The 56,897-nt window shown below is 60.1% G+C and carries 55 protein-coding genes (1 of these 55 running past the window's edge); 36 read left to right on the top strand and 19 right to left on the bottom strand.

The window, feature by feature from the left end; all coding sequences use genetic code 11:
- On the bottom strand, positions 1 to 1,433 hold the 5' portion of the coding sequence (locus BN1130_RS17625) for a type I secretion system permease/ATPase (protein ID WP_042043603.1). The gene continues 712 nt to the left of window position 1, outside the view; 1,433 of the gene's 2,145 nt are visible here — the first part of the coding sequence; it begins with the start codon at positions 1,431 to 1,433; the stop codon falls past the left edge of the window.
- Between the two features lie 376 nt (positions 1,434 to 1,809).
- Complete coding sequence (gene mnmL, locus BN1130_RS17620; RefSeq protein WP_042043569.1) at positions 1,810 to 2,739, bottom strand: tRNA modification radical SAM protein MnmL/YtqA; 930 nt, start codon at positions 2,737 to 2,739, stop codon at positions 1,810 to 1,812.
- Positions 2,740 to 3,340: 601 nt separating this feature from the next.
- Between mnmL and gltB the strand changes: the two genes are divergently transcribed.
- From gltB to pseI, 12 genes are all read left to right on the top strand, one after another.
- Entirely contained in the window at positions 3,341 to 7,798 is a 4,458-nt protein-coding gene (gene gltB, locus BN1130_RS17615) for a glutamate synthase large subunit (RefSeq protein ID WP_042043568.1), read from the top strand.
- An 11-nt stretch (positions 7,799 to 7,809) separates the two neighbouring features.
- Positions 7,810 to 9,225 carry a glutamate synthase small subunit GltD family protein gene (locus tag BN1130_RS17610; protein ID WP_042043567.1) on the top strand — a complete coding sequence of 472 codons (1,416 nt, stop codon included), beginning with the start codon at positions 7,810 to 7,812 and terminating at the stop codon, positions 9,223 to 9,225.
- A gap of 292 nt (positions 9,226 to 9,517) precedes the next feature.
- Positions 9,518 to 10,210 (top strand): 5'-methylthioadenosine/S-adenosylhomocysteine nucleosidase, encoded by a 693-nt coding sequence (gene mtnN / locus BN1130_RS17605; RefSeq protein WP_042043565.1) that lies wholly within the window; start codon positions 9,518 to 9,520, stop codon positions 10,208 to 10,210.
- Complete coding sequence (locus BN1130_RS17600; protein WP_370736619.1) at positions 10,207 to 11,169, top strand: cobalamin biosynthesis protein; 963 nt, start codon at positions 10,207 to 10,209, stop codon at positions 11,167 to 11,169. Before mtnN ends, BN1130_RS17600 begins: the two co-directional genes overlap by 4 nt.
- Positions 11,162 to 11,989 (top strand): cobalamin-binding protein, encoded by an 828-nt coding sequence (locus BN1130_RS17595; RefSeq protein WP_042043564.1) that lies wholly within the window; start codon positions 11,162 to 11,164, stop codon positions 11,987 to 11,989. Before BN1130_RS17600 ends, BN1130_RS17595 begins: the two co-directional genes overlap by 8 nt.
- 15 nt (positions 11,990 to 12,004) lie before the next feature.
- Positions 12,005 to 12,412 carry a rhodanese-like domain-containing protein gene (locus tag BN1130_RS17590; RefSeq protein ID WP_042043562.1) on the top strand — a complete coding sequence of 136 codons (408 nt, stop codon included), beginning with the start codon at positions 12,005 to 12,007 and terminating at the stop codon, positions 12,410 to 12,412.
- A gap of 98 nt (positions 12,413 to 12,510) precedes the next feature.
- Positions 12,511 to 13,515, top strand: coding sequence for a UDP-N-acetylglucosamine 4,6-dehydratase (inverting) (pseB, locus tag BN1130_RS17585; RefSeq protein WP_042043560.1), 1,005 nt, complete (start codon positions 12,511 to 12,513; stop codon positions 13,513 to 13,515).
- A complete protein-coding gene (gene pseC / locus BN1130_RS17580; RefSeq protein ID WP_042043557.1) occupies positions 13,512 to 14,666 on the top strand; it encodes a UDP-4-amino-4,6-dideoxy-N-acetyl-beta-L-altrosamine transaminase in 1,155 nt (384 codons plus the stop codon). The genes pseB and pseC overlap by 4 nt, the downstream gene beginning before the upstream one ends.
- Positions 14,667 to 14,698: 32 nt before the next feature.
- Entirely contained in the window at positions 14,699 to 15,409 is a 711-nt protein-coding gene (gene pseF, locus BN1130_RS17575) for a pseudaminic acid cytidylyltransferase (RefSeq protein WP_042043556.1), read from the top strand.
- A gap of 176 nt (positions 15,410 to 15,585) precedes the next feature.
- Complete coding sequence (locus BN1130_RS17565; protein WP_042043554.1) at positions 15,586 to 16,530, top strand: hypothetical protein; 945 nt, start codon at positions 15,586 to 15,588, stop codon at positions 16,528 to 16,530.
- Positions 16,512 to 17,075, top strand: coding sequence for a UDP-4-amino-4,6-dideoxy-N-acetyl-beta-L-altrosamine N-acetyltransferase (gene pseH, locus BN1130_RS17560; RefSeq protein ID WP_042043552.1), 564 nt, complete (start codon positions 16,512 to 16,514; stop codon positions 17,073 to 17,075). Before BN1130_RS17565 ends, pseH begins: the two co-directional genes overlap by 19 nt.
- Complete coding sequence (gene pseI, locus BN1130_RS17555; protein ID WP_042043551.1) at positions 17,072 to 18,112, top strand: pseudaminic acid synthase; 1,041 nt, start codon at positions 17,072 to 17,074, stop codon at positions 18,110 to 18,112. The genes pseH and pseI overlap by 4 nt, the downstream gene beginning before the upstream one ends.
- Positions 18,113 to 18,329: 217 nt before the next feature.
- Here pseI and BN1130_RS17550 read toward each other — a convergent pair whose 3' ends face one another.
- The 7 genes from BN1130_RS17550 to BN1130_RS17520 all read right to left on the bottom strand — a co-directional run bounded on the left by BN1130_RS17550 (position 18,330) and on the right by BN1130_RS17520 (position 25,602).
- Positions 18,330 to 20,417 (bottom strand): motility associated factor glycosyltransferase family protein, encoded by a 2,088-nt coding sequence (locus tag BN1130_RS17550; protein ID WP_042043549.1) that lies wholly within the window; start codon positions 20,415 to 20,417, stop codon positions 18,330 to 18,332.
- Positions 20,417 to 20,743 (bottom strand): hypothetical protein, encoded by a 327-nt coding sequence (locus BN1130_RS17545; protein ID WP_232302049.1) that lies wholly within the window; start codon positions 20,741 to 20,743, stop codon positions 20,417 to 20,419. Before BN1130_RS17545 ends, BN1130_RS17550 begins: the two co-directional genes overlap by 1 nt.
- Positions 20,740 to 21,162: a flagellar export chaperone FliS gene (fliS, locus tag BN1130_RS17540; RefSeq protein WP_042043547.1), complete on the bottom strand. Its 423-nt coding sequence runs from the start codon at positions 21,160 to 21,162 to the stop codon at positions 20,740 to 20,742. The genes BN1130_RS17545 and fliS overlap by 4 nt, the downstream gene beginning before the upstream one ends.
- Positions 21,163 to 21,182: 20 nt before the next feature.
- Positions 21,183 to 22,583: a flagellar filament capping protein FliD gene (gene fliD / locus BN1130_RS17535; RefSeq protein ID WP_042043545.1), complete on the bottom strand. Its 1,401-nt coding sequence runs from the start codon at positions 22,581 to 22,583 to the stop codon at positions 21,183 to 21,185.
- A 33-nt stretch (positions 22,584 to 22,616) separates the two neighbouring features.
- Entirely contained in the window at positions 22,617 to 23,078 is a 462-nt protein-coding gene (locus BN1130_RS21380; RefSeq protein WP_042043543.1) for a flagellar protein FlaG, read from the bottom strand.
- Positions 23,079 to 23,113: 35 nt separating this feature from the next.
- The gene (locus BN1130_RS17525) at positions 23,114 to 24,031 is read right to left on the bottom strand and encodes a flagellin N-terminal helical domain-containing protein (RefSeq protein ID WP_042043541.1); all 918 of its coding nucleotides are present in this window, start codon (positions 24,029 to 24,031) and stop codon (positions 23,114 to 23,116) included.
- 650 nt (positions 24,032 to 24,681) lie between these two features.
- Positions 24,682 to 25,602 carry a flagellin N-terminal helical domain-containing protein gene (locus BN1130_RS17520; protein ID WP_042043539.1) on the bottom strand — a complete coding sequence of 307 codons (921 nt, stop codon included), beginning with the start codon at positions 25,600 to 25,602 and terminating at the stop codon, positions 24,682 to 24,684.
- A gap of 386 nt (positions 25,603 to 25,988) precedes the next feature.
- Here BN1130_RS17520 and BN1130_RS17515 point away from each other — a divergent pair, with 386 nt between their 5' ends.
- The 5 genes from BN1130_RS17515 to BN1130_RS23265 all read left to right on the top strand — a co-directional run bounded on the left by BN1130_RS17515 (position 25,989) and on the right by BN1130_RS23265 (position 29,674).
- Positions 25,989 to 26,621 carry a trimeric intracellular cation channel family protein gene (locus tag BN1130_RS17515; protein WP_042043537.1) on the top strand — a complete coding sequence of 211 codons (633 nt, stop codon included), beginning with the start codon at positions 25,989 to 25,991 and terminating at the stop codon, positions 26,619 to 26,621.
- A gap of 113 nt (positions 26,622 to 26,734) precedes the next feature.
- Entirely contained in the window at positions 26,735 to 27,124 is a 390-nt protein-coding gene (locus BN1130_RS17510) for a hypothetical protein (protein ID WP_042043536.1), read from the top strand.
- A gap of 283 nt (positions 27,125 to 27,407) precedes the next feature.
- On the top strand, positions 27,408 to 28,607 hold the full coding sequence (locus tag BN1130_RS17505) for a tyrosine-type recombinase/integrase (RefSeq protein WP_026437470.1): 1,200 nt from the start codon (positions 27,408 to 27,410) through the stop codon (positions 28,605 to 28,607).
- Positions 28,604 to 29,419 (top strand): PDDEXK nuclease domain-containing protein, encoded by an 816-nt coding sequence (locus BN1130_RS17500; protein WP_232302047.1) that lies wholly within the window; start codon positions 28,604 to 28,606, stop codon positions 29,417 to 29,419. Before BN1130_RS17505 ends, BN1130_RS17500 begins: the two co-directional genes overlap by 4 nt.
- A complete protein-coding gene (locus tag BN1130_RS23265) occupies positions 29,420 to 29,674 on the top strand; it encodes a hypothetical protein (RefSeq protein ID WP_232302045.1) in 255 nt (84 codons plus the stop codon).
- 11 nt (positions 29,675 to 29,685) lie between these two features.
- Here the strand turns inward: BN1130_RS23265 and BN1130_RS17495 are convergent, their stop codons facing one another.
- The 7 genes from BN1130_RS17495 to BN1130_RS17465 all read right to left on the bottom strand — a co-directional run bounded on the left by BN1130_RS17495 (position 29,686) and on the right by BN1130_RS17465 (position 36,334).
- On the bottom strand, positions 29,686 to 29,895 hold the full coding sequence (locus tag BN1130_RS17495; RefSeq protein ID WP_042043535.1) for a KTSC domain-containing protein: 210 nt from the start codon (positions 29,893 to 29,895) through the stop codon (positions 29,686 to 29,688).
- 47 nt (positions 29,896 to 29,942) lie between these two features.
- Positions 29,943 to 31,826 (bottom strand): ATP-binding protein, encoded by a 1,884-nt coding sequence (locus BN1130_RS17490; protein ID WP_198135306.1) that lies wholly within the window; start codon positions 31,824 to 31,826, stop codon positions 29,943 to 29,945.
- On the bottom strand, positions 31,804 to 33,132 hold the full coding sequence (locus BN1130_RS17485; protein ID WP_042043534.1) for an SIR2 family protein: 1,329 nt from the start codon (positions 33,130 to 33,132) through the stop codon (positions 31,804 to 31,806). The genes BN1130_RS17490 and BN1130_RS17485 overlap by 23 nt, the downstream gene beginning before the upstream one ends.
- Before the next feature lie 80 nt (positions 33,133 to 33,212).
- A complete protein-coding gene (locus tag BN1130_RS17480) occupies positions 33,213 to 34,934 on the bottom strand; it encodes an ABC-three component system protein (RefSeq protein ID WP_042043532.1) in 1,722 nt (573 codons plus the stop codon).
- Positions 34,931 to 35,182: an ABC-three component system middle component 6 gene (locus BN1130_RS22695; protein WP_026437464.1), complete on the bottom strand. Its 252-nt coding sequence runs from the start codon at positions 35,180 to 35,182 to the stop codon at positions 34,931 to 34,933. The genes BN1130_RS17480 and BN1130_RS22695 overlap by 4 nt, the downstream gene beginning before the upstream one ends.
- A complete protein-coding gene (locus BN1130_RS17470) occupies positions 35,179 to 36,099 on the bottom strand; it encodes an ABC-three component system protein (RefSeq protein WP_042043597.1) in 921 nt (306 codons plus the stop codon). Before BN1130_RS17470 ends, BN1130_RS22695 begins: the two co-directional genes overlap by 4 nt.
- A gap of 43 nt (positions 36,100 to 36,142) precedes the next feature.
- Positions 36,143 to 36,334: a type II toxin-antitoxin system RelB/DinJ family antitoxin gene (locus BN1130_RS17465; protein WP_034713134.1), complete on the bottom strand. Its 192-nt coding sequence runs from the start codon at positions 36,332 to 36,334 to the stop codon at positions 36,143 to 36,145.
- A 687-nt stretch (positions 36,335 to 37,021) separates the two neighbouring features.
- Here BN1130_RS17465 and BN1130_RS17455 point away from each other — a divergent pair.
- From BN1130_RS17455 to BN1130_RS17440, 4 genes are all read left to right on the top strand, one after another.
- Entirely contained in the window at positions 37,022 to 37,852 is an 831-nt protein-coding gene (locus tag BN1130_RS17455) for a DUF932 domain-containing protein (RefSeq protein ID WP_042043529.1), read from the top strand.
- An 80-nt stretch (positions 37,853 to 37,932) separates the two neighbouring features.
- Positions 37,933 to 39,999, top strand: coding sequence for a ParB/RepB/Spo0J family partition protein (locus BN1130_RS17450; protein ID WP_042043528.1), 2,067 nt, complete (start codon positions 37,933 to 37,935; stop codon positions 39,997 to 39,999).
- Positions 40,000 to 40,310: 311 nt separating this feature from the next.
- Positions 40,311 to 40,742 (top strand): ClbS/DfsB family four-helix bundle protein, encoded by a 432-nt coding sequence (locus tag BN1130_RS17445; RefSeq protein WP_269745816.1) that lies wholly within the window; start codon positions 40,311 to 40,313, stop codon positions 40,740 to 40,742.
- A gap of 806 nt (positions 40,743 to 41,548) precedes the next feature.
- Positions 41,549 to 41,863, top strand: a complete 315-nt coding sequence (locus BN1130_RS17440; RefSeq protein ID WP_042043526.1) for a DUF736 domain-containing protein — start codon at positions 41,549 to 41,551, stop codon at positions 41,861 to 41,863.
- A 307-nt stretch (positions 41,864 to 42,170) separates the two neighbouring features.
- Here the strand turns inward: BN1130_RS17440 and BN1130_RS17435 are convergent, their stop codons facing one another.
- A complete protein-coding gene (locus BN1130_RS17435; RefSeq protein ID WP_054878588.1) occupies positions 42,171 to 42,464 on the bottom strand; it encodes a helix-turn-helix domain-containing protein in 294 nt (97 codons plus the stop codon).
- A 213-nt stretch (positions 42,465 to 42,677) separates the two neighbouring features.
- Here BN1130_RS17435 and BN1130_RS17430 point away from each other — a divergent pair, with 213 nt between their 5' ends.
- From BN1130_RS17430 to BN1130_RS17415, 4 genes are all read left to right on the top strand, one after another.
- Positions 42,678 to 43,133 (top strand): DUF2958 domain-containing protein, encoded by a 456-nt coding sequence (locus BN1130_RS17430; protein ID WP_437176657.1) that lies wholly within the window; start codon positions 42,678 to 42,680, stop codon positions 43,131 to 43,133.
- A gap of 371 nt (positions 43,134 to 43,504) precedes the next feature.
- On the top strand, positions 43,505 to 44,275 hold the full coding sequence (locus tag BN1130_RS17425) for a DUF2285 domain-containing protein (protein ID WP_042043524.1): 771 nt from the start codon (positions 43,505 to 43,507) through the stop codon (positions 44,273 to 44,275).
- A gap of 123 nt (positions 44,276 to 44,398) precedes the next feature.
- Complete coding sequence (locus BN1130_RS17420) at positions 44,399 to 44,680, top strand: helix-turn-helix transcriptional regulator (RefSeq protein ID WP_042043523.1); 282 nt, start codon at positions 44,399 to 44,401, stop codon at positions 44,678 to 44,680.
- Positions 44,681 to 44,706: 26 nt separating this feature from the next.
- A complete protein-coding gene (locus BN1130_RS17415) occupies positions 44,707 to 45,552 on the top strand; it encodes a replication initiator protein A (protein ID WP_042043522.1) in 846 nt (281 codons plus the stop codon).
- A 162-nt stretch (positions 45,553 to 45,714) separates the two neighbouring features.
- On the opposite strand, the gene BN1130_RS22690 is transcribed toward BN1130_RS17415, so the two are convergent.
- Entirely contained in the window at positions 45,715 to 45,855 is a 141-nt protein-coding gene (locus tag BN1130_RS22690) for a hypothetical protein (protein WP_198135304.1), read from the bottom strand.
- On the opposite strand from BN1130_RS22690, the gene parA reads away from it, so the two are divergent.
- From parA to BN1130_RS17390, 5 genes are all read left to right on the top strand, one after another.
- Positions 45,854 to 46,492, top strand: a complete 639-nt coding sequence (gene parA / locus BN1130_RS17410) for a ParA family partition ATPase (protein ID WP_042043521.1) — start codon at positions 45,854 to 45,856, stop codon at positions 46,490 to 46,492. The two genes, BN1130_RS22690 and parA, sit on opposite strands and share 2 nt — an antisense overlap.
- Positions 46,489 to 46,758 (top strand): hypothetical protein, encoded by a 270-nt coding sequence (locus BN1130_RS17405; protein ID WP_042043594.1) that lies wholly within the window; start codon positions 46,489 to 46,491, stop codon positions 46,756 to 46,758. The genes parA and BN1130_RS17405 overlap by 4 nt, the downstream gene beginning before the upstream one ends.
- Positions 46,755 to 47,312 carry a DUF2840 domain-containing protein gene (locus tag BN1130_RS17400; RefSeq protein ID WP_042043519.1) on the top strand — a complete coding sequence of 186 codons (558 nt, stop codon included), beginning with the start codon at positions 46,755 to 46,757 and terminating at the stop codon, positions 47,310 to 47,312. Before BN1130_RS17405 ends, BN1130_RS17400 begins: the two co-directional genes overlap by 4 nt.
- A complete protein-coding gene (locus tag BN1130_RS17395) occupies positions 47,309 to 47,896 on the top strand; it encodes a S26 family signal peptidase (protein ID WP_042043518.1) in 588 nt (195 codons plus the stop codon). Before BN1130_RS17400 ends, BN1130_RS17395 begins: the two co-directional genes overlap by 4 nt.
- A gap of 448 nt (positions 47,897 to 48,344) precedes the next feature.
- Positions 48,345 to 50,315, top strand: a complete 1,971-nt coding sequence (locus BN1130_RS17390; protein WP_042043517.1) for a relaxase/mobilization nuclease domain-containing protein — start codon at positions 48,345 to 48,347, stop codon at positions 50,313 to 50,315.
- 22 nt (positions 50,316 to 50,337) lie between these two features.
- On the opposite strand, the gene BN1130_RS17385 is transcribed toward BN1130_RS17390, so the two are convergent.
- Positions 50,338 to 50,769 (bottom strand): MarR family winged helix-turn-helix transcriptional regulator, encoded by a 432-nt coding sequence (locus BN1130_RS17385; protein WP_042043592.1) that lies wholly within the window; start codon positions 50,767 to 50,769, stop codon positions 50,338 to 50,340.
- Between the two features lie 110 nt (positions 50,770 to 50,879).
- On the opposite strand from BN1130_RS17385, the gene BN1130_RS17380 reads away from it, so the two are divergent.
- The 6 genes from BN1130_RS17380 to BN1130_RS22685 all read left to right on the top strand — a co-directional run.
- Entirely contained in the window at positions 50,880 to 51,821 is a 942-nt protein-coding gene (locus tag BN1130_RS17380) for a quinone oxidoreductase family protein (RefSeq protein ID WP_042043516.1), read from the top strand.
- A 35-nt stretch (positions 51,822 to 51,856) separates the two neighbouring features.
- The gene (locus tag BN1130_RS17375) at positions 51,857 to 52,360 is read left to right on the top strand and encodes a DUF4405 domain-containing protein (protein ID WP_042043515.1); all 504 of its coding nucleotides are present in this window, start codon (positions 51,857 to 51,859) and stop codon (positions 52,358 to 52,360) included.
- A gap of 95 nt (positions 52,361 to 52,455) precedes the next feature.
- Positions 52,456 to 53,433: a lipocalin-like domain-containing protein gene (locus BN1130_RS21375; protein WP_052448255.1), complete on the top strand. Its 978-nt coding sequence runs from the start codon at positions 52,456 to 52,458 to the stop codon at positions 53,431 to 53,433.
- An 11-nt stretch (positions 53,434 to 53,444) separates the two neighbouring features.
- Positions 53,445 to 54,896 (top strand): efflux transporter outer membrane subunit, encoded by a 1,452-nt coding sequence (locus BN1130_RS21370; protein WP_052448254.1) that lies wholly within the window; start codon positions 53,445 to 53,447, stop codon positions 54,894 to 54,896.
- A complete protein-coding gene (locus BN1130_RS17355; protein ID WP_042043511.1) occupies positions 54,893 to 56,017 on the top strand; it encodes an efflux RND transporter periplasmic adaptor subunit in 1,125 nt (374 codons plus the stop codon). The genes BN1130_RS21370 and BN1130_RS17355 overlap by 4 nt, the downstream gene beginning before the upstream one ends.
- Positions 56,018 to 56,028: 11 nt before the next feature.
- Positions 56,029 to 56,897: efflux RND transporter permease subunit (locus BN1130_RS22685; RefSeq protein WP_198135302.1), on the top strand; the 869-nt coding region annotated here is incomplete at its 3' end.

The raw sequence follows: 56,897 nt of genomic DNA, 5'->3' as shown, positions 1-56,897 counted from the left end.
TCGAATTCGATACGCCCCTCCACCACGGGGTGGTGAATGTACTGCCGCCCCTCCTCCTGCTCACCCGGGGTACTCATGATCCCCTCGAGGATGGTCAACGCAGAGCGGGCCTGGTTATAGCGGGTAGCGAGCACAGAGAGCTGCACCATGGGCGCGATGGCACGACTCGACAGCATGACGGCGGCTATCATGCCACCCATGGTAACCAGGCCATCCGAGATCTGGTAAACACCGACAATCACCAGTCCGACCGTCACCACCTGCTGGATGTAACTCGCCAGGGATGACATGGAGTTGGTGATACGGCGGGTCTGTACCCCCCAGGTGGAGATGTGGGAAACCGCCTGTTCCCAGCGATGCTGGAACATGCTTTCGGCCCCGAAGATCTTGACGGTTTCAAGACCCGCGATGCTCTCCACCAGGTTGGCGTTTTTCTGGGAGGCGAGCCGTGAGCCCTCCTCAATCGACTGTTTGAGGGAACCCTGTATATAGAAGCTGTAGGCCAGCAGGATCAGCATGGCGACGATGGGCACCACCACCATGACCCCGGCAAACATCCAGATCACCACCAGGAAGAAGATGGCAAATGGCAGATCGATCAGGGTTGAGACAGTGGCCGATGTGAAGAACTCCCGCACCGACTCAAACTCCTGCAAATGTTTGGCAAAGGCACCGGTGGACGCGGGTCTCGACTCCATTCGCATCCCCATCACCTTGGCAAAAATCTTGGCCGACAGCAGCACATCCGACTTCTTGCCGGCAATATCGATGAAGTAGCTGCGCAACTGGCGCATCACAAAATCGAAGGTAAACACCACCACGGCGCCCACCGCCAGCACCCAGAGGGAATCGAAGGCAAGGTTGGGTACTATTTTGTCATAGACGTTCATGGTGAACAGAGGGCTGGCCACCGCAAACAAATTGATCAGAATTGAGGCCACCAGGACATCGCGATAGATGCCCCGCGACTCCAGCAGGGTACTCCAGAACCAGTGACCGTCGCGGGTCTCCAGCACCTTGGGGGAGCGTTCGTCGAAGCGAAACTGCTTCTTGACGAAAAAGAGCCGTCCCAGATACGCATCGCCGAGTTGGGCTGCCGTTAGCCACTCGGCCGCATCGCCTGCCTGAGGAAAAATAACCTTGGCCTGACTGCGATCCTCGTTCCACTCCAGCAAGATGCAGGCACCGCCATCGCGGGTCTGCAAAATACAGGGCAACAGCAGTGAGGATATTTGTTCGAGAGGTTGCAGCACCTCCCGGGCAGAGAGGCCAGCACGTTCTGCGGCGCGGCTGAGCAGCGCCGTGGTCAACCGACCGGACACCAGTGGCAGCCCAGTGGTCAACGCATCCTTGCTATTGGGAACGCCATAGAAACGGGTCAGGAAGACCAGGCATTCCAACAGCTCATCGATATGGTCGGTTTCTGCTTGCATAAAATCCTGTTCGATAAATAGGCTGGGGGTCAACCTTGCTTATCCATGCTCAGCGCCAAAACGCCGTTTACCTGAGGCGTCTGGTTGTGATGATAAGCACAAAGATACTCATATGATACCCAATAAAAACACGTAATCCCTAATAAGAGACATGCCATCTGCGCTGTGGCCCATGTCACCCCTATCACGATAAGGCACCAAACAGGTCACCTCAAGGTTCGGTGCTACATCAGCCTGATGGCATTGAATGCGTGGCCTGGCAGATATCTCCGAACGGCGCACCTTAACAGCTTAGCGACCTGAGAACTATAGAACAGAGTCTGATTTTCATCTAATAACCCACTGTTTTTTTTGCTAAATTTGATAGGTTAGTCAGTTATTGGCTATCGAGTAGAAAGGGGGTTCCCAACCGATGGCCCTGAGGACCGCTCTCGGACAAGCCTGCTGCAATCAGACTCATGGCTGTCCAGCGATTCTCGCACCAGTCCGGAGCCAGCAGGGTCGGTTTACGGGCCGAGGCAGAGACCCTGTGATAGACCACCTCCGGCGGCGTGTGCTGGATCATGGCGACCGCCGCCGCCACATATTCTGCCAGCGTCGGCACCACCAGCCTCCCTGCCAGCCAGGCTTTGCCCAGGGTGCTGCCAGTCACCACATGCAGAGGGTGCAACTTGATCCCCTCGACCCCTGTCTCGACGACTCGTTGCAGGGTCTGCACACTCTCCATCGCCTGTTCACCCGGCAAGCCGACAATGAGATGCGTGCACACCTTGATACCACGCACCTGGGCACGGCGCACCGCATCGGCATAAGCCTCATAGCCGTGGCCACGATTGATCCGCCTGAGTGTCTCGTCATTGGCGCTTTGCAGCCCCAACTCCAGCCACACCTCATAACCCTGGGACTGATAACCGGCCAGCAGATCGAGTACGGCATCCGGCACGCAATCAGGCCGGGTGCCGACACACAAGCCCACCATGTCGCTCACCGAGAGCGCCTCTTCGTACATCTGCTTCAGATAGGCCACCTCGGCATAGGTGCTGGTATAGGCCTGAAAATAGGCGAGATAGCGCCGCGCTCGCGTCACTTCCTCACGCCGGGCCTTGAGTTGAGCCATCACCGAGAGCTGCTGGGCCGACTCATCGGCGAAGGAGGAGACATTGCAGAAGGTGCAGCCCCCACGCCCCAGGGTGCCGTCCCGATTCGGACAGCTGAAGGCGCCATGAATGGAGAGTTTGTGGATCTTCTCACCATGGCGGCGCTTGAGATCCTGCCCCAGGGTATTGACCATTTCATGTAACTGCATGACAACTCCCGATAAAAAGCGAAATTGTACAGGCTGGGTTGGCCACCATGCTGAGCTGGATCAAGAGTCAGCCCGGTGTAAAAACATATAAATATTCATCCTGAACCGAATAAATATCTCCAACCGAGACTTTATCCCGTTCGGTGCTGCCGTCATGCTGGCAACAGTGAACCTCAGGTGATGAGAATAAATGCCACTAAGCTTTTGTTTATAAAAACAAATAAATCGGTATCTCGGTGGGAAGTAAAAGCAAGTCGCACAACAGAGAAATGTGATCGAACTCATTCACTGATTGCGCAGCTTGGTAAGATTACTACAAGAGGGTCTGGTCGCTACCTCAACTGACAAAGTGCAATATTTAGATATATAACGCTAGTATATCAACAAAAAGCAAACCAATACACCAAAACACCCCCCACATATCAATACGCAACCACATTTTGTTATGTGGATGTAACAAGTAAAACATCTGACTTGTCCAATTGACCTAGTGCAAAATTCCCATTAGTTTGGAGATTCGCCACTTCAGGCAGACGGAACCACAAGAGCCAATCGCAATTTATGCAGTTTGCGAATCAAGGCCGAGCAAGGGAGATATGCAATGTCACTATATGATCCAAAGCTGGAGAGGGATAACTGTGGCTTCGGCCTGTTGGCCCACATGGAAGGGGAAGCCAGCCACAAGCTTGTCCGTCTCGCGATGTCAGCATTGGCTCGCATGCAACACCGCGGCGGTATCTCCGCCGATGGCAAGACCGGCGATGGCTGCGGCCTGCTGCTGCAAAAGCCCGACAGCTTCTTTAGAGCCGTGGCCGAGGAGAAGGGTTGGCATCTGGGTCGCAAGTATGCGGTCGGCATGCTGTTCCTCAACCCGGATCCCGTGTTGGCCCAGCAAGCCCGTGACATCATCAACGAAGAGCTCGAGCGGGAAACCCTGAGCCTGGTCGGCTGGCGTCAGGTGCCTATTGATACCCATGTCCTCGGCCCCATTGCCAAGGCGTCCCTGCCCAGCATAGAGCAAGTCTTCGTCAACGCCCCTCCCGGCTGGGTCGACAAGGATCTCGAGCGCCGCCTCTATATAGTGCGTCGCCGCATCGAGAAGCGGATCAGCGATGACTACTTCTACGTGGTCAGCCTCTCCAATCTGGTCACCGTCTACAAAGGGCTCTGCATGCCCGTGGACCTGCCGCATTTCTACCTGGATCTCGCCGACATCCGTCTGCAGTCAGCCATCTGCGTCTTCCACCAGCGCTTCTCCACCAACACCAGCCCGCGCTGGCCGCTGGCGCAGCCGTTCCGTTATCTCGCCCACAACGGCGAGATCAACACCATCGCCGGCAACCGCCAGTGGGCCAAGGCGCGCAGCTACAAGTTCGCCACCCCGCTCATTCCGGATCTGCAAGAGGCCGCCCCCTTCGTCAACACCACCGGATCGGACTCCTCCAGCCTGGACAACATGCTGGATCTCTTCCTGGCCGGTGGCATGGATCTGTTCCGCGCCATGCGCCTGCTGATCCCGCCTGCATGGCAGAAGCACCCCAACATGGATGAGGACTTGCGGGCCTTCTACGACTTCAACTCCATGCACATGGAGCCCTGGGACGGCCCGGCCGGTATCGTCATGACCGACGGCCGCTACGCGACCTGTGCCCTGGACCGTAACGGCCTGCGCCCTGCCCGTTATGTCATCACCAAGGACAAGTTCATCACCCTCGCCTCCGAAGTGGGCACCTGGGACTACACCCCGGACGAGGTGCTGGAGAAGGGCCGGGTTGGCCCGGGTGAGCTGTTCGTCATCGACACCAGCAATGGCAAGGTGTGGACCAGCTTCGAGATCGATGACGATCTCAAGAGCCGCCACACCTACAAGCAGTGGATGACAGATCACTGCAAACGCCTCATCCCCTTCGAGCAGATGGACGACGCCAACACCGGCGCCCGCGAGCTGGACGACGATCAGCTCAAGACCTATCAGAAGCTGTTTGGCTACTCCTATGAGGAGCTGGATCAGATCATTCGCGTGCTCGGCGAAAACGGCCAGGAGGCGGTGGGTTCCATGGGCGACGATACCCCCATGGCGGTGCTCTCCTCCCGTCAACGCACGCTCTATGATTACTTCCGCCAGATGTTTGCCCAGGTGACCAACCCGCCTATCGATCCCCTGCGGGAAAATCATGTCATGTCCCTGGCGACCTGCATCGGCAGCGAGCAGAACGTCTTCAACGAGACCTTCGGTCATGCCCATCGGGTGCTGTTCCAGTCGCCTATCCTGCTCTACTCCGACTTCCATCAGCTGCTGGCCCTGGAAGGGGATCACTATCGCCACACCCTGATCGACCTCAATTTTGCCCCAAGCGAAGGGCTGGAGGCCGCGGTGCAGCGCATCTGCCAGGAGGCAGAGACTGCCGCCCGTGCCGGTACCGTGCTGCTGGTACTCTCGGACAGAAACATCAGCGCCGATACCCTGCCTATCCCGGCCGCCATGGCGGTGGGCGCGGTGCAGCGCACCCTGGTTGACAACAACCTGCGCTGTGACGCCAACATCCTGGTGGAAACCGCCAGCTGCCGCGACCCGCACCACTTCGCCGTGCTGCTCGGCTTTGGCGCCACTGCCGTCTATCCCTATCTCGCCTACGAGACCCTGGCCAAGCAGCTGGAAGAGGGCGTGCTCAAAATGAGCCTGCGCCAGGCCATGCTCAACTACCGTAATGGCATCAACAAGGGCCTCTACAAGGTGATGTCCAAGATGGGCATCAGCACCATCGCCAGCTACCGCTGCTCCCAGCTGTTCGAGGCGGTGGGTCTGTCCAAGTCCATCGTCGAGACCTGCTTCCGCGGCGTGTCCAGCCGGATCCAGGGTGCAGATTTTGAAGATATCCAGCAGGATCAGCACAATCTGGCCCGTACCGCCTGGCTCAAGCGCAAGCCCCTCAACCAGGGCGGCCTGCTCAAGTACGTCCACGGCGAGGAGTACCACACCTATAACCCGGACGTGGTGCAGACCCTGCAAACCGCGGTGCGCTCCGGCGAATACAGCGACTACCTGCACTATGCCCGACTGGTCAACGAGCGGCCGGTGGCGACCCTGCGCGACCTTATCGGGGTCAAGCAAGGCCAGCAGGCCATCTCCATCGACGAGGTGGAGCCTGCCACCAATCTCTTCAAGCGCTTCGACTCCGCCGCCATGTCCATCGGCGCCCTCGGCCCTGAGGCTCACGAATCCCTGGCGATTGCCATGAACCGCCTCGGCGGTCAGAGCAACTCGGGGGAAGGCGGTGAAGATCCCAAGCGTTTTGGCACCGAGAAGAACTCGCGCATCAAGCAAGTTGCCTCGGGTCGCTTCGGCGTCACCCCCCACTATCTGATGAACGCCGATGTGGTGCAGATCAAGGTGGCCCAGGGCGCCAAGCCCGGCGAAGGCGGCCAGCTGCCCGGTGACAAGGTGACGGCCCAGATAGCCCAGCTGCGCTATTCCGTACCTGGCGTGACGCTCATCTCGCCGCCCCCCCACCATGACATCTATTCCATCGAGGACTTGGCCCAGCTCATCTTCGACATCAAGCAGATCAATCCAGGCTGCCTGGTGTCGGTCAAGCTGGTCTCCGAGCCCGGGGTGGGCACCATCGCCTGCGGTGTGGCCAAGGCCTATGCCGACTTTATCACCATCTCCGGTTATGACGGCGGCACAGGGGCCAGCCCCATCACCTCGGTCAAGTATGCCGGCTCCCCCTGGGAACTGGGCCTGGCCGAGACCCAACAAGCCCTGGTCGCCAACGGCCTGCGCCACAAGGTGCGGCTGCAGGTGGATGGCGGTCTCAAAACGGGTCTGGACATCATCAAGGCGGCCATCCTCGGCGCCGAGAGCTTCGGTTTCGGTACCGGCCCCATGGTGGCGCTCGGTTGCAAATACCTGCGTATCTGCCACCTGAACAACTGCGCCACCGGCGTGGCCACCCAGGATGAGAAACTGCGTCGTGACCACTTCACCGGTCTGCCGGAGATGGCCATGAACTACTTCAGGTTCGTGGCTCAGGAGACCCGTGAGTTGATGGCCGGTTTGGGTGTCAGCCAGCTGACCGACCTCATCGGCCGCACCGAGCTGCTCGAAGCCCTGCCCGGCCTCACCGCCCGTCAGGCCAAGCTGGATCTCTCCGGCATCCTGGCCAAGCCGGTGGCGGTGGCGGGTTCCAGCCTGTTCTGCCAACAGCACAACCCCACCTTCGACAAGGGACCGCTCAACCTGCGCATGGTCGAAGACCTGCTCGAGGCGGTGGAAACCAAGAGCGGCGGCGAATATCGCTACGACATCCGCAACACAGATCGCTCCATCGGTGCGCGCCTGTCCGGTGAAATTGTCACCCGTCACGGTAACCAGGGCATGGCCAGCGATCCGGTGCGCGTACACTTCAACGGCACCGCAGGCCAGAGCTTCGGCGTCTGGAACGCCGGCGGTCTGGAGCTGATCCTGACCGGTGACGCCAATGACTACGTGGGCAAGGGCATGACCGGCGGCAAGCTGGTGGTCAAACCCCATGTCGGCGTGTCGTTCAAGTCCCATGAGGCGGCCATCATCGGCAACACCTGCCTCTATGGTGCCACCGGCGGCAAACTCTATGCGGCAGGTACCGCGGGCGAGCGCTTCGCGGTGCGTAACTCCGGGGCCCTGGCGGTGGTCGAGGGCATTGGCGACAACGGCTGCGAATACATGACAGGCGGCATAGTGACCGTCCTCGGTGAAACCGGGGTCAACTTCGCGGCGGGCATGACCGGCGGCTTCGCCTACGTGCTCGATAGCGATGGTCACTTTACCAAGCGTACCAACCCTGAACTGGTGGAACTGCTGGAAGTGGCAGACCTTGCCATTCATCAGGAACACCTGCGCGGTATCATTACCGAACATCTGAACGAAACCGGCAGCTCACGCGCCGAGGAAATTTTGGCCAACTTTGATTCCTATGTGCCGAAGTTCAAGCTGATCAAGCCCAAGTCCAGTGACGTCAAGGCACTGTTGGGCCACACCAGTCGTTCCAGTGCAGAACTCAGAATCCAGGCGCAGTAAGGAGGGAACCTATGAGCCAGAACGTATTCCAATTTGTTGATGTTCAGCGGGTCGACCCGCCGAAGAAGCCATTGAAAATCCGCAAGATCCAGTTTGTGGAAATCTACGAGCCCTTCAACCAGGCCCAGGTCGGCATGCAGGCGGATCGCTGCCTCGACTGCGGCAACCCCTATTGCGAGTGGAAGTGCCCGGTGCACAACTACATCCCCAACTGGCTGAAACTGGCCAACGAGGGACGCATTCTAGAGGCGGTGGAGCTCTCCCATCAGACCAACAGCCTGCCGGAGGTGTGCGGCCGGGTCTGCCCGCAAGACAGGCTCTGTGAGGGTGCCTGCACCCTCAACGACAGATTCGGCGCCGTGACCATTGGCAACATCGAAAAATACATCACCGACAAGGCGTTCGAGATGGGCTGGCGCCCGGATCTCTCCAATGTGGTGAAAACCGACAAGCGGGTCGCCGTCATAGGCGCGGGCCCGGCCGGGCTCGCCTGTGCCGACGTGCTGGCCCGCGGCGGCGTCAGCGCCGTGGTGTTTGACAAGTATCCAGAGATTGGCGGCCTGCTCACCTTTGGCATCCCCTCCTTCAAGCTGGAAAAAGAGGTGATGCAGCGCCGCCGCGAGATCTTCGAGGCCATGGGCATCGAATTCCGCCTCGAGACTGAAGTGGGTAAAGATGTCTCCTTCGCCGACTTGCTCGGCGAGTTTGACGCCGTCTTCCTCGGGGTCGGCACCTACAAGTACATGAAGGGCGGCTTTACCAACGAAGAGGCACCTGGGGTGTATGACGCCCTGCCCTACCTCATCTCCAACGCCAACCGGCTGCTGGGCTTTGAGAAGGCGCAGGCCGATTACATCAACTTCGCTGGCAAGCAGGTGGTGGTGCTCGGCGGCGGCGATACCGCCATGGACTGCGTGCGCACCGCCATCCGCCAGGGGGCCGACAAGGTGATCTGCGCCTATCGCCGCGATGCCGAGAACATGCCGGGCTCCAAGCGCGAGGTGCAAAATGCCCGGGAGGAAGGGGTCGAGTTCATGTTCAACCTGCAACCCATTGGCGTCGAGCTCGATGCCCATGGTCGCACCTGCGGCATCAAGGTGGTGAGCACCGAATTGAGCGCCCCCGATGTCAACGGTCGCCGCAATCCGGTGGTGGTTGAAGGTTCCGAGCAGGTGCTGGCCGCCGATGCCGTGGTCATGGCCTTTGGCTTCCAACCCAACCCACAGCCCTGGATGGCTGAGTTCGGTATCGAGCTGGATAATCGCGAGCGGATCCGTGCTCCCGAGCAGTCCGACTTCGCCTTCCAGACCACCAATCCCAAGGTGTTTGCCGGTGGCGATGCGGTGCGCGGTTCGGATCTGGTAGTGACCGCCATCTACGAAGGTCGCAAGGCCGCCGAAGGGATCATGGACTATCTGAGTGTCTAAGCCCGGCCGTCGTCGATAGCGAACCCAGGAGACATCCTCGGTGGTGTCTCCATCAGCTACGAAGGCCGCAAGGCCACCGAAGGGATCATGGACTATCTGGCCGTTTGACCCAGGCCATGAGTCCGAAGGCCTTCTCTGGTCGCTCTGACTAACAAACCGACGCCCCCGCCCCTGCGGGGGCGTTTTTTTGTGCAAGCGATCACCCAAGGCCGCCTCGCCTGTAGGCTTGGCGCGGATTTTTGCTATGATTGCCGCAACTTAGGCGGGCTTGAGCCCCTAGACGAGGTTTCTGATGAAAGTAGGTATTATCGGCGCCATGGAGCAGGAAGTTGCCCTGCTGCGCGCCCAGCTGAGCGACATGACCACCACCAAGATTGGCGGTTGCGAGTTTTATAGCGGCACACTGGCAGGCAAAGAGGTGATCCTGACCCGCTCCGGCATCGGCAAAGTAGCCGCCAGCGTCGCCACCTCGCTGCTGCTGGAGAGATTTTCCCCCGACTGCGTGATCAATACCGGCTCCGCCGGCGGTTTCGATCAAGCGCTGCGGGTAGGGGATGTGGTGATCGCCAGCGAGATGCGTTTTCACGACGTAGACGTGACCGCCTTTGGTTACGAGATGGGCCAGATGGCGCAACAACCCGCCGCCTTCCCCTGCGATGCGCGTCTCATAGCCCTGGCCCAGGAGTGCATCGCCCTGCACGGCAAGCATCAAACCAAGCTGGGCCTCATCTGCACCGGCGATCAATTCATGTGCAAGCCGGATGCCATCAACCGTGCCCGCGCCGACTTCCCGCAGATGCTGGCGGTCGAGATGGAAGGGGCCGCCATCGGCCAGGTGTGTCATATGTTTGGCGTGCCTTATCTGGTGGTGCGCGCCATGTCTGACATCGCCGGCAAGGAGCAAGTGGAATCCTTCGACGCCTTTATCGAGGTCGCCGGCCAGCACTCCGCCGAGGTGATCCTCTCCCTGCTCGGCAAGCTGTGATAACCCTGCCCTCCCTCGACACCCTGATCCTGATGGCGGCCACCCCGGCGGCCATCATGGGGGGCGCCGCCTTGCTCGAAGCCCTGCTGCCAAGGCCTGACTGGTTGCGTCTCTCCGCCGCCGAGCCCCTGCTCAGCCGACTGGGCCACAAGGTTCATCGCCCGGACGGCACCCCGAGCGCGCAGTGGCAGGCGGGCATACTGGCACTGCTGGTCGTCTGGCTGCCCTGCGCGGCCGGGCTCTGGGCGGTGCGCAACCTCGCCCTCTCCGAGCCGCTGTTCGACCTATTGTTTCTGTTGCTGATGATAGAGTCCCGCCCTCTGCGTACCCTGGCCACGGCGGGAGGCGCCTTGCTGAAAAGCGATACCCTGCCCCTGGCCAGGCTGCAAGCCGCCCCCTGGCTCAAGCGCGAAACCGGCAAGCTCTCGGCCATGGGCCTCGCCAAGGCGCTGTGCGAGACCTGCACCTTGCGCCTGCTCGGCGGCTGGGCGGGGCCCCTGCTTGGCTTTGCCCTCGCCGGGGTGCAGGGCGCCCTGTTGTGGCGTTTGGCCCAGCTGACGCAATACGCCTGGAGCTGCAAGCAACCGGCTTTCGTGCAATTCGGCCGCCCGGCCGCAGCCCTCTATCAGGGATTAGCGGCCCCCGCCGCCCTGCTGCTGGCGCTGCCCAACCTGTTCCCCAAGGTCAAAGAGGGGATGAGTGCCCTGCGCACTGGCGTGAGCCGTTGGCCCCACCCCGCCGCTGGCGCCCTGCTTGCCACCCTGGCGCACCAATGCATACTGCGCCTTGGAGGGCCCCGTTACTATCAAGGCACGCTAGTGCGACTGCCGGTGCTGGGGGATGGGGGCGATCCCTCCTGGGAGAGCCCGCGTCGGCTGCTCACGCGGCTCCTGTGTATCGGTTGGGGTTGGCTCGCGCTGGCCTTGCTGTTGACTCTCGCCGGAGGCCTGCATGGTTAAGCGCCTGCTGCCCTGTGCCTTGCTCTGTCTGTTGGCGGCCAGGGCGTATGCCGCCGAACCGCCCCAGCGCATCATCAGCCTGACCCCCCATCTCACCGAGCTGTTGGTCGATATGGGCGCCGGGAGCCGCATCGTCGCCACCGATGATGCCTCCGACTATCCGCCACAGGTGCGCGCCCTGCCCCATGTGGCCAATTACCGCAGCATCAATGTCGAGGCCTTGCTGGCGCAAAAACCGGATCTGGTGGTGGCCTGGCGCTCGGCCCAGTCCCGCATGCTGGCCCCCATCGAACAGCTTGGCATCCCGGTGTTTTACTCTGAACCCACCAACTTTGCCTCCCTGGGCCAGGAGATGCGTGCCCTGGGCGAGCGACTGGGGTTGCAGCAGAGTGCCAATGCCCAAGCCGATGCCTATCTCGCCAGACTGGCGGCTCTTGAGGCCAAATATGGTCATGGTGAGTCCATCCGCGTCTTCTATCAGCTCTGGAACCCGCCACTGACCAGCGTCAGCGGCTACGCCTGGCCGGCGCAAGCCATCACCCTATGTGGTGGCCGCAATCTGGTCGATGATGCGGCCGGTCCCTACCCCCAGGTAGGGCTGGAGCAGATCATCAAGGCCAATCCCCAGCTTATCCTGGCGGGCAGCCGAGACAAGCATGTGCTGGATCACTGGCAACAGTGGCCCATGCTGGATGCGGTTAAACAACACAGACTCGCCCTGATCAACCCGGATGAGCTGCACCGATTTACCCCGCGAGCACTCAACGCGGTTGAACAGGTGTGCCAGGCCATCGCCACGGCGCGCGCGACCCAACCTTAAGATCTGGAGATCACCATGACCCTCTCTCGTCGCTCCCTCATGCTGCCCCTGTTATGGTCCTGCCTGTGCGGTGCAGCCTTGCTTGGCAGCAACGCCATGGCCGTTGTCCCCATCGACCAGCAGACCCTGCAGAGCTGGCAGAAACAGTCGAGCAAGCGGCCACTGCTGCTGGATGTACGCACGAAAGAGGAGTTTGCCGAGGGTCATATTCCTGGCGCTATCAACATTTCCCACGACCAGCTCATCAAGCGTCTGGCCGAGATCGGTGATGACAGAAGGCTGCCTGTGGTGGTCTATTGCCAAACTGGACGGCGTGCCGCCCTTGCCGAAGCCGAACTGGAAAAAGCCGGATTTAGCCATGTCTATCACCTCAGCGGCGACTACCAGGGCTGGGAGAAAAGCAAACAGGCCGTCACTAAATAGCCAGTGAATAAATTGATCGAACGGGCCATCAGCTGATTATTGTTGGCCCTGATTTTGCATTCAATCTCCCCAGACTCCTCTTCACACGAGATATATCTATGTTCAACGAGAAAACGATCCTGGTTACCGGTGGCACCGGCTCTTTTGGCAAGCGTTTCATCCAGATGGTACTGGAGCGTTACCAACCGGCTCGTCTTATCGTCTATTCCCGTGATGAATTGAAACAGTTCGAGATGCAGCAGCACTTCAACCACCCCTGCATGCGCTACTTCATCGGCGATGTGCGTGATGGGGAGCGGCTCGACATGGCCATGCGAGACGTGGACTTCGTGGTGCATGCCGCGGCGCTCAAGCAGGTGCCCGCCGCCGAGTACAACCCCATGGAGTGCATCAAAACCAACGTAGGTGGCGCCGAAAACGTCATCAAGGCCGCGCTCAACAATGGGGTCAAGAAGGTGATAGCCCTCTCCACCGACAAGGCCGCCAACCCGGTCAACCTCTACGGCGCCACCAAACTCTGCTCCGACAAGTTGTTTGTCGCCGCCAATAATATGGCGGGCAAGAACCCGACCATCTTCTCCGTGGTGCGCTATGGCAACGTGGTTGGGTCCCGTGGCTCTGTGGTACCCTTCTTCGAACAGCTCATCGCCAAGGGCGCTTCCAGCCTGCCCATCACCCATGCCGAGATGACTCGCTTCTGGCTCACCTTGCAACAAGGGGTGGAGTTCGTACTGGCCAACTTTGCCCGCATGAAGGGAGGGGAAGTGTTCGTTCCCAAGATCCCCTCGGTGCGCATCACGGATCTCGCCAGTGCCATGGCCCCAGATCTGCCCCAGGAGATCATTGGCATCCGCCCGGGCGAGAAGCTGCACGAGGTGATGTGCCCGGCCGATGACTCCTACCATACCTATGAATTCAAGGACTATTACGTCATAGCCCCCAGTATTACCTTCAATCACCGTAGCGATGACTTCTCTATCAATGCGCTGGGAGAACGAGGCGGCAGTGTGCCCATAGGATTTGAATATAACTCGCTTAACAACCCCATTTTTATGTCCCAGGCAGAGTTGCAGCGGCTCAACCAAGAGGTGCTATCAGAGTGATCCCCTATGGCAAACAAGACATCTCCGCGGAAGATATAGCCGCAGTCAATGCCGTGCTCACATCCGACTACCTGACGCAAGGCCCTAAGGTTGCCGAATTTGAACAGGCACTCTGCGATTACAGCGGCGCCCGTTATTGCCTGGTGGTCGCAAGTGGCACCGCGGCTTTGCATCTGGCGGTCGCCGCCTTGGAATTACCAGCGGGTAGCGAAGGCATCACCACCCCGAACACCTTTGCCGCTACCGCGAACAGCATGGCCTATTGCAGCATCCAGCCGGTGTTTGCCGACATAGACCCCCTCAGCCATAACCTCTGCCCAGCAGCCGTTGCGAGCGCCATTACCCCGGCGACGGCGTTACTCACTCCGGTCCACTTCGCTGGCCAGACCGCCGATATGCCAGCCCTTCACCGACTAGCGCAACAACATGGCCTCAAGGTGATCGAGGATGCGGCCCATGCCATTGGCTCCTGCTATGCAGACGGTAGTCCGGTGGGTAATTGCCGTTATTCGGATGCCACCATCTTCTCATTCCACCCCGTAAAAACCCTTACCTGTGGTGAAGGTGGCGCCGTGATGACCAATGACCCCATCTTGTATCAGCGCATGCTGCTGCTGCGAAGCCATGGCATCACCAAGGATCCGTCTCAACTCAGCCAACAACCCGGGCCTTGGTATCATGAGATGCAGACCCTCGGCTGGCACTACCGCATGACAGACATGCAGGCGGCTCTGGGGTTGAGCCAGTTGCAACGCCTGACTCTGTTCAAGGCACGCCGCCGAGCCCTGGTAGCCCGCTACAACGAGGCGCTGGCCGATCTGCTCTGGCTCTCAACCCCTATCGAGGCGCCAGATCTCTCCTCTTGCTTCCATCTTTATGTGGTTCAGATAGATTTTGTGGCCCTTGGCAAACACCGGGCCCAGGTGATGGAAGAGCTACTGGCAGCAGAGATTGGCAGTCAGGTGCATTACCTTCCTGTGTATCAGCACCCCTGGTACAGCCAACAATACGGTTATAAGGACGGGCTTTGTCCCGTGGCCGAGCATTACTACCAACACTGTCTCTCCCTACCGCTCTATTTTTCTCTGAGCGACGAACAGCAAGACAAGGTAATCTCGGCAATCCGCGGGCTAACAGAATGCGCAAACTAGCCCTTTAGCACGGCGTAGCCAGGCAACAGCAGATGAACCACCAGAAAATCATTGCCATCATTCCGGCACGAGGGGGCAGCAAACGCATTCCTCGTAAAAATATCCGCCCTTTCGCGGGCCTGCCTATGATCGCGCACTCGATAAAGGCGGCCCAGGAGGCCGGTTGCTTCGACCATATCATCGTCTCGACAGACGATGATGAGATTGCAGCCATTGCGCGCGATCTGGGGGCGGACGTCCCTTTCATTCGACCAGCCGAGCTGGCTGATGATCATGCAGGCACTCAAGTCGTGGTCGCGCACGGGATCAACTGGGCTCTTGCTCAGGGCTGGACACTGGGTCCTCTGTGCTGCCTCTATGCCACCGCGCCTTTTGTTCGCCCGCAAGATCTCCTCGCAGGATTGGCCCTGCTCGAACAAGGCCATCAGGATTTTGCCTTTAGCGCCACCACCTTCGACTACTCTCCCTATCGCGGCTTTCTGAAGGCAGGCCAGGGTGTTGCGATGCTGTTTCCCGAGCACTTTCCCACCCGCTCCCAGGACTTACCCGAGGTACTCCACGATGCGGGACAGTTTTACTGGGGCAGACCCGCGGCCTGGTTGGCAGAGCAACGGCTGTTCAGTGCCAAAGCCAGCCCCCTGCTCCTGCCGAGTCACCGGGTGCAAGACATAGATACCCTCGAGGATTGGCGCAGGGCCGAGCTGATGTGGCAACTGCTGCTTCAGGAGGAGAGCAATACATGATGCCAAACCACGCCCTCGGGTTCCTGGCAAGTTTTCTTCCGGGGCACATTACCCCCGATGAGAACGCCAACAGGGACAGTGCCCCCGCTCTCTTTGAGCGTCAATCCGGTATGAAAAGCACCCAAACTATGACAATTGATGGTGAACCTGCTCAGCCAATATTCAAGGTGAGCTAGATGCTGCCGCTCTGGATCTTCAGTGAAGGGGACAAGGCACGGGGCTTAGGTCACCTCAGTCGCTGCAGCGCCTATGCCGCCGCCTGGCGGCAACAGGGCGGCACTGTCCACTGGGTGGTCGAGGGCGATGAGCTGGCCAGCGCCATGCTCAAGGAGGAGTCCGTTCGCTGGGGCAACTGGCAGCAAGAGCCCATCTCCCCACAGCAGGCGGTCGCCATTGTCGACTCTTATTCGGCGAGCCTGACGACACTGCAGAGCATAGCGGCGGGTTTTGTGCGGGTGATTTACCTCGATGACACCGAGCGCCTGGACTATCCAGAGGGGATGGTGATCCATGCCAGCCCCGGTACCCCAGGCAACAAGTGCGGTGCCGCCCTCTGGCAGTGGGGACCGGGTTGGCAACCCCTGCGCCCTCCGTTCTGGTCGGTTCCCGCCCGAACCCGGGTTCCCGAGCGCATCGAGCGCATCCTGATCATCATGGGGGGAACCGACGTGCGCGACCTGACTCCAGGGCTGGTCAGCTGGCTACGCCAGCACTGTCCGGAGGTGGAGCTGGACGTCGTCATCCGGGAGCACGATCCGCGGCTGTCGGGATCCAGGCAACATCACCGCCTCGATGCCAGCCAGATGGCCGCTCTCATGTGTCGCTGCGATCTGGCCATCAGCAGTGCCGGACAGGTGACCTATGAGCTGGCGCGCTGCGGTCTGCCGGGCCTGCTCATCGGCGTTGCCGACAACCAGGCCAGCCAGCTGGCTGGCTGGTGCGGTCCGGACGCCTTCCTCCCGGGCGGCTGGTGGCATGATGCCGGCTTGCTCTCCCGGCTGGAACAAGGGCTGGCAAGACTGGCAGCACCGGACGAACGCTCCAGACGAGCACGCAAGCTGCAAGCGCTGATGGCAGGAAACGGCACCCTGGAGGCCCTCTCATGGCTCAACCAGAGATAGATCTGCAGCGCCGCTTCGAGCTGGCCGATGTCACCCTCATCCCTTTTTCCATGCTGGACGAGCAGCAGCTAGTGGCGGTCTGGCAGATGCGCAACCATCCGGAGATTGCACGCTGGATGAACACTGGGGGTGACATCAGCCTGGAGGCACATCGCGCCTTCATGGCACGCCAACACCAGGAGACCCGCAACCTGAACTACCTCTGCCAGGACCCCCAAGGCGAACTGGGTGTACTCTCCCTGCACCGGCTGGATTGGCACAATCGCATCGCCTGGCTCGGGATCTATCGCAATCCCTGGCGCAGCGAGAAACGGCTTGGTCCGCGCCTGTTGGCGGCAGTAAACCAGCTGGCATTTGAGGTAGCACAGCTGCATACCCTCAAGCTGGAAGTCGCGGCGGACAATGAAAGAGCCATTCAAGCCTATCTGAGAGCAGGTTTTCGCCATGAAGGCGCCTGGCGGGAGGCGGTCTATCGCCCCCAAACAACAAACCATGTCGATCTCGTGCTGATGGGGATCACTGAACAGGAGTGGACACATTCATGACCCAAGCCATAGCGAGCGCCATCAATCCGGAGCGCTGCTTCATCATCGCCGAACTGTCTGCCAACCATGGCCACTCCCTGGAGACGGCGCTGGCCACTGTGCGGGCAGTCAAGGCCTGCGGTGCCGATGCCATCAAGATCCAGACCTACAGGGCCGACACCATCACCCTGGATTGCGACAATGAGTATTTCCAGATCAATCAGGGCACCATCTGGGATGGCACCACGCTCTACAAGCTCTATCAAGAGGCCTATACCCCCTGGGAGTGGCATGCCGCCATCCAGGCCGAGGCGCAGAAAGAGGGGCTAGTCTTCTTCTCCACCCCCTTTGATGTCACAGCGGTCGATTTTCTGGAAGACCTCGATGTCCCTCTCTACAAGATCGCCTCGTTCGAAATCACCGACATTCCCCTGATCGAATACGCGGCCAGCAAGGGCAAGCCGATGATCATCTCAACCGGCATCGCGACCCTGGCCGACATCGATGCTGCCGTGCAGGCCTGCCGTCGCATGGGTAATCAGGATATTACCCTGCTCAAGTGCACCTCCTCCTACCCCGCTCCGGTGGAGGAGGCCAATCTGCTTACCATCCCGAATATGCGACAGACATTTGGCGTCAAGGTTGGCTTATCGGATCACACCATGGGGCAGGCCGTGGCCATGGCCGCTACCGCGCTCGGCGCTCGCGTGATAGAGAAACACTTCATTCTGGATCGTACCCTGGGTGGGCCGGACGCCTCCTTCTCCATGACCCCGGACGAGTTTTGCCATATGGTCGAGGGGATCAGGCAGGTTGAAGCCGCCCTGGGGGAGGTCTGCTACAGCCTCAATGACAAGGCGATGGCAAACCGGCACTTCTCCCGCTCACTCTTCGTCTGTGAGCCGATGAAAGCCGGAGAGGTCTTTACCTCCCGCAATGTCCGCTCCGTCCGACCTGCGGATGGATTACCCCCGGTTCACCTCCCCTCCCTGCTGGGGCGCCGTGCAAGCCAGGATATTGCCGCAGGAACACCGCTGGATTGGGCTCTTATATCCTAGTCGTGTTGTTCCCCACATCCCTGCGGCTTGAGTGGCGCTCATTGCAATCGTGGTGTTCAGATCAACATCACCCTTTTCGAGCCAGCTAACTTGCCCCGGCTGCATTAGAGATCCTCAAGCCAAACGCAACACTGTGTTTACATCATGAAAATCTGAGTAAACCCCTTTATTAAAACTGTGCCGACCACTAGGTCGGCACTTTTATTATATGAAGCTTTTATTTTCTGAACAGCGCCATCACTTCATTATCAATCATATCGACACTATCGAATGCTCTTGGATACATTTCTCTCGCCTTTGACAAAAACTCCAACCATAAGTCAATCGCGGGCTTCATCAAAGCCAGCGTTTTCTCTTCATTTTCAAATGAATAGAGAATCGAGCTCAGTATGGTAAACACATAATTCATCGAACCTATCATAACTTGTGCTATATGTTGCTGCCGCGTTGCAGAGATACGGGAAAGGTAGCTAAAGTTTCTCAGCATCAACTGATTTATTTCATTGCGAGATGAAAACTCTTGCTGCCATTCCGTTGTCATTTTGTCGATAAAATAGTTGAAAGAATCGATGCCAAGCAGGGGTTCAAAATCAATTTTTGACAAGGGAATTTCGGAGCAGAGCCCCACAATCTCGTCAATCAGATTTACCTTATCAATTCGATTGGACAACATTATTTCAGAGCTTGGCAATGGTCTGGTTTTTTCAATTTTAGCGCCATTACTGCAATTAAAGCATTTAACATCAATATTGGCTGCCAAGACTTGTTCTATGACACGGCGTGAGGTATCAAACATAATATTACTGGTGACCACACCGCCAAAGTTTCCTTCACGCTGCCATTGGCTACCGCCATACATCATCTCACCCAAAGCATCAGCGTTTTCTTCGCTATTATAGTATGAGCTATGCTTGGAATGGTGATGCCCCTTGTCCTTGAAACCATTGTCCAAACCAAATAAATAGATGTTTTTGAATCCAAGATATATAGGTGCACTGACACCAATGTTTCCAACCATGGGATTCACACCGCCAACTGCAGCGTAATGTGTAAGCTCTGGAAAGTTATTATTATAAACAGTCAGCCCAGGTTCATTTAGTTTAAACATGAGGGCTGACTTATCAAACAAGGTCGCACAGTCAGGATGAATAACATCGGTACTCAAGAATAAAATGTCTCGAATATACTCAGGATCATTTAAATTAACCAAAAAATCATACACTATTTTTGTACGCTCAGTTGCAACATAAACATCTGGTTTGACACCAATTTTATGCAACGCAGAAATAGCGCTACCACAAGCAACCAAGATGGCTTTGCCTTGATTCGCCTTAATGGTCTCTATTGCACCATCCAGGGAAGGACCATTACCGATCACAAAAACCGGCATTCGTTGATATTTGGATGAAACAACTTTATTTTTCTGCAAAAATGGTACTGAGCGTTCAATGTTAGCTATAGTATGAGACAGTGCAATCAGGTTATCGTCAAAAAAACCCCACCCCATTACTAACAGGAAATACTCTTGCTTGACCTTTTCAATCAATCTTTTTATTTTCTCGTCCTGATAGCCCCACATAATTAAAGCATTTGCGACGAGGAAAGAGCCTCGGCTGTGAATAGCTGACGAGAAGTCCTTCACTATGGTCTGCTCATCCTGCCCTAACAGAATGTGTAATCCGAGATTCTCTTGATGTAAATAAGCAAGCAAAGGGGCCCAATCAAAGCAGAATAGCGATGCATAAAATAAATCTAGATCAGGCTCAAATAGGAAGAGAGTACCAACTTTGCACTGTTCATAGAGATAACCAAGGTGATAACCCAGCCCGACACCAAATACCAACGCACTCGGCAGTTCATGGGGAACCTTGCTCCACTTATGTTCCCGAGTGGATATATCATCAAGGTAGGCATTCAGTTTATTGAGGTATTCAACGTGCATGAAACCTAGCGGATTGGCCTCCTGAGTAAAGGATAGTTTTGATAACCCGCCCTTCTCCATAAACTCCTTCACCAGCGTCTCACAGATGAGATAAGGTTCTGCGCCATAAACCGCTATGTCATCATCTAGCCAGGCTAAATTTGGCTGACCGTTCTCATTGCAGAAGAATCTAAAAGGACGCATGGGCTGATATGTATCATACATCTCTGCAATGTGAGGAATATATTGGCGAAAGGCTGCCAGGTTCTGCTCAAAGCGCAGTGGCAACGCCTTTGCCATCGCGGCTTCCTGCTCAGCTTGCTGTTGCAGTCGCAGCGTCTCCTGTTCCGCTTTTGCCAAGCTCGCATCAATATTGACTGACATCAGAACTCCTTGCTGTTCACTCGATAAGCTTGCTCGGCCTTACTGGCTCTCCCGACCTGAGCCAGTTGTTTAAAGATGGCTTGATGATGATGGGTAGCCAAGGCTGTCATACTCTCTTCCTGTATGGAAACTCTCGCTGCCAAGGTAGAAATTCCATGCTGTTGACTCGGATCATCTTTAGCCAGTTGCACCAGACACCCTATCAAAGCCTGTCGGTCATCCATGCACAACAGCGCCTCGTCATAACGCTGCTGTTGCAATAGATCCTCCATCAGTCGGGCATTTTCCAGCAATGCCTCATCGAGGGAAGCCAAGGTGCCGATCACAAGTCACCCTTCTGCTTTCTCATTTGATAACCTTGTTGTTTCTCTGCATCGGGCAATTGATCCCAACCGGATTTGATGGTCAGCATCAGTCCCATCACCTCGTCGAGTGGCGCTATATCCCGTGCCAGGCTGGCATCCCAGATACGCTCATCCATGTAGGAATAGAGCCCATGCAGATCGTCAGATATGGCTCCCTGACTCATGTCCAGCGCATCTTGTAACCCATGCAGCAACCCTTGTGCCTTGGAGACGGCGACGGATTTTGCCGCCATGTCACCCCGCTCTATGGCCCCTTTGGCCTGAGCCAATCGCTCCAGGCATCCTTGCATCATCAGCTGGATGACGCGATGAGGGTCCGCGGTTGCCAGATCCGCTTCGAGGTTATTCGAGGTATAGGCTTTTATATTGCGGTTATACATATTTCAATGCTCTCGATATATCACGCTTTCTGATAATTCATCTGCAAGGATGACAGTGCAGAGGCCGAGTTATTCATTTTTACCAATAAGGCATCCAGGCTACCGTATTGAGCACGCAAGGCTGCTTCATATTTAACCAATTGTGCATTAGAGGTCGCTTCTTTCTGATTCAGACTACGCAGATCAGAGTTCAGGGAATCAGTACGCTGCGCCAGCATGCCCCCTGACTTGGTATACTCTTTAAGCCCTTTGCTCAGAGAACCCGCAAGGCCATCTTCATTGCCAAACAATGCAACGACCTGATCGAAGTTTTTATCGACCGCTTCACTAAATTTGTCTTTATCGAGAGAAAGCTTACCCTTGTTGTCCATCTTCATGCCGATCTCGAAGATGGTCGAATAGGTCGAACTGCTGCCAGAGGGACTGACCACCAGATTGCTCATGAAGGTACTGATGGCCCGCGTCGTGGAATCCCCGGCCAAGGCACCGCCGTCATCCTGCTTCACCCCCCCAACAAAGCTGTTGCGTTTGCCGAGCGTCCCTATCTTGTCCTGCAAGGCGTTGTAGCCATCGACGAATTGCTGCACCAATGCCTGGATGGAGGTCTTGTCCGTCGTGATATCCACCTTGTTGGACTTCAGATCGCCATTGCTATCCTTGTCAGATACCCGCAGCACCGTCAGCTTTAGATCCTGAATGGTGTCATCGAAGACATTGGTATCACTCTTGAGGACGTTGCCATCAACCACGATCTCGGCGCTGCCCGCCGCCTGGGTCTGGCTCATGGCACTGCCAGCGGTGCCGGCCGAGAAGATATCCAGCTCGGCGTTATCGCCTGTGATGGTCAGATCCTTGCCATCTCCCGACACACCCGAATCGATGATGAACTTTGCCTTGCCATCCGCGGTATTGACGATGTTGACGCTAAGGCCGAAGTTATCGCCATTAGCGTTGATGCTCTTGCGGATATCTTGCAGGGTGTCGCCCGCTTTCACATCCACCTTGAATTCCTTGTCACCCGCCTTGAACGTCAGCTGGCCATCCTGGGTGATCAGGGATGTGGTGGAGCTGTCAAACACCCCTTCTTGCCGGCTCGTCTGTGCCAACTTATTGACGGTGATGTTGTACTGACCGTTGGAGCCGCCACTCTTGCTCTCCATCTTCAGCACAGGATCATCTTTATTTTGCGTAATATTGATGGCCCGTTTGTTAAACGCACCAGGGGCGCTCAACTTGTCGAGGATATCGGTGAGAGATGAAATTGAGGACTTGAGTTGACCGATGCCAGACAAAGTGATCTGGGTACTGTTTTGCTTGGTGATGATCGGCTGCTGCAACTGGGCCTTTTTGGCGGCGACGCTCGCCGAGATCACACTTTCAAGATCGATACCCGATCCTGCACCGGCGGAGGTTATCGCCATAACATGCTCCTGTCTGTCAGCTAAATAATAGGGTCACACCTGACCATCAAACAACAATCCCGACAGGCCAGACCCATCGTGACTACCTTGTTCCATTGCCTGCAATCTTTTGCTTATCAGCAACATCTCTTCGCTCGGGATTTGGCGGATCACTTGTTTGGTCTCCACGTCTATCACCTTGATCACAGGCTGTTCGAGCTCAGGTACCAGGCTGAAGTTGATCGTCCACCCTTTCACCTTGCTCAAATTGTCCAACCTTTCTTGCAATTCTTGGGCCTTTTTTTCTACCTCAGCCTTATCTACGCCTATTTTTGATGTATTGGTGTGCGCGGGCGGCTCCTGCGACACCTTGCTTTTCGGCTCGACACTTTCCTGATCGGCCACCTTATCCTCAACAGAGGCTGATGAGCGAGAAACAGACATGGCGGCCTGAGGGCCGCCATGTTGGGTTAGCGTCGAAGTAACAGAAGGCATCACTATAGGTTCATTGGCCATCTGTTGCTCCTCATGTCATGGTTGACGGTGGTGCCTTAGCCCAGCAGTTGCAGTGCGGACTGCGGGCGTTGATTCGCCTGAGCCAATATGCTGGACGCCGCCTGTTGCAGGATGTTCTGCTTGGTCATGTTGGCGGTTTCAGTGGCAAAGTCTGCATCACGGATCCGGGAGCGAGCTGCCGATACGTTCTCAGATATATTGGACTGGTTACGAATGGTGGAATCCAGTCGGTTCTGCACCGCACCCAGCTCGGCACGCTTGCCATCGACCACTTCCAGCATGGCATCGGCAGCGGCCAGCACTTGCTGAGCATTGCCCTGAGAACTGATGCTGATACCACCAGCACTGCCACCAGCGAAAATGGCTGAAATGCCGGTAGCAGTAGTTACACTGCCTGCTGGACCGGATATCACATCCACAGTAGTACCTGCCGCTGCCGCAATCCCCGAAATGCTGAAGCCACCCGCCTGACTCAGGCTAAAACCGATAGTCTGGTTAGCATCGGCGCCCACTTGGAACTTACCGCTATAGTTGCCGTCGAGCAACTTGGTCCCGGCGAAGGTGGTGTCTTTGGAAATACGGTTTATTTCCGAACCCAGCTGATCCACTTCCTTTTGCAGGGCGGCACGATCTTTATCCGAGTTGGATCCGTTGGCAGATTGTTGAGCCAAGGTACGCATGCGCTGCAGCATGCCGGTCACTTCATCCATGGCCCCTTCAGCGGTCTGCGCCAAGGAGATGCCGTCGTTGGCGTTACGGTTGCCCTGATCCAGCCCGTTGATCTGGGAGGTCAGACGGTTTGATATCTGCAGACCGGCCGCATCGTCTTTTGCGCTGTTGATACGCAGGCCGGATGCCAAACGGGTGTAAGAGGTATCCAGGGACTTGGAAGTGTTCATCAAGTTACGCTGGGCGTTCAGTGATGAAGTGTTGGTATTGATAAACATGGCCATAAAAAATTCTCCTGATGAACAATAAACTGCGGGCTCTGTTTGCATCAATGCAGTCAGGATCCCACCGTGCAGATGGACAGCTTGAACGGGTCTGTTCCATCTGGCGGGCCCATTGTCTGAACAGGACATGGAACCCGCAGTAGCGCAAATGTCGGTCTTCCGAACACCCCTCTATTTGCTTCACTCTCTGTAACGGCAGGCTCATCAGAAGCTTTAGGAAATTTATTGCCGCCCTGACACTTTCAGCGGCAACCCCTCTCCCCCCGATGAAGGAGAGAAAGCCAGGGCAAGGAGATAGATATGCAGTGCAGAGACAAACAACCCTTGGCCATAGTGCTGGCACTCTGGCAAACCGGGCCACACACCTGGCTTGCTATTATATTGGCATGGTTCATGCTTGGTTTTTAGGGTCGCCGGTTTTCCGGCGCCCATAAAAAAGGCCGACAGTGTCGGCCAAAGAAGAGCTTACGCTCAGGAGAACAACCTCGAATGTGACAGACCGAACAATCTGCGCGACACTCGAGGGGTAGTACTAATAAGATATTTCTCTGCTGATTGAACAAGGCGTATATCCGAACACCCCATTGTTCCATCTTATTTACCAGGGCGGCCTGAACAACCGCCCTTTTTCTTTATTCGTTACTTACCACTTAGTTCTGCAGCAGGGAGAGCGCAGACTGCGGACGCTGGTTGGCCTGAGCCAGAATGCTGGAAGCCGCCTGTTGCAGTATGTTCTGCTTGGTCATGTTAGCAGTCTCGGTGGCAAAGTCCGCATCCCTGATCCGAGAACGAGCAGCACTGACGTTTTCGGAGATGTTGGCCTGGTTGCGAATGGTTGAATCCAATCGGTTCTGCACCGCACCCAACTCTGCACGCTTGCCATCGACCACTTCGAGCATGGCATCTGCCGCCGCGAGCACTTTTTGAGCATTGTCCTGAGAGCTGATGCTGATACCGCCAGCACTGCCACCAGCGAAAATGGCTGAAATACCGGTAGCGGTAGTGATACTGCCTGCTGGACCTGATATCACATCCACAGTAGTACCTGCCGCTTGCGCAATCCCCGAAATACTGAAACCACCCGCCTGGCTCAGACTAAAACCGATAGTCTGGTTGGCATCTGCGCCGACCTGGAAGGTGCCACCGAAAGATCCATCCAGCAATTTGGTGCCAGCAAATGTAGTCGCGCTAGAGATGCGGTTAATCTCGCTACCCAGCTGATCCACCTCTTTCTGGAGAGCCACACGATCTTTGTCGGAGTTGGATCCGTTGGCGGATTGCTGGGCCAGGGTGCGCATCCGCTGCAACATGCCGGTCACTTCGTCCATGGCCCCTTCAGCGGTTTGAGCAAGGGAGATACCATCGTTGGCGTTGCGGTTACCCTGATCCAGACCGTTGATCTGGGAGGTCAGGCGGTTGGAGATCTGCAGACCGGCCGCATCGTCTTTTGCGCTGTTGATGCGCAAGCCGGAGGCCAGACGAGTGTAAGAGGTGTCCAAAGATTTGGTGCTGTTCATCATGTTGCGCTGGGCATTGAGCGATGAAACGTTGGTATTGATGTACATACTCATAACTATTCTCCTAAGCTATTAAATTTTATCTTTAATTCACTCAGGCTTTATTTTTTTCTGTGCCTGATATGTTCTGGTTAACGGCGCTTTTTGAGAGGACTTTAGCGATTTTTTCGCTGTTCGTTCCATTCTCGCCGCTTAACCTATTTATCGGTCCGTTATCGTCAGACTTAAGTAAATAAACGAAAAAAATAACGGCTGAACGCACATCGCCGTCACTGCGGGCATGATCCGGGTCAGTCGCCTCCCCCGTCGCAAGCCTGCTATCAGGCGCTGAGGACGCTCAAAGCGCGGCGGATCTCTCAATTTCACATGGTCGGACTTGGCGCTTGCCCATGCAGCCTCTAGAATCTGCGCCCCTCTTTTGTTCGAGTCGATGTTTCTCCATGCAGAGCCTGGTTGATCAGATTGTCTATGTCAGCGACATGTTCGGTACCGCCGTGTTCGCATTTTCCGGCGTGCTGGTTGCGGGCCGATTGAGGATGGACGCCTTTGGCGTGTTGGTACTGGCGGCAGTGACCGCCATCGGCGGTGGCACTATTCGTGACATGATCCTCGGCGCCACCCCGGTATTCTGGGTGCGCGATACCCTCTATATCTGGGTCATATTGCTGACGGCCCTGCTGGGCATGTGGCTGGTTCGCCTGCCCAAGCGCCTGCCCTGGTATGTTCTACCGGTGGCGGATGCCTTTGGCCTGGCGCTCTTTACGGTGATCGGCGCCCAAAAGGCGCTCCATTTTGGCGCATCCGGCCTGATTGCCGTACTGATGGGCACCATGACAGGGGTTGCCGGCGGCATGATCCGCGATGTATTGGCCCGGGAGATCCCCATGGTGCTGCAAAAGGAGATCTACGCCACCGCCTGCATCCTCGGCGGCATCGTCTATACGGTGGCACTCGAGTGCAGTCTGGATAGGGTGCTGGCCATGTTTATCAGCATGGCGGTGGTATTTGGCCTGCGCGTGGCCGCTATCTACTGGCATCTCTCCCTGCCAACCTTCAGCCTGCAACGGGGCTAGCGGTCGGCGCTGACGCCTGCATGGCCATGCCTGAATGACAAAAGCCCGCCTGATTGAACCAAGCGGGCTTTTCTGTTGTCATAGAGAGCAGTCATTATCAGGCAGGAACCTTCATGCAAAAATTCGGGATCATTACCTCGCTGCTGCTCATAGTGACCACCATGGGTGCCAATGCCCAGCTTCTGTTTGGTCGACTGGCCTCCACGCCGGTGCAGGAATTCAATCAGCAGATCCGCCTGGCGAGCAATAAACAGCAGACCTGGGTGAATGACTACAGGGCCATCGCCTTGCGTTTCGTGGGCCATGCTGACGTACCGAGCCGGATCCAGGCGCAACAACTGGATAATGATCTGGTGCTCTCGGTTGCCCTCGATGGCAGCAAGAATGACATGCTCTACATCCTGACCCTGTTTCGCAGTGACAACCTCTGGCAGATGCGTCAGGCCCAGATGGGCTGGCGTTGCCAGGGTCAATCTACCTTCACTCCCGTCCCCTGCCCCTAGGCCGCTGACGACGAGCAGGAGACCCTCATCGCCATACAGCTCGGCTCCGATCACGATTCAGGCAGCTCGAGTCCAATAAAAAATCCGGCCATAAGCCGGATTTTTTATTTCACGATGACTCCAGCACCGAAATTCGCTGGACTACGCCACAGCCAGATACAGCAGGTTTATCAATAACTTAGGCGAGTTCAACATATGCCGGTGCTTTCCGAAACCTGACCTGACTTCCGACCGCCTGACTCCTATCCGGCTCTTGGAATCCGGGTCTTCCCAAGGAGTCATCATGGCTAAGATCAAACTCACTAAGTCCGCTGTCGACGCAGCGCAACCCCAGGCAGAGGCCGTCGAACTCAGGGATACGCTGGTCCCCGGCTTCCTGTGCAAGATTACCCCGGCGGGTCGCAAGGTGTTCATGCTCCAGTATCGGACGAACGCTGGCGAGCGCCGCAAACCCTCGCTAGGGCTGTACGGGGAGCTGACCGTCGAACAGGCGCGGTCGCTGGCGCAGGAATGGCTCGCCCAGGTTCGCCGAGGCGGCGATCCCGCCGCGGAGAAGGCAGAGGCGCGCCAGGCCCCCACGGTCAAAGAGCTATGCACGAAGTTCATGGAGGACTACTCCAAGAAGCGCAACAAGCTCAGTACCCAGGCCGGCTATCAGGCCGTCATCAATCGCAACATCATCCCGCTGCTAGGCCGCAAGAAAGTTCAGGACGTGAAGCGTCCTGACATCGCAGGGCTGATGGAGAAGCTCTCGTATAAGCAGACCGAGGCGAACAAGGTCTTCAGCGTCTTGCGCAAGATGTTCAACATGGCCGAGGTATGGGGCTATCGGCCCGACGGCACCAACCCATGCCGTCACGTCCCAATGTTCCCTGCCGGCAAATCAACCCACCTCATCAGCGATGAAGAAATGGGCGACTTGTTCCGGCAGCTCGACAAGATCGAGTCGGAGGGACTAGAGAACTACGTCATCCCTTTGGGCATCCGCCTGCAATTCGAGTTCGCTGGCCGTCGCTCGGAAATCATTGCGCTGGAATGGGACTGGGTTGACCTGCAGAACCGGCGGGTCGTCTGGCCTGATAGCAAGACCGGCGGCATGTCCAAGCCCATGAGCGAGGAAGCCTATCGGCTACTCTCGACGGCACCCCGGCAGGAGGGCTGCCGCTACGTGCTGCCTTCTCCGAGCCACGCCGGCAAACATCTGACCACGGGCGAGTATTACGGTGGCTGGAGCCGTGCGCTCAAGGCGGCTGGCGCCACGCACGTGGGCACGCACGGCATCCGCCACCGTTCGGCGACCGACATTGCTAATTCGGGCATCCCGGTCAAGGTCGGCATGGCGCTGACGGCGCACAAGACCGTCGTGATGTTCATGCGCTACGTCCACACCGAGGACAAGCCGGTGCGAGACGCGGCCGAACTGGTGGCGAATCGTCGCAAGACGATCACCGGGATGCAACGAGCCAAAGAGGTGGCGGCATGACCCGGCACAAGGCGTCTGTCACGTCGCCAGCAGCGCCGGTGGCGCTGCTGGGCGACATCCGGGCACTGATCGAGGCGTCGCACCAGCGCGCCGCTTCAGCGGTCAATGCCGAGCTGACCTTGCTGTTCTGGCGCATCGGTCAGCGCATCCATACGGAAGTGCTGGCCGGGCAGCGGGCCGGGTACGGCGAGGAAATCCTGCCAACCCTGGCCGAGCAGCTTGCCCGTGACTACGGGCGGGGTTTCGGGGAGAAGAACCTGCGCCGGATGGTCAAGTTCGCCGCCACGTTCCCTGACGAACCAATTGTCGCGACACTGTCGCGACAATTGAGCTGGTCGCATTTCGTCCTGCTGCTGGCGCTCAAGGAGCCGATGCAGCGGGACTACTACGCGCAGATGGCCGGCGTCGAACGGTGGAGCGTTCGGACACTGCGCGAGCGCATCGACTCGATGCTGTACGAACGCACGGCGCTGTCCAAGAAGCCGGACACGATGATTGCGCAGGAACTGGCGACCATGCGCGACGCGCAGCGCATCTCGCCCAGCCTGGTCATGCGTGACCCGTACATCCTCGACTTCCTGGGCCTGCGCGACACCTGGCAGGAGGGCGACTTAGAGGCGGCGATCATCCGCGAGATGGAATCCTTCCTGCTGGAGCTGGGCGTGGGCTTCACGTTCGTGGCTCGACAAAAACGCATCCAGATCGACAACGACGATTTTCACCTTGACCTGCTGTTCTACAACCGCAAGCTGCGCCGACTGGTGGCGGTGGAATTGAAGGTCGGGGAGTTCAAGGCGGCGTACAAGGGGTAGATGGAGCTTTACCTGCGCTGGCTTGACAAACATGAACGGGAGCCGGAGGAAGCCTTGCCGCTCGGCATCATCCTCTGCACCGGCAAGAAGTCCGAGCAAATCGAACTTTTGGAGTTGGACAAGTCGGGCATCCACGTCGCCGAATACCTGACAACGCTGCCGCCGCGCGAATTGCTGGCCGAGCGACTGCAGCAAGCTACAGCCCGTGCTCGACTGCAGATCGAGCAGCTTGGCGCTGGCAAGGGAAAGCGGTAAGTGTCGTTCTATTAGAGCTTTACAAACGAGTATCGATTTTTGATATTGGCGTGGAAATATTTCCCCTTTGAGTCTGAGCCGATGAACGCGTCATATTCACCTTGAGGTACGTCCGAATAGTCGTATACAGATCCAGTATTGAACTCAATTTCAAGGGTTTGAGTATCTGCGTCATAGCCGATTGCACAGATGTCGGTTGAGGTTACTGGTGTACGTTCCATAGTGCGTCATCTCCATTGGGTGTAATAAAACTTTTGGCTTACGGGGGTTATTTCTCACCAGCATTTGGATCTTGCTTACGCCAGGCCTCCACTAGGGGCTTGTAATTTTCATTCTGTACCGGCTCAGTCCAGCCGCCACTCCGAATACGGTTCCCGTCAGCACCCTTGGGAACAACTACCACAGGATCGTCGCTATCAGGTCGTCGGCCTTCTGGCGGACGGTCGATGATTGCCCGTATCGGCATGTTGACAGCCTCTCCCACAATCAACGCCTCGCCGGTGCGGAGAACAGGTAGCATCGAAAAGAGACCCTTAAGATTATCCGATGCACATGAGGTAACTTGAGCACGATCTGAGTCATTTGTCAGACGTAGGGCGATGACCGTGCCACACTGCGAAAGGATCGTAGTGTCTATTTCGGAAGGACGCTGGCTGACCAGCATTAACCCAACTCCATATTTTCGCCCCTCTTTCGCGATGCGCCGCGCGGCAGTAGCTGCGCGGCTCTTTGACTGAGCACTGAGATACACGTGCGCTTCTTCCATGACGACAAGTAACGGCCTTTCTCGACCTCCCTCTGGTTTCGTCCTTCCCCAAAACACCGCGTCATAAAGAATTCTTAAAACGGCCCCAACCAAATCATCTACAACGGAAGTTGGAATTCCCGACAGATCGAATACTGAAATTGGAGTGTCGGCCCCTATCCACGCTGAGAGCAGAGCATCGAGATCTGACGTTGTAGTGCCGTCTTTCGCGACAGCCCATTCACCAGGGTTGAAGAGGAATTGCATGCGTGGATCGCGAAGCTTGCTTTCCAACACATCCAGGTGCGGTCGCGGCGCATCAATGTAGAGCCCGCCATAAACCTTGTCGGCACCTGCCTCTGTTGTGATCGGACGGAATCGAGGACGCACGAGCTGGTCGCCATCGCCGGTGGCCTTTTGGGGAGGAGCACCGTCTTCGATATAGACTCGCGTGGCCTCAGTCTGGTTTTGGTTCTTGCTAACGCTATGAGTCGCGCAATGCAATGAATACAGGTCGTGCCAGAGCTGGTAGACAGAGAACGGAAGCGGTGTATCGACGGTGACGCTGAGATCAGGCAAGGCATGTGGGATGCCACCCGGCTTCGATGCCCTTTTGCTGGTCAACAACCTTTCTTGCAGTAACGCGAGGGGCGTTCCTGATACCGGACCCATCGCCAACGAAGTAAATTCCTCCGCTGTGAGCGCCCAAAATGGAACATGGAGTTCCCGCTCCCCTGCGGCGGTATCCGCCCCAACCCTAAATACACGGGCCTGATCGCCAAATGCCTTCGCATACTCACCGTGAAGGTCAAACAATACGACGCGAGCAGACTTGAACCGAGTTTGATCGGAAATAGCACCAAGTAGATTCGCCACGGCATTCGACTTCCCAGAGCCAGTGCTTCCCACCACTGCAGAATGACGGCTGATCAAGCGATTCATGTCGATGTATGCGCGGATCGACTCGGCGCTGGCGACGCGCCCAACGGCGACATAGCCATCTTCGTCTCCAGGCGCATAGACCGTTTTCAAGTCCGATTCGGTGACGACATGGGCAGAGTCGCCGATGGAGGGGTACTGTGCGATGCCGCGTTCAAACTTTGTTCCCCGGCGTCCTTGGCCGACGAGTTCAATCCTAAGCCATCGATTGCCGAATTGAGGCGCGAGTTCCGGTGGACCAGGGGCGGCGCCAGCTCCAACTTGTGAGATCACACCATAGAGGTCTACATATCCAGATGGAATACGGACAAATCCCCCGACTTGTCCGACGCGATATGCCTCACCATTGACAAATAAGAGTCCGCCCGGTGTGCTCTCCGCAAGTTTCACACTCACGCTTGAGCCGTTCACATCCTCAACAGTACCAAGCCGTGAAGGGTCGAGATTAGACGATGGGCTGCGCATCATGATTGCTCCCACCACAAAGTTGTTCGAGAAAAAGACCAAAATAGTGGAAGTCTCCGAGACGGCTACGTGGCTGAAGTTCTTTGGGATCGCCACCGGCGGCCGCTTCTTCCATCAGCCACGGCGTGTGCTCGTGGCCTCCAATGGTTCCGGGACGGTAAAGCCCCACGCGCGTTCCTACGACTGCTCCGTCCCAAGCCAGAACGGTGAGGTTGCTCTGTTTTACTGCGTAGTCGACAACTCTCGAATGTTGTCCGAGACCTGAATACATCAGCGCAAAGCATTGAGCGTTCCGGTTGCCCCGCAATCCATCTAGCAAAACTTCATTGAGGTGGTCGTCGAGAAAGGAATATCCGCACACAACAAGCCTGGGAGCATCCTTCCCGTGGAAAAATGCCCTTAGTCGATCAAGCATTGCGAGATATGGCATGCGACGGCTTTGGTCGTACTTGAGGTGCGAAGGGAAGATCATTACCTTGCCTGCTGCGGCCTCACGTGTGACGCGAACAACGCGCGTAATCTTCGCCCCACTCACGATTTCCTCGCTCTTCTCCCAATTGATGGAGCCGTGTAGCTTCCACAGCCTCGTCCACCTCGCGGGAATTACGTCGTGCTCGATCGACGCCAAATCGAACCATGGTTCTCGTGAGCCAACAAAACCATCGAAGTGCGGTAGCGGATGCTGTTCAAGCGCCTGTTCAAAAAGCAGGTCATAGTTAGGCGTAAATATTTCCGCTGGAGCATCACGTTGAACGCCACCGATCCACGATGCAAAGCGATTGTATGAACTGCGATAGGCGGGGAGCGGCTTACGCATCTCAGTTGCAATCAGTGCGCAGACTTTGTTATCCAGGTCACTTAAGTTCTCCTTCGACATTCCCAAAATCTCGGCAGTCCCGCGCCGATTGGCCAGAGTGCGCAACTCTGTCAATACGTCTTCAACGGTCGGGTCCTTGTCATCGGATGGTTTGCATTCCACACACAATGCATCCCAATGCGCCTTGAACTTTGATGTGGCTCCGGAAGCGCTGTCGCTTGCCTCCAGCCCGGCAGCGACCCGCTTCGTCAGTTCGACGATGGCCGGGATTAGCACGACGCTGTCTTTGCCGGCCGCATCGTAGATTCCAAGCGGGCAACCCGCACCAAGGAAACAGCCGATACGCTGCTTGTCATCTTGGAGCACCTGCCGCAGATTTCTTGCTTGCTGCGCTGCGTCGTGGAGCGCTGGGAATGGAAGTGCAGACGTCGGTGCGGCGGCGACAACAGGTGCGGCAACTGGGGCAGTGCTTGCGCTTGGGGGTTTTGTCATGATTTTTAGGTCCCTTAATTTTTTTCGTTAGGCCCCGGCAACGCGTTCACACTCAGGCCTTCAATTTTCTAAATACACCTCTATCCAAACCGAATTCCGAACAGCCCACCATCTTCCGTGGCATCGGTCAAACGCGTTGGAAGCACATGGTCATTGAGATCGAAGCCATCGATGGTTTCTTTAAAGGCGTCGTCTTCATTCATCGTCACGATGTACTGAAAACCAAGTTCCTGCGAAATCTCCGAACCCAAGCGCAAGGCGCTGATCACCTGCCGGCCGTCAACACCGTCGAACAGGTGGCTGTCATGGATCAAGAAGCCGGGTCCTATTTGCCGCTTGTGGCACAAGCGCATAAGCATCATGTCGAAGCAGAAGATCTGCATGTTCTTGATGCCCTTGCTGCGTTGACCCTGCATCGGAAACTTGAACATCGGGCCGTTGGAGGTTTCGTCGACGGTCATGCTGCCGGCCGACTCGTAGAGGCGTTGCGACGTTTCCTCGAAAGCGACGATGGCTTCGGCCAGCCGATCCTTCTGCTCGGCAAAATCGCGACGCAGCCGGATCGTGAGCCGGTTGCGCTCGATCTCCAACTCGTTTTTCGTGCCTTCGAGCTGCTCGGCCGCTTCGAAACGCTGCCGTAGGGATTCCACTTCCGATTCCAGGCGACCTAATTCCCCCTGCAACTTGAGGAACTGATCCAGTGCGCCATGACTCCTGAGGATGCCCATGATCTCCGCACGTCGCTGATCGAGTTGCGCTTTCTGGCTGTCGCGCAACTCGATGCGTAGCTGTGCCGCTTCAAGTTCGCTGGACAAATAGTCCTTACGATTGCGCACAACCGATTGATGGAAGCTTTTCACATCCTCGTATCGACGCTTTACGAGGCCTGGAAGTGCAACGCCCGCTTCCTGATAGATCGCTTGCAGGTCTTCCAGATCCGGTGGGATTTCGGAGGCCAGCGCGCCTTCGAGGTCGCGGATGGCTGCGAAGTCTATGGTGTTGGCATTGGCCAGTTCATTGAGCTGACGCGTCAGCTTGGCGCTTTCGACTTCCAGTTCCCGGTACTCAGGTAATACTTGGAAGGTTTCGATTTCCGAATAGAGCTTCTTGAGGCGAGATTCCTGCAGGGTTAACTGCGTTCGCAAATCAGCGGCCTTGCCGATGATTGATCCGAACGCCCCCGTACCCGCCGCCTTCTTCAATTCTTCCAAGGTCTTTTCACGATCACGAACCGCTTGCCAATCGCGCGCGATCTGCCAGTCGAGCCCAAGCAGAAACATCAGCGCCATTTGCATGTCGCCCGTTCCCTGCATGGTGGCCTGCTTCTCTGGCGTAGTGAACGCGCCGCTCATCTGGCGCCGCACAAAGTAGGCAAACAATGACCGAAACGAAGGGGGCTTGCTGCCTGCAGCTTCGAGACTGCTCAGGCCGAACATCTCCTCACCGAGGAACGTGACCCAATCGGTTGCCGATAGCTTGCGCTTGGCCTCCGGGGGCGTTGTAACGTAGATCTTGGCTTTGGCACTACCGCTGCGCTCGACGACGGTACGCGCATCTTTCAAATCGAAGTCCATGCCGAAGGTGTATTCGGCCAACTCCGGCGTGCGGAAGATGGAATCAGGACCGGCTTCCGAGCCGGTCAGAAAATGAACTGTTTCAATGAAACTCGTTTTGCCTGCGCGGTTGCGCGTTTGCTTGGTACTTGCGCCTTCGGTTTTTTGGGCAAGCAGCACGTTCAGACCTGGCTTCAAATCGCCGAGATTCTTGAAGGTGGGCAGCGTGCTGAAAAGATGGTGAATCAAGCTTCCCTCCGTGCCACAAGGCCATTTTCAAGTTCGATAGTTCCAAGGGAATACAGCAGGTCCAGCGCAAGCACGAACCAGTCGTAGGTTATTCGCCGAGGGCGAATGGCAACCATCCCTTGGTCCTGTCGGTTCAATTCCTCCCACAACGCGGAAACCGTTTTTGGACGCGCGAGAAAAGTCAGGACATGACCGCCCACGGTGAGTAGCGCGCGATCTTGCGGAAGATGCTTGGACGGTAGGATCATGTTGACCTCACCGCTTGGGCATCTTCGAATATCTCGCACTTGTCGAACAGATAGGCCATGACCGCCAGCACCGCCGCCTTATGTGTGGGTGTCGTGTTTACGACTCCCCCTGCCCAGGTTTCAAGCTGTCCAAAGATTTCATCGGGATGACGCGAGGGGATCGCATCCCTCAAAGACACGTATTTATTCTTGAATGCCGAGGCAATTTGTTCGCCGTACACGGGGTTCTTCCAGTTATCGAAGAACTGCGTCACCAATGGCGACTTCTGCATCCCAATCTTCAAAAAGTCGGCGACTACCGCGGATAGAAGATTTGCCTCGATTTTCCCCCGCGAGACATCTTTGACTTCACTCGTCTCTGGAGCGGGAGCAACGTTGATGTGCGTAAGTACGGCCATCAAATCGCTATAGCCCAGATTGACGTTTGCTTCCATGGTCAGCGAGGGGCCGAACCAAGATTCGAGATCCTGCAGGCTGAGCTGGCGAAACTTCGAAAGCATTTCATCCCAACCACAGTGGCCAATCTTGATCTTCGGGTTTTCTTGCGCGAGCTTGGCCAGCGCTTCGATGATGTGGGGGCCAAGGCGCCCATCGGGTGCGTTATGGACAAAAGTCCACTCACCAAAATATTTTTCCCAATGCTCTTTTGCGCCCTCGAAATCCTCGTTGATCTTTTTGATGGCTTCGGCAGCACTCAACTCATTGGGGGCATAGCTCTGAAATAGGGTTCGAGCCGATGGCAGGTACCCGTCATTTTTTCTGTCGCCGACATTGCCCCATGGTCGGCAGGCCATGAAGTCGTTCGGGTGGGCCTTCGCCATCAGTTTTTCGAACAGGCGCTGAAATCCGTCCCCCTTGGCTTCAAGGAAGATGATGCGGAAATCTTTTTCGTAGCCGAGCTGTTGTATGCGATCCATGCGGTTCAGGGCCATGACTGGTTAAGTGTTTTCAGGCACAACCTCATGGCGTCTTCCGATCCGAATGGGGAAGGACGCGATTGACGTCAAACGGCAGCGCTTTGTCCGCTGCAATGCGGGTTAGCAGCATACGGATGGCATCCGAAACAGACAGTCCCATCTCGGCCAAGACGCTGCTCGCTTCTTCTTTGATATGCCCGTCTATCCGGGCACGAACGACGTCAGTGCTAGCCATTTCATATGCTCAGAGGTGGTTGTAGCTACATTGTGGCTCATCTGGGCTTTTAAGTCATTTACTTTTTGTCACGAGTGGCATTGCATCCCGGCGTCCCGCCGTCGGGCTCGCGGGCGTTGCCCCGCGCCTCGTACCGAGTCGCGGCCATGCGGCTTTGATCCCTGATGCCTCCGGCCGTCTCTTCGCTCCTGGCCTGCGCGCGACGCTTGCCCTCCAGGGGATCGGCTGGACAGCCCATCCCCGCCGCGCCTTGCTTAGCGCCCCTCGAATGCAGCCGAACAGGTTGCACCTGATCGGCCAATAGCTAACCAGCTAGGCGTGCCGCTGGCACGCAGGGGCGCTCGCCGCGCGGCGTTGGTTTCAGCGCATCTCCCTGGCCCATCGGCCGCTGTTCGTCTTTCCCCAAGTTCATCGCTTTTTCCCGCGACCGTAGCCCGCGGTGCCTGGCCGTCAAGGCGCGCAGGGCCGAGTCCTCGCTGCGCTGCGGGCCGCACCAACCCTGCGCTTCTTCCTTGACGGCCAGTCCCTCGCTGGCCCGGTTTTTCGCGGGCGATGAACTCAGGAAAGACGGCGGCAAACAGGGACCGGCCCAGGTCTCTGCGCCGAACCAACCGAAGCCACAACGGGCTCCGAATCTTGGAATCCGGTCAGCTTTGAAACCACAGCAGCAACTCTTGGAGAAAGACCATGCAACTCGCCTCCCGCTTCGCTTCCCATTCCCCGACGCTGCGCAGCGATTCCCCGCTGTCCGACGATCAAATCCGCCGCGTGGCCCCGTCTATCTTCGCGGACGCCCCGCACGAAAGCCGCTCCGAACGGTACGCCTACATCCCCACCGCCGCCGTGCTGGCGGAACTGCGCAAGGAAGGGTTTGAACCTTTCATGGCAGCACAAACCCGCGTGCGGCACGACGACCGCCGCGAATACACCAAACACATGCTGCGCCTGCGGCACGCGAGCCAGATCAACGGCGCGGAAGCCAATGAAATTGTGCTTCTGAACTCGCATGACGGCACCAGTAGCTATCAGATGCTGGCCGGCATGTTCCGGTTCGTGTGCAGCAATGGCCTTGTATGCGGCGACACCGTAGCCGATGTGCGCGTGCCCCACAAAGGTGACGTGGCCGGTTCCGTCATCGACGGCGCTTATGAAGTCTTGCGCGGCTTCGACCGGGTGAAGGAATCCCGCGATGCCATGCGCGGCATCACCTTGGACGATGGCGAATCCGAAGTGTTCGCCCGCGCCGCGTTGTCCCTCAAGTTCGACACCACCGGCAGCAAGCCCGCGCCCATCACCGAATCGCAAATCCTCATGCCGCGCCGGTTCGATGACCGCCGTCCCGACCTGTGGAGCGTGTTCAACCGCACGCAGGAGAACTTGACCAAAGGCGGCTTGACCGGGCGCAGCGCCAACGGACGCCGCCAGCGCACGCGCCCCGTGCAGGGCATCGATTCCGATGTGCGCCTGAACCGCGCCCTGTGGCTGCTGGCCGATGGCCTGCCCCAGTTGAAAACCTGAATCCCCACGCGGCAGGGGCAGGCAGCAGCCCTTGTCGCTTTCTTCGCTGCTGCATCCCTGAATCGATAGGAGTTATCACCATGAACGCCAATACCCAAGTTTCCCAAACCGAAGCCCGCGCCATCCAAGCCCCCGCGCTGGAAGCCGCCGACCCCACGAAAAACCTGATTCTGGTTCCGCTGTCGCGGCTGGTGTCGCGTCCCACGGGCCGCAATGTGCGCAAGACCCCGCGCATGTCGATTCCCGAACTTGCCGCCAGCGTCCAGCGTGTCGGCCTGCTGCAAAACCTCATCGTCATTGCCGCCGCTGATGGCGAACATTACGAAGTCGTGGCCGGTGGCCGTCGTCTCGCTGCGTTGAAGCTGCTGGCGAAGAAACACCGCATCAGCAAGGAATGGGAAGTGCCTTGCCTGCTGGTGGCCGATGGCACCGCCCGCACGGCCAGCCTCACCGAGAACGTGCAGCGCGAAGCGATGCACCCCGCCGATCAGTTCGAGGCATTCGCCGCACTGGTGATGGAGGGCCGCAGCATCGAGGACATAGCGGCGGATTTCAGCGTCACACCGCTGGTGGTGCAGCGCCGCCTGAAACTCGCCAACGTGTCGCCGCGCCTGCTGACCGACTACCGCGCCGATGCCGTCGCGCTCGATCAGTTGATGGCCTTGTCTATCACCGACGACCACGCCGCACAGGAAAGCGCCTTCTACGATGCGCCGACGTGGCAGCGCCAGCCGTCTGCGCTGCGCGACCGTCTGACCGAGCGCGAAATCGACGCCTACCGGCATCCGCTGGTGCGCTTCGTCGGGCTGGACACCTACGACGCCGCAGGCGGCGGCATCCGCCGCGACCTGTTCGCCGAAGGCGATGCGGGCGTGTATTTGACCGATGCCGCGTTGCTGGAACGACTGGCGCAAGACAGACTGGCAGGCATCGCCGTCGAGGTGAAGGCCGAAGGCTGGGCATGGGTGGATGCCGCGCCCGGCACGACCCATGCCGACCTGCACGCCTTCCAACGCGCCCCGAGGGAACGCCGCGAACCGAGCAAGCGCGAAGCCGCACGCATCGAGAAGCTGCAAACCAAGCTGCACGAACTGGCCGAGGCCGTGGATGCCGCGCTGGACGCCGACGACGAGGAAAAGGCCGATGCCTTGCAGGAGGACGGCGAAGCCCTGGGCGAGCAGCTGCAAGCGCTGGAAGATGGCTTGCTGGACTACGGCGCGAACGTGAAGGCCGCAGCCGGGGCCATCGTCACCATCGACCGCAGCGGCGAAGCCGTAGTGCATCGCGGCCTGATGCGCGAAGCCGAAGCCAAGGCGCTGCGCACGCTGGAACGCTTGCGGCAGGGCTTCGGCAGCGAAGGCGAAGCCGGGAACGACGACGAAGGCGAGGAAGCCGACGATGCGCCCAAGACCGCAGCCATGACCGACCGGCTGGCGCAGCGGTTGAGCGCCCATCGCACGGCGGCGCTGCAAATCGAAGTTGCCCGACATCCGCAAGCCGCGTTGGCTGCCGTGGTGCATGGCATGGTGCAGAGCGTTTTACAGGAACACCGTTACGGCCACGACCTGCCGCTGGGCGTGAGCCTGAAAGTGCAAGACCGGCTGGAAGGCATGGCCCCGGACTGGCCGGAATCGCCCGCTGCTGTGGCGCTGCGCGAACTGCAACAGGTGGCGGGCGAAGCCTTACCGCAGGACAGCGCCGAACTGTTCGCCGTGTTGCTGGCGAAGCCGCAAGATGAACTGGTGCGGCTGCTGGCGGTGTGCGTGGCTTCCACGGTGGACGTGGTGACGCTCCGCGCCACGCAGCGCCAGCCCGGCGCGGAACTGGCGCAGGCCGTTGGGCTGGACATGGCGGCATGGTGGAAGCCGACCGCCGAGGGCTATTTCCGGCATGTGCCGAAGGCCACGATTCTGGACGCCGTGGGCATGTTCGCCCCGGCCCACGCCACCCGGCTGGCGAAGTTGAAGAAGGGCGACATTGCCAGCGAAGCCGAACGGCTTGCCGATGGCACCGGCTGGATGCCCGCCATCTTCCGTACCGAAGGCACGCAGCAGGGCACGCAGGATGCGGCGACGGATGAAGACACCGAAGCGCCGGAGGATGCCGCCGCCGTGGCGGATGAACCTGCCGAAGCATTCGCCGCGTGATCTTGGCCGCAGGCAAGTGCCCCGGTTCCGGCCGGGGCGCTTCGCTGTCTCATCAGCACCGGCCCCAAGCCGTGCCGCCTTGGGGCCGGTGGTCAAAAATCCGGGCGCGGCAGTGGCCGCGTCCGGTTACAAGGCTCAAAACCCAAACGCCCCTTCGCCGCCTTCGGAGAGGCGGCGAAGGGTAACGCACAAGTCCCTTGTGCAGTTTCCCCGAACAACTTCTCTATGAGATGGACGCTGTTCATTATTTCATCACGGGGCGAAAATACAGCTACGGGCGGCACTATGGCCGTAGCAGCAGGAGAATTGGCATGGCGGTGCCGCAGAACAAACAAGAGTTGCTGGACGCAATTCGCACGACTTATCAGAGGTTGGCTGCTGACCTTGCAAGCGTGCCACCTGAGCGTGCTCACGAGGCGACACTGGAGGGGCATGCGCAAGGCACGCAGATGAGCGTGTCCGATCTGGTTGCCTATTTGATCGGCTGGAATCTGTTGGTGCTGAAATGGTGCGATGGCAAAGCCAAGGGGCTGCCGGTGGATTTCCCTGAAACCGGCTACAAGTGGAACGAGTTGGGTAGGTTGGCGCAGAAGTTTTATGCCGACCATGCCGGCGTTGCCTATGCCGATTTGCTGCGGCAGTTCGCTGATGTGCATGGCCGCATCGTGGCCTTGGTGGAGCGGGAAACCGATGCCTCGCTGTATGACCTGCTTTGGTATGAGAAGTACACCCAGGGTCGATGATCCAGTTCAACACATCCTCGCCCTATGCCAATGCACGGGGGCGGCTGCGCAATGGAAAAAGGCCAACGGTATAGCCTGACGGGTCTTCGCTGCATGTTGTCATTGCATGAGTAGCTTGGCGTGTCGGCGCGATGCGCCGCCGGGCTTTCGGGCTGCGCCCCATGCCGCCAATGGCGTCACGGCCATGCGGCGTCAATCCCTCACGTCTTCGCGCCTGCGGCGCTGCGCGCTCCGCTTGCGGTGAACGCAACACCCCGCCGCAATGGGCGGGGCTTGTGGGGTTACGCCTTGGCTTGCTGCGGCAGGTTGTGCGAAAGCGTGCCGTCCTCGACGCTGGCGGTTCAGCGCAATCACGTCACGAAGGACGGTTCACGGACACGCCGCCCGGCCTCGCTATGGAGCTGCCACGCCACGCCTCAAACCCGCCGTCCAAGGCTGCGGCAGGGGCGCTTCCGCCCGGTCATTGGGGCATTGACCGAGCCCGCGTCAGGGCACAAACCGGTGCAGCCGGCATGCGGGGGCCGAGTCGGCCATCTCTCCTTGGCGGGACGGTCGGCCCCTGCGTCCTTGTCTCGTTGTGAATCCTGGCGATGGCACGGCTGCGCCTTGGGCTCATGGCCACAACCTTCCAGCGAAAACAATTTCCCCTGCGCTGCGCGCATTCCTCGCGGGACAAATTCTTTTCGCTTCCAGGCCCTTCACGTTGTTGCGGCCGCTGCGCGGTGCGGCCAGCCCAGCTACCGCCGGACGGATCACAACAAGGACGCAATGGGCGCGACCTTGGTTAACCCGCAGGAGAAATCATCATGGCAAACATCGGCACCTTCACCGCAGACAAAGACGGCTACACCGGCACGCTCCGCACCCTGACGCTCAACGTCAAGGTCAAGCTGGTTCCCAACGACAAGGGCGACAACGAAAGCGCCCCCGACTTCCGCGTGCAGGCGGCGGGCCACGACATCGGCGCGGGGTGGCAGAAAGTCAGCAAGGCCGAACGACCCTACGTGTCCGTAACCCTCGACGATCCTTCGTTCCCGGCCACGGTCTATGCCCGCCTGATCGAAGGCGAGGACGGCACGCACGACCTGATCTGGTCGCGCAGCAAGCCCCAGGCGGCCTGACGGCCGCCCGCAGCGCCCCGCCTTGCGGCGGGGCGTGATGCTGCTGATCGCAACACCGCACGCACGGGGTGTCGGCAATCACTCCGCGCTTGGTACGTCGTAGGCCGGTATTGCATCGCTGACGGCCGGATGGCTCGCAGCCCGTGACAGCCTGCACAGGATGGCGTGTCGGCGCTGAACGCGCCGCCGGGCTTTCGGGCTGCGCCCCATGCCGGCACGCCGTCACGGCCATGCGGCTTTAATCCCTCACGCCTTCGCGCTTGCGGCGCTGCGCGCCGCCGCTTGCAGGGCAATCCGCGCGATACGCCTACGGCGCGTCGCGCTCCTTCAATACAGCCTCCAGTTCCTGCCGCACCTGCGCCAGAAGCTGATCGGTCTTGCGCGTGCTGTCGCCGGCATAGGCCAGCGTCAGCAGCGTGAGCGGATGCACGTCCATGACCTCGCACAACTCCACCAGCTTGTGCATGGTCGGGCTTTTCAGGTCGCGCTCCAGCAAACTCAGGTAGGTGCGGCTGGACACGTCGGAGAACGCTTCCTGGCTCAAGCCGCGCGCTTTCCTGATCGTCCGTATGGCCGTCGCCAATGAGTTTTTCGCCGCCACCTATGGTTTCCCTTAGAAAACCAAGATGACATCCGATTGCGCACTATAGGGCTACAAACTATAGTGCGCATTTTGCGTCGTTGATTTCCGTATTCGTGTCTTTACGGCAATCCGCATGGGCGGATTCCGACAGAACCGGGGAATCGCATCCGTGTCTTTCCGGCTTTCTACAATTCCGCTTGTGCACTTCCGTTCTTCTACGGATGCAATGGATTGCGTATCGGTGCTTGTGTATGGATGCCCGGATACGGTTCGGCGGTTCTGCGCTTCGACACAAAAGCGCATCCGCGCATCCTCGGTTTCGTGGAGATTGCGACCATGACCCTGCCGCTTTTCACCGCCGACGAACGCGCCCGGCTGCTGGCCCACGGCGCGGCACGCGCTGCCGGCCAGCACCTCGACCCGCTGCCCGTGGTACGGCTGTTCACCCCGGACGCGCGCGCGACTTGGCTGCTGGTGTCGCTCGATCCTGCGGATGGCGACACGGCTTACGGTCTGATTGACCTCGGCATCGGGATGCCGGCGCTGGGCACGGTCATGCTGTCCGACCTGGCCGGCATCGTCGGCCCGCGCAAGCTGCCGGTGCGGCGGGATCGGTATTTCCAGGCGGCACGCCCGCTGTCGGAGTATGTCCGGCTGGCCCAGGAGAACGGCTCGATCACGGACTGACCCGAACCCTGCGCGGCCTGCCGCGACAGGCCGGCGCAGTCCGTCCAGCCGGGGCGCATCGTGACTATTTCGGTCTTAGTCGAGACCCGACAGATCTTGATCCGCTTCCTTGCACTAATCGAGTGCATGCCAGACCGAAATCGACATGATCTTTGGCGCGGACTTCGGCACGGTGCCCAATGCTGGCGCCAATTTCCCGGCGTTTCAGCCGTCGCATTCAGACGATTTCAGCAATGCCCCGGAGCGAATCAGTCTTGACACCAGCCGTTACAGCTTACCCCGATTTCGATGACGACTTGATGGCCGTTTGATCGCTCCCGCACGCCGGAATCCTTGGCGACGTTCCTGCTGAACGACAGGGAGAGTGCGTCATGGCTAAACCGAACGCCGAGCATTGGTATCCGACTGCTGCCTACCTCTACGTCCTGCACCTGGACGGCCCCGCGCTGGCCTGGGAATACCTGCGCCGAAACCCCGACTACCGCCGCGACTGGCTGCGCCGTCGCCGACGGCCGGAGGCGGTGCATCGCTGGGGTTTGCGCCTGCTGGAAGATCCCGCCCTGGATGCCCGCGACGCGCATCCATCGTGGTTCCCCGACCACGATGGCGTCATCCAGCTCTACCCGGACGGCGACCCGCCGCCGGATGCCGAGGCCTTCGAGTTCTGGAACGTCCCAGGACGCAAGCACCTGATGCACGATGGCAAACGCCTTGTGCTGACGGCGCAATGGCCCGGCTGCTGCGTGCAGCTCGCACTCGCACCTGGGCTGGAGGACGGCATGGCCTACCTCTACGCCATCCGCGCCTGTGCCACGCCTTGCGCACGCTACCGCGCACTGGCGGCCGGGCTGGATGCGCTGTCCACCGCAACAGGGGCCGCGCCTGCGGCGGCGGCCCGCTCCCGGCCAACGCCTGCCGCGCTGCTAGAACTGCACACGCTCCAGGCGCTCGACGCGACCCTGGCGGGCGCGTCCTTGCGCGAAGTGGCCGAAGGGCTGTTCGGCGCGGATGCCGTCGTGGCTGACTGGCACAAGGACAGCGCCCTGCGTGCCCGCGTGCGGCGGCTGGTGCGCCGTGGCGATGCGCTGATGCGCGCCGGCTATCGCCGCCTGGCACAGCTTCCGTCGTTCCCCCTGCACTAGCAGAGATAAGAGGGGGGACGTTTCGCATCCCCTGCAAGTCGTCCCTTAGCAAGAAGCCTTGCTTTCTTGAAAGTGCCTCTATCCGGCCGCGTGGTGTGGCCGGGCTTGATGGAGGACCATCCCATGCGACCTGCTCCCTTGCGGCCTGCCGCCGCTCCTGTCGCTGCGCCCGCGCAGCCCCAACGCTACCTGACCAACGACGAGGCCGCCGAGTATCTGCGCCTCAGCCCTCGCACGCTGGAGAAGCAACGCGTGATCGGTGGTGGCCCGAAGTTCCGCAAGTTCGGCCGGCGCGTCATGTACGCCGTGAGCGACCTCGACGCCTGGGCTGATGCGCGCAGCTATGAGGCCACGTCCGACCCCGAATACGCCGAGAGCCATTCGGCCGACAGCCGTGCGCGCTGATCGGTGCATCGCCGGTGGCCATCGCCATGTCCAGCCCACCAGGGCAAGCCTTGCCGCAGCGCGAACAGCTCGACCTGTTCCGCGCGCTGCCGGGCGACATGGCGCCGCGCGACAGCCAGGACTTGATGGCCTTTCCGTTCTTCTCGCTCGCCAAGTCGCGGCGCACCGCGCCGATCGACTTTCGAGCGGGCGGCATCACCATCCGTGTGGAGGGTACCGCCGAGCATGGCATCGCCACCATCTGGGATGCCGACGTATTGATTTGGGCCGCCTCTCAGATCGTGGAAGCGCGCGACGCGGGCATTCGTCCGTCGCGCTGGATACGCGCCACGCCTTACGAGATTTTGCGTTTCATCGGTCGCGGCACGTCGCTCAACGACTACCTGCGCCTGAAGGCCGCGCTCGACCGATTGCAATCGACCAGCGTGGCCACGTCTATCCGCGAAACCACGGGAAGGCGCTTGCATCGCTTCTCGTGGATCAACGAGTGGAAGGAACTGGCCGACCCCAGCGGCGTGCCGCTGGGCCTCGAATTGATCCTGCCGGATTGGTTCTATGCCGGCGTGGTGGACGCCGCCCTGGTGCTGACCATCGACCCCGCGTACTTCCGCCTCAAAGGCGGCATCGAACGCTGGCTGTACCGCCTCGTGCGCAAGCACGGCGGCAAGCAGCCGGACGGCTGGCAATTCGACTTCCGGCATCTGCACCGCAAGTCCGGCAGCGCGGCGCGCTTCTCGGACTTCGCCTACGACCTGCGCCTCCTGGTAGCGCGGCAGTCGCTGCCCGGCTACGTCCTCGGCATCGAGGTGATGCCGGACGAAGGATTGGAGCTGCTGACCTTCCGGCCCGTGCTGCATACGGCACGGGGATAACTGCGGTAAAGCCTGTGGACGGCCTCGTGCTATCAGGAGTACCGGGTATCGTGCTATCAGGAGTACGCCTATCGTGCTATCAGGAGTACGAAAACGCCGAAAAGCCAATAACGGCGCGGGTTTGCGTTCCCTCTAACTTACCTAACTATAAATCTCTAACTTTTAGTAGAAGCGCGCCGTTTCGGTGGACAACTGCCGAAAGCCCAAAAGCGCCACCAATCCAAAGACTAGAACAGCCCCAAAACCAACCCCGTCCGGCAAGGCAAAACCACGCTGGCTTTCCAGATCGGAGGGCCGCGCCATGATCGTCGCCTTGCTCAACCAGAAAGGCGGCGTCGGCAAGACCACGCTCGCCACGCACATCGCCGGCGAACTGGCGATGCGCGGGCAGTCGGTCATCCTGCTGGATGCCGACCCGCAAGGTTCATCGCTGGACTGGACGCAACGCAGAAGCCAGCAAGACTTGCCCCGGCTGTTCAGCGCCGTGGGCCTAGCTCGCGAAACGCTGCACCAGGAAGCGCCAGAACTCGCCAGGCGGGCAGATCACGTCATCATCGACGGGCCGCCGCGCATCGCCGCCTTGGCGCGCTCCGCGCTGCTGGCGGCCGAGCGCGTGCTGATCCCGGTACAGCCCAGCCCCTACGACCTGTGGGCCAGCGCCGAGATGGTGGCACTGATCCGCGAGGCCCAGGTGTTCCGGCCTGCGCTGCGCGCGGCCTTCGTCATCAACCGGCGCGTCAGCACCACGGTGATCGGTCGGGAGGCGCGGCAGTCGCTGGCCGAACAACCGCTGCCAGCGCTGCGCGCCGAGGTTCGCCAGCGCATCGTGTTCGCAGACAGCGTAGCCGCTGGCCGGCTCGCACGCGAGACGGCGCCCGACAGTGCAGCCGCACGCGAGATCGCCGCACTGGTGGACGAACTGCTGCGGTGGCCAACATGACCGCGAAGCCACCACGCGGCAAGCGCGTCGGTATCGGTGCGCGCCCGCCCGCGAATCCGCACTCCGAAGCGTGGATTCGCCAGGGCGACGCCGATGCGCTTAACAAGGGTGACCTCTACACCGCGCGCCTGACCCTCGACATTACGCCCGCCATGCGGGCGCGCATCAAGGTGTCGGCCTTCACGCGGGGCGTGACCGTGGCCGAACTGCTGCGCGCTTTGCTGGAGCGGGAGTTTCCCGAAAACCGCACGGAGAACATGCCATGAACCTATCCGCTGCACCCGCCGAGAACGCGGCCACGGCTGCCGCATCGCCTCCGGCTGCGCCGTCGCTCGCGGTACTCGCCGGCCAGGGCGGCAACGTGCCGCTGACCCGCGTATCGCTGGCCTACATCGAACCGCGCTTCAAACTCTACCTGCGCTTCGGCGAACCGGCGCGCACGCTCCAGCTCGACCGCTGGCGGCGCTGCGCGGTGTTCCTGCCGCGTGCGATGTTCTGCCGCGTGCGCTGGCAGGCCAACGACTACGGCACGATCCGCTGGCAGCTCATGGTGATGCAGGCTGGTACGCCGCTGGATGCCTTGCAGCGCATCCCCGGCGTGCGGCCTGGCGCGCGCCTGCTGCTGCACGCTGAAGGCGAGAACTCGGTGCGCGCCGTGCTGGAACGCATCGACGCCATCGAGGCGCTGGGCATCGCCCCGTCTGCCGTCTCGCCCGCGTACTGGCGCACGCTGGGCAACCGGCTCGCGGCGCGCCTGCCGCTGCCCGAATACACCGCCGAGCGGCACGCCGCCTGGCTCGCCGGGAAGGTGCTGCCATGACGACCGTTTCCACTTCGTCCGCCTCGCCGCGTCCTCGCTCGCGCCTGCGCGCTCTCATCGTGCTCGCGGGCCTGACCGCCTGCGGCCTCGCTGCGCTGGCCTGGGCGGCTTTCGTGTCGCCGCTGCCGCGCCTGACGTACAACCCATCCGACAGCGTGGCGGTCGGCTGGTATCGCATCGAACCGTTCGACCCGCGCACCGCCTCGCTGCCACGTCCGTTGTCCGTGGACAGCATCGTGCTGGTGCCGCTGCCGGCCGAGGCCGCCGCACTGGCTGCGCAGCGCGGCTACCTGCCGACGCACATTCCGCTGCTCAAACGTGTGGGCGCAGTCGCACCGCAACACGTTTGCATCGTCGCCGGTCAGGTACGCATCGACGGCGTGCCTTCGGCCGCCGTGCTGCCTGCCGACCGGCTGGGCCGGCCGCTGCCATCCTGGCCGCAATGCCGCCGCCTTGCGCCTGGCGAACTGTTCCTGTTGAGCGTGACGAATCCGGCGTCTTTCGACAGCCGGTATTTCGGCCCCGTCAGCGCATCCACCGTGATCGGTGTTGCGCATCCCGTTTGGCTGGAAGCACGCCCATGATGGCCGCCGATTCGCTGCACGTTGCCGTGCATCTAGTCGTGCCATCGGGCATGTCGGTCCGGCTGCTGCTGCCGTGTCGTCGCGCGTGCAATGCGAGCGCATCCGCGCCGCACTTCGCGCAACATCCGGCGCAGCCATCCAATGTGCAGGCGTCTTGGCTCGAATGCGCCCGGCCTATGGCCGTCGCCGCGTTCGCCGGCGGGCTGGCTGCGGGTGCAACAGCGCCACTGGGCCGCCGACGCCCGGAGCGACAGCGAAGGGCAAAGGCGGAAGGCAAGACAAAAGAACGCGGCACCGGGCCGCGTCGAAAGCCAGTCTGCACGTGGGATTGGCGCAGCACAGCGCGGCTTCGCCGCCGTGCCGCTTGTGGCGCGAGACCCGCGCCAATGCAGGTATCTCCGCGTGCTTCGCACGACCGGACACGCCAGAACTTGCGGAGGGCACCGCCATGACCGGCCGCAGCGACGACGATTTCCGCATCCACCCCAGCGCCCCGAAGAACCGAGGCCAGGGCTTCGTCTCCAAGGTGCTCAAGCAGACAGGCAAGGCCAGCGGCGGCAAGTCCACGGTGCGCCGTCCGGCATCGGCGCGTGGCACCGGCCAGCGGCCCGGCTCGCGCCTGGGACGCGGCCACACGGCGGCGCGCTTCGCGGGGGCGAAGCTCACGCCCATGTCGCGGCGCGTGACCATCAAGACCTTGCTGGTCAATCACCAGCGGGCCAGTCCGCAGTCGCTCTCCAAGCACCTGCGCTACATCGAACGCGATGGCGTGGGGCGTGATGGCGAGCCAGGCCAAGCCTACGGGCCGCAGACTGACACGGCCGACCTCGACGCCTTCAAGGAACGCTGCGCCGACGACCGGCACCATTTCCGATTCATTCTCTCGCCCGAGGATGGCGCCGAGCTGGAAGACCTGCGCGCCTACACGCGGCACCTGATGGGCCGCATGGAGGCCGACCTGGGCACAGGCCTCGATTGGGTGGCCGTCAACCACTGGAACACCGACAACCCGCACACGCACATCGTCGTGCGCGGGCGCGACGACACTGGCAAAGACCTCATCATCGCGGGCGACTACATCGCCGACGGCTTCCGCCATCGCGCCGCCGAACTGGCGACCGAATGGCTGGGACCGCGCACCGAACTGGAGATCCAGCGGACTTTGGGACGCGAGGTGGAGCAGGAGCGGTGGACGAACCTGGATCGCACCTTGCAACGCGAGGCCGGCGACGATGGCCTGGTGCATGTCGAGCGCTTCAACGAACCACACTTGCAGCGCCAGCGCCTGATGCTGATCGGCCGCTTGCAACGCTTGCAGCGCCTGGGCCTGGCCGACGAGACGAAGCCTTACACCTGGGCCGTGCATGATGATGCGGAAAAGACCCTGCGCGCCCTGGGCGAGCGTGGCGACATCATCCGCACCATGCAGCGGGCCATGCGCGGCCAGCCGCGCGAACTGGCGGTGTTCGAGCCGCGCGACGAGGGGCGCACCATCATCGGCCGCGTGGCCGCGAAGGGGCTGGCCGACGAGCTGCGCGACCGGGGCTATCTGGTCATCGACGGGGTGGACGGCAAGGCCCACTATATTGCGCTCAACGCCCGCGACGAACTGGCGAACTATCCGACCGGCGCCGTGGTGGTAGTGAAGGGATCGGCCGACGTGCGCGCAGCCGACAAGAACATCGCCGCGCTGGCGAGCGATGGCTTGTACCGCACCGATCATCACCTGGCGATCGAGCAAGGCCGAGCCAAGCCGGGACGTGACCCGCAGGAGGTTGTCGCCGCCCACATCCGCCGGCTGGAGGCCCTGCGCCGGGCCGGCATCGTGGAGCGTGTGGCCGAGGGGCTATGGAAGGTGCCGGACGACCTGCCGGAACGTGGCCGTCAGTACGACGCGCAGCGGCTGGGCGGTGTGGCCGTGGAACTGAAATCGCACCTGCCTATCGAGCGGCAGGCGCGCGTGATTGGCGCCACCTGGCTCGATCAGCAGTTGATCGGCGGCGGCTCGGGCCTGGGCGACCTGGGCTTTGGTGGCGAGGCAAAGCAGGCGATGCAGCAGCGCGCCGACTTCCTGGCCGAACAGGGGCTGGCAGAGCGACGCGGGCAGCGCGTGATCCTCGCCCGGAACCTGTTGGGCACGCTACGCAATCGGGAACTGGCGCAAGCCGCCAAGGACATTGCCGCCGAAACCAGCCTGGAGCACCGCCCGGTGGGCGACGGTCAGCGCGTCAGCGGTATCTACCGGCGCAGCGTGATGCTGGCCAGCGGGCGTTACGCCATGCTCGATGACGGCAAGGGGTTCAGCCTGGTGCCCTGGAAGCCGGTGATCGAGCAACGGCTGGGGCAGCAGATCGCCGCGACGATGCGGAGTGGTGCAGTCTCGTGGGAGATTGGTCGGCAGCAAAGACTACAAAGATAGGACGCACCGACACATCTGGTCTTCAACTTTCCCGAGTTTTGAGCATGCGCTGAAGCAGCTCCTGAAGGAGCTGCTGATCTGACGCGCTGAGCTGTTCGACGAGCGGTGCCAGTGCCTGTTTCCCCTGGGCATGCAGCCGCTTGACGAGTTTGGACCCATCGCTCGTCAGGAAAACGTCTGTCGCCCTTCCATCTTCTTCGTTCGGCGCTCGCGCCACTAGCCCCCTCTTTTCTGCTCGGGCGATAAGCCCCGACATCGTCTGCTTCTCCAACCCAAGGTAGTCGGCGAGTTCGGTCATTCGCGGGCGTCGATCCGACAGGATTCCTAAGACGCGGATCAGCGAGAGCGACAAGTCATTCTCGGCGCCAATCTTGTTGATTACGGCCATTGTGACAAAGGAGGTCGTCACAAGTGCATCGGCCAGCCCTTTGTCGGGCTCGGAGGCTTGCTTCATGGATCTTTGCTTTTTCATCGTGGCTGCATCTTGACATAGTTCGCATTACGCATCAATAATAGATCGTAATACGAACTTTATTGATCCTGTGTTCACCAAAGGAGAGCCCGATGAAAGCTGCTGTCATATCCTCGTTCGACCAACCGCCGCACTACGGCGACTACGCCGATCCCGCGCCCAAAGGGCCGGAAGAAATGCTCGTCGAAGTGCTCGCGGCCGGCCTGCATCACGTCACTCGCGGCCAGGCTTCAGGCGTTCATTACTCCAGCAGCGGGGGGCTGCCGCTCGTCCCCGGCATCGATGGCGTCGGGCGCGGTACCGACGGCAAGTTGCGCTACTTCGTGCAGGGTCCCGGGCAGATCGGCACGATGGCTGACAGGACGGTGATTGAACTCGACCACAGCATCGAACTTCCGCTCGACAGCGACGCAGTCACCATTGCCGGCGCGATGAATCCCGCGATGGCGTCCTGGCTCGCGCTGCGTTGCCGCGTGCCGTTTCAGAGCGGGCAGAAGGTGCTCATTCTCGGTGCCACCGGAAGCTCAGGAAGCATGGCCGTGCAGATCGCCCGGCACCTGGGCGCATCGCAGGTCATCGCCGCAGGTCGCGACGAACACAAGCTCTCGAGGCTGCCTGCGCTTGGCGCCACGGAGATCGTGCCGCTGGGGGATGCCCGATTGGGTGCCCTCGCTCGCGAGGTGGATGTCGTGCTCGATTTCGTCTGGGGGGAGAGTGCGGTGCGCGTCATGGAGACCGTACTCAAGCAACGTGCGGATCGCAGCTTGCCGATCACCTGGATACACATCGGCTCGATGGCGGGGGAAGCCGCTGCCATTTCGGGCGCTTTCTTGCGCTCTGCAAATCTCCAGATCGTGGGTAGCGGGCTCGGCTCGGTGTCGGGGCGCGACATCCTCATGGCGTTGCCAGCGCTGGTGAAAGAGATCGTGCGCGGCACGTTCCGCATCGACGTGAAGGCCCTGCCGCTGTGCAACGTGGAGCAGGCGTGGACCGAGGCGGCTCACAGCAACGAGCGCATTGTCTTCACGCCATGACGGACGGTCCGCGATCGGTTCAACGGGAGACTGGAATGAGAACAGCCAAACCCTTCAGCCTGCGCACTTGGTCCACGCCACTGACGATCGGCTCGTTCATCCTGATGGCTGTCACTGGTGTCCTGATGTTCTTCGACGTGGTGCCGGGATACCTCAGCTTCGCGCACGAGTGGTTCTCGTGGTTCTTCCTTCTCGGCGCAGGCGGCCACATCGCGGTGAACTTCCGTCCGCTCACGAAGCACCTCCAATCCAATTGGGGGCGAGCCAACGTGGCCATCTTTGCCATCGTTCTGGTTGTCTCGACGCTCTCTTTCGGACGCATCACGGCTCCCCAATTGAAGTGGCCCATCTCCAACGCGCTCATCGAGGCTCCGCTGTCTGCACTCGCTGACGTGACACGCACGGACCAAGCAGAGCTTTTGGCGAAGCTCAAGACGCACGGCATCACGGCGACACCCGAGCAAAACATCAAGGAACTGGCAGAGGCGCACGGCAAGGATGAGTTCCACATCCTGGGCCTCGTCATCCTCCGCGAGTGAATGCCGCACCCGAGCAAGGTTTCCTCGCAACTACGTCTGTCGCGCTTCACCACGCTTGGAGTGCAGTGTCTAACACCGAACCTGGAAGCAATTACATGAACATCCCTCTACTGACCAAGAACCTGGCGACACCTCCGGCGGGAGCCGTTCCGGCCCTCGACATCGTCGCGGACCTGGCACACAAGCGGGGCTACACGCTCAACTCGTGGTTCGTGATCGGCCACTTTGAATCCGAGGGTCACACGCTCAACTACCTGGTCCACCTGTTTGCGCTGAGCATCAGGGGAATCACCGTGGGCGTGGACAGCGCGGCCAGCATCACCGATGAGACCACGGGTTGGTACGGCGTGCAGCACGGCTTCCACCCGATCTTTCGCGCGAACGTCCGCTCGGATCGGCTGCTGGTCAAGACGCCGCACAGTTCGCTCTCGGGAACGCTCGACGAGCTGCGTGTCCATGCGCAGATCAAGGGCGCCAGCATCGACGTGACTCTGAAGGCCGTCGGCCATCCGCTCTACAACAAAGGCACGGGACGGTTCGACATGCTGGGCATGGACGTCTTCCAGTATTCCATCCCGACGCTCGAGACCACGGGCCGCCTAACCATCGACGGTCGTGAGTTCCCGGCATCGGGCGTGAGCTGGTTCGACCGTCAATGGCAGAAGCAGCCGCTTGGCCCTCCGCGAGGCAGGTGGACCTGGATGGACCTCAATCTCAGCAACGGCTGGCGGATCAGCCTCTGGGATGCGAATGGCATGGATGGCAAGTCAAATGCGTGGGTGACTGTGCTGGACGAGAGCGGCAGGCACGTCGTTGCCGACCTGGCGCCGCTCATCGGTGGCGCCTGCGACTACTGGTTGAGCCCGCAATCCGGCGCCCGGTTCCCGACCCGATGGCAGGTGTTGGTGCCTACGCTCGACATGCAATTGGACGTGGTCGCGAGACCGCGCGAGCAGGAAGTCAGGGGCCTGCATGCGCGCTATGAAGGCGCGAGCTCGGTCAGCGGCACCGTGCGTGGCGAGAAGGTCAGCGGCTACTGCTACGTCGAAATGGTCGGCGACTGGCAAGCCTGATGAGACGACCCATGACCCTTCGCCTGTCGTCCCTGATCGCGCCTTTCGGGCTGGCCCTACTGCTGGCAGCTTGCGCCAGCGCGCCGTTGCGCGCGCCGGTGGCCGTTGACCTGCCCGAGGTCTGGCGCGCGCCCTTGCCCCATGACGGATCGATGGCGGCACTCACCGATTGGTGGAAGGCATTTCCCGACCCGATGCTCGTCAAGCTGATCGAACGCGCGCAGGCCGGCAACCCGAACCTGCAGGTGGCCGCCGCCAGACACCGGCAGGCGCGTGCCTTGGTCAAGCAAGCCCGCGCCGGACTGCTCCCACAACTCGGGGTGAGTGCCACATCGAGCCGGGGCAAGAACCTCAATAGCGTTCCAGGCGTTTCCATCCAGTCGGACGCCCAGTTCAATGCCAGTTGGGAGATCGACCTTTTTGGCGGCCAGCGCGGCGCGGCCGACGAACAGGCGGCACAGGCCGTCGCCGCGCAGCACGACTGGCACGCCGCCCGCGTGACACTCGCGGCCGACGTGGCTGCGGCCTTCGTGAACTTGCGATTGGCACAGGCGCGAGAGGAAGTTGCCGAACTCGACGGGCTGCTGGCGGCCCAGCTTGCCGCATGGGGGCGCCAGCAACAGGCGGTTGGGCTCATGAACGCGAGTGACGCGGCCCTGCTGCAGACCGATGCATCGCTCGCCGCCAGCCGTCGCAGCGTCGAGCGGGCCGAGGCGCAAGTGGCGTTGCAGGAACTGGCCTTGCTGCTTGGCGTACCGGCCGGTCCGCTGGCGGCCGAGTTGCAGGCCCCCGCCTTGCCCAGCGTCTGGGCGTCGCCCCGCCGCGTGCTACCCAGCGTGCCGACTTTCACTGTCCACACGCTGCCAGCGCAGTTGCTGGCGCAGCGGCCAGACGTGGCCGCGAGCCACCAGCGTTGGCTAGCCGCGCTGGCCCATCAGCGCAGCGCGGATGCCCAGCGCTACCCCCAGCTCAGCCTGGGCGCCCTGGCCGGCGAAACGCGCCTGCGTGTGGGCGGGCAGAGTTCGGTGAGTTCGCTCTGGTCCTTCGGCCCAAGTTTAACGCTGCCGCTGTTCGATGGCGGGGCACGCCGTGCCCAGAGCCAGACGGCGCTGGCTGAGAGCGATGAAGCGGCGGCGGCTTTGCAAGGGAAGTGGCAAACCGCCGTCGCCGAGGTCGAGGAATCGCTTGAGCGCATGGCCGCCACACGCGACCGTCAGCGAGAAGCCGAATCGGTGGCGCATGAGTGGCAAGGTATCGCACAACGCGCCGCCTTGCAGGCGCAAGTGGGCTTGCACAGCGGCCCGCAACGTGTTGTTTCACAGCGCAATGCCCTGACCGCGCACGACGACCTGCTGACCGCGCAGGCGGATCAGGCGCAGGCCTGGTTCCGTCTGTACCGCAGTCTTGGCGGTGGCTGGAACGCGGAACCCAATCCCACCGATCAACTGGCTGCTCAACCATGAAGCGTCACCTCGTGTATCTGTTCGCTGCGACCGTTGTCCTTTCCATTGCCTGCGCCGCGCTGCTGGCGACCACGCGCAGCGCTGCTCAATCCCCGCCGTCCCCTGCTGCTGCATCGGCACTGACGGTCAAGCGCACTTTCGCCACCGCACAGCAATGGCCGCAGACGCTGAACGCCGTCGGCAGCATTGCTGCCTGGCAGGAAGTCGTGATCGGCGCCGAGATCGGCGGACAGCGCCTGTCGCGGCTGCTGGTCGATGTCGGCGACCGGGTGAAGAAGGGGCAGCTCCTGGCTCAACTTAGCCCCGGCACGCTCGAAGCCGATCTGAATGCGAGCCGCGCTGCCCTTCAGGAGGCCGAGGTCAGTGCCGCAGAGGCTGGCCGCGCAGCCGATCGCGCCCGGGCATTGCAGGGCACCGAGGTCTTGTCAGCCCAGGCCCTCGATCAGGCCCTGACGACCGGCGACGCCGCACAAGCCCGTCTGGCCGCAGCCCGCGCGCGCGTGCAGGCCGACTCGCTGCGACTGGCCTACACCCAAGTGCGCGCGCCGGACGACGGCGTGATCAGCGTCCGGCCTGCGGTTGAAGGCGCGCTCGTGCAAGAAGGGGCAGAAATCATGCGCCTGCAGCGCCAGGGCCGGCTTGAATGGCACGCCGAATTGCCAGGACCGGAGCTTGCGCGCGTAGCGCCCGGCCAAACCGTGCGCATCGCACCAGGCAGCACGCAGGCCGTCGAAGGCCGAGTGCGCAGAATCTCGCCGCAGATCGATCCGCAAAGCCGTACCGGCATCGTGTACGTGGACCTCAAGCCCGCCGCTCAGGTGCGCGCCGGCCAGTTCGCCCGTGGTGAGCTTCTGCTGGACCAACACACGGTGCTGACGCTGCCCGAAACCGCCGTCCTGCTGCGCGACGGTTTCAGCTATGTCTTCCACATCGAAGACAACAAGGTGCGGCAGCAGAAGGTGACGCTGGGCGCGAGGCGCGGTGATCGGGTGGAGATTCGCGAGGGGCTGGCCGCCGACACGGCAGTCGTCGAGTCCGGCGTCGGATTCCTGGCAGATGGCCTGACGGTGCGGCTCGCCGCCGCCAGTCCGAATGCATCCCCCCAGACCACCACGCGCTGAAGGGGACGACCATGAACTTCTCCGCCTGGTCGATCCGCAAACCCGTGCCGGCCATTCTGCTGTTCGCCATGCTCACAGCAGCAGGGCTGATCGCCTTCAGCACCGCCAAGGTCCAGAACTTCCCGGAAGTTGACCTGCCGATGGTCAGTGTCGTGGCTAGCCTGCCAGGTACTGCGCCGGCCCAAATGGAAACCGAGGTGGCGCGCAAGTTGGAAAACGCGATGGCCACCATGAAGGGGCTACGACACCTGCACACGACGGTACAGGACGGTGTGGCCACGGTCTCGGCGGAGTTCCGCCTGGAGAAGCCGCCACAGGAAGCCTTGGACGACACGCGGGCTGCAGTGGCCCGGGTGCGAGCGGACCTGCCGGCAGCCTTGCGTGACCCCATCATCAGCAGGATCGAGTTCAAGAATGACCCGATCCTGACCTATACGGTGGCATCGTCGCGCATAGACGACGAAGCGCTGTCGTGGTTCGTCGATGACCAGGTCACCCGGCGCCTGCTCGCTGTACCCGGCGTCGGTGCCGTCACCCGGGTGGGCGGCGTGGGCCGCGAGGTGCGCGTGGAACTGGACCCGGATCGGCTGCTGGCATTGCGCCTGAGTGCCGCCGATGTATCGCGTCGGCTCGTCCAGATGCAACGCGAGGCTCCAGGAGGGCTTGCCAGGCTGGGCAGCGGCGAACAGACCGTGCGCACGGTCGTCGCCGTACCTTCGGCGGCCGCCCTGGCGGCCATCGAAATCCCATTGCCCGGTGGCCATGTCGTGCGCCTGGATCAGGTGGCCACGGTGTCCGATGCGACAGCTGAGCGCCGAAGTGGTGCCTCCCTCGACGGCAGGCCGGTAATCGGCTTCGAGATCCTGCGTACCACTGGCGC

Source organism: Aeromonas rivuli (assembly GCF_000820045.1).
Lineage (GTDB): Bacteria > Pseudomonadota > Gammaproteobacteria > Enterobacterales > Aeromonadaceae > Aeromonas > Aeromonas rivuli.
Note: the sequence above shows the minus strand (reverse complement) of the source record. Positions and strands in the feature narration are given on the sequence as shown.

Bases quoted from the DNA above. Each gene is read 5' to 3' on its own strand.
- BN1130_RS17390 (WP_042043517.1), top strand. From the start codon at position 48,345: ATGACCGGCCGCAGCGACGACGATTTCCGCATCCACCCCAGCGCCCCG.
- mnmL (WP_042043569.1), bottom strand. From the start codon at position 2,739: ATGCAGTTACATGAAATGGTCAATACCCTGGGGCAGGATCTCAAGCGC.
- BN1130_RS17610 (WP_042043567.1), top strand. From the start codon at position 7,810: ATGAGCCAGAACGTATTCCAATTTGTTGATGTTCAGCGGGTCGACCCG.
- BN1130_RS21380 (WP_042043543.1), bottom strand. From the start codon at position 23,078: ATGGCCAATGAACCTATAGTGATGCCTTCTGTTACTTCGACGCTAACC.
- BN1130_RS17465 (WP_034713134.1), bottom strand. From the start codon at position 36,334: ATGGCTAGCACTGACGTCGTTCGTGCCCGGATAGACGGGCATATCAAA.
- BN1130_RS17505 (WP_026437470.1), top strand. From the start codon at position 27,408: ATGGCTAAGATCAAACTCACTAAGTCCGCTGTCGACGCAGCGCAACCC.
- BN1130_RS17495 (WP_042043535.1), bottom strand. From the start codon at position 29,895: ATGGAACGTACACCAGTAACCTCAACCGACATCTGTGCAATCGGCTAT.
- BN1130_RS17590 (WP_042043562.1), top strand. From the start codon at position 12,005: ATGACCCTCTCTCGTCGCTCCCTCATGCTGCCCCTGTTATGGTCCTGC.
- BN1130_RS22695 (WP_026437464.1), bottom strand. From the start codon at position 35,182: ATGATCCTACCGTCCAAGCATCTTCCGCAAGATCGCGCGCTACTCACC.
- fliS (WP_042043547.1), bottom strand. From the start codon at position 21,162: ATGTATAACCGCAATATAAAAGCCTATACCTCGAATAACCTCGAAGCG.
- BN1130_RS17485 (WP_042043534.1), bottom strand. From the start codon at position 33,132: ATGACAAAACCCCCAAGCGCAAGCACTGCCCCAGTTGCCGCACCTGTT.
- BN1130_RS17375 (WP_042043515.1), top strand. From the start codon at position 51,857: ATGAGAACAGCCAAACCCTTCAGCCTGCGCACTTGGTCCACGCCACTG.
- BN1130_RS23265 (WP_232302045.1), top strand. From the start codon at position 29,420: ATGGAGCTTTACCTGCGCTGGCTTGACAAACATGAACGGGAGCCGGAG.
- BN1130_RS17565 (WP_042043554.1), top strand. From the start codon at position 15,586: ATGCTGCCGCTCTGGATCTTCAGTGAAGGGGACAAGGCACGGGGCTTA.
- BN1130_RS17490 (WP_198135306.1), bottom strand. From the start codon at position 31,826: ATGATGCGCAGCCCATCGTCTAATCTCGACCCTTCACGGCTTGGTACT.
- BN1130_RS17420 (WP_042043523.1), top strand. From the start codon at position 44,399: ATGCGACCTGCTCCCTTGCGGCCTGCCGCCGCTCCTGTCGCTGCGCCC.
- pseH (WP_042043552.1), top strand. From the start codon at position 16,512: ATGGCTCAACCAGAGATAGATCTGCAGCGCCGCTTCGAGCTGGCCGAT.
- gltB (WP_042043568.1), top strand. From the start codon at position 3,341: ATGTCACTATATGATCCAAAGCTGGAGAGGGATAACTGTGGCTTCGGC.
- BN1130_RS17355 (WP_042043511.1), top strand. From the start codon at position 54,893: ATGAAGCGTCACCTCGTGTATCTGTTCGCTGCGACCGTTGTCCTTTCC.
- BN1130_RS17445 (WP_269745816.1), top strand. From the start codon at position 40,311: ATGGCGGTGCCGCAGAACAAACAAGAGTTGCTGGACGCAATTCGCACG.
- BN1130_RS17515 (WP_042043537.1), top strand. From the start codon at position 25,989: ATGCAGAGCCTGGTTGATCAGATTGTCTATGTCAGCGACATGTTCGGT.
- BN1130_RS17470 (WP_042043597.1), bottom strand. From the start codon at position 36,099: ATGGATCGCATACAACAGCTCGGCTACGAAAAAGATTTCCGCATCATC.
- BN1130_RS17595 (WP_042043564.1), top strand. From the start codon at position 11,162: ATGGTTAAGCGCCTGCTGCCCTGTGCCTTGCTCTGTCTGTTGGCGGCC.
- pseB (WP_042043560.1), top strand. From the start codon at position 12,511: ATGTTCAACGAGAAAACGATCCTGGTTACCGGTGGCACCGGCTCTTTT.
- BN1130_RS17400 (WP_042043519.1), top strand. From the start codon at position 46,755: ATGAACCTATCCGCTGCACCCGCCGAGAACGCGGCCACGGCTGCCGCA.
- BN1130_RS17415 (WP_042043522.1), top strand. From the start codon at position 44,707: ATGTCCAGCCCACCAGGGCAAGCCTTGCCGCAGCGCGAACAGCTCGAC.
- BN1130_RS21375 (WP_052448255.1), top strand. From the start codon at position 52,456: ATGAACATCCCTCTACTGACCAAGAACCTGGCGACACCTCCGGCGGGA.
- BN1130_RS17385 (WP_042043592.1), bottom strand. From the start codon at position 50,769: ATGAAGCAAGCCTCCGAGCCCGACAAAGGGCTGGCCGATGCACTTGTG.
- pseI (WP_042043551.1), top strand. From the start codon at position 17,072: ATGACCCAAGCCATAGCGAGCGCCATCAATCCGGAGCGCTGCTTCATC.
- pseF (WP_042043556.1), top strand. From the start codon at position 14,699: ATGAACCACCAGAAAATCATTGCCATCATTCCGGCACGAGGGGGCAGC.
- BN1130_RS17425 (WP_042043524.1), top strand. From the start codon at position 43,505: ATGGCTAAACCGAACGCCGAGCATTGGTATCCGACTGCTGCCTACCTC.
- BN1130_RS17405 (WP_042043594.1), top strand. From the start codon at position 46,489: ATGACCGCGAAGCCACCACGCGGCAAGCGCGTCGGTATCGGTGCGCGC.
- BN1130_RS22690 (WP_198135304.1), bottom strand. From the start codon at position 45,855: ATGGCGCGGCCCTCCGATCTGGAAAGCCAGCGTGGTTTTGCCTTGCCG.
- BN1130_RS17550 (WP_042043549.1), bottom strand. From the start codon at position 20,417: ATGTCAGTCAATATTGATGCGAGCTTGGCAAAAGCGGAACAGGAGACG.
- BN1130_RS17440 (WP_042043526.1), top strand. From the start codon at position 41,549: ATGGCAAACATCGGCACCTTCACCGCAGACAAAGACGGCTACACCGGC.
- mtnN (WP_042043565.1), top strand. From the start codon at position 9,518: ATGAAAGTAGGTATTATCGGCGCCATGGAGCAGGAAGTTGCCCTGCTG.
- BN1130_RS17510 (WP_042043536.1), top strand. From the start codon at position 26,735: ATGCAAAAATTCGGGATCATTACCTCGCTGCTGCTCATAGTGACCACC.
- fliD (WP_042043545.1), bottom strand. From the start codon at position 22,583: ATGGCGATAACCTCCGCCGGTGCAGGATCGGGTATCGATCTTGAAAGT.
- BN1130_RS17500 (WP_232302047.1), top strand. From the start codon at position 28,604: ATGACCCGGCACAAGGCGTCTGTCACGTCGCCAGCAGCGCCGGTGGCG.
- BN1130_RS17395 (WP_042043518.1), top strand. From the start codon at position 47,309: ATGACGACCGTTTCCACTTCGTCCGCCTCGCCGCGTCCTCGCTCGCGC.
- BN1130_RS21370 (WP_052448254.1), top strand. From the start codon at position 53,445: ATGACCCTTCGCCTGTCGTCCCTGATCGCGCCTTTCGGGCTGGCCCTA.
- BN1130_RS17455 (WP_042043529.1), top strand. From the start codon at position 37,022: ATGCAACTCGCCTCCCGCTTCGCTTCCCATTCCCCGACGCTGCGCAGC.
- BN1130_RS17520 (WP_042043539.1), bottom strand. From the start codon at position 25,602: ATGAGTATGTACATCAATACCAACGTTTCATCGCTCAATGCCCAGCGC.
- parA (WP_042043521.1), top strand. From the start codon at position 45,854: ATGATCGTCGCCTTGCTCAACCAGAAAGGCGGCGTCGGCAAGACCACG.
- BN1130_RS17450 (WP_042043528.1), top strand. From the start codon at position 37,933: ATGAACGCCAATACCCAAGTTTCCCAAACCGAAGCCCGCGCCATCCAA.
- BN1130_RS17380 (WP_042043516.1), top strand. From the start codon at position 50,880: ATGAAAGCTGCTGTCATATCCTCGTTCGACCAACCGCCGCACTACGGC.
- BN1130_RS17525 (WP_042043541.1), bottom strand. From the start codon at position 24,031: ATGGCCATGTTTATCAATACCAACACTTCATCACTGAACGCCCAGCGT.